At 71.6% G+C, this 56,350-nt stretch carries 52 protein-coding genes and 1 pseudogene (1 of these 53 cut by a window edge); 34 read left to right on the top strand and 19 right to left on the bottom strand.

The genetic code is table 11. The features are described 5' to 3' along the window. Positions 1–680 carry the 5' portion of a betaine/proline/choline family ABC transporter ATP-binding protein gene (locus tag ACFYQ6_RS30775; protein ID WP_361585505.1) on the bottom strand. Its footprint begins 496 nt before the window's first position, so the window shows 680 of its 1,176 coding nt (coding positions 1–680); it begins with the start codon at positions 678–680; the stop codon falls past the left edge of the window. 140 nt (positions 681–820) lie between these two features. On the opposite strand from ACFYQ6_RS30775, the gene ACFYQ6_RS30770 reads away from it, so the two are divergent. The 4 genes from ACFYQ6_RS30770 to ACFYQ6_RS30755 all read left to right on the top strand — a co-directional run bounded on the left by ACFYQ6_RS30770 (position 821) and on the right by ACFYQ6_RS30755 (position 4,384). Further along, entirely contained in the window at positions 821–1,540 is a 720-nt protein-coding gene (locus ACFYQ6_RS30770) for an ABC transporter permease (RefSeq protein WP_361585502.1), read from the top strand. 3 nt (positions 1,541–1,543) lie between these two features. Beyond that, the gene (locus tag ACFYQ6_RS30765; RefSeq protein ID WP_356744459.1) at positions 1,544–2,218 is read left to right on the top strand and encodes an ABC transporter permease; all 675 of its coding nucleotides are present in this window, start codon (positions 1,544–1,546) and stop codon (positions 2,216–2,218) included. Between the two features lie 52 nt (positions 2,219–2,270). Further along, complete coding sequence (locus ACFYQ6_RS30760; RefSeq protein ID WP_388766083.1) at positions 2,271–3,251, top strand: ABC transporter substrate-binding protein; 981 nt, start codon at positions 2,271–2,273, stop codon at positions 3,249–3,251. 104 nt (positions 3,252–3,355) lie between these two features. Next, complete coding sequence (locus ACFYQ6_RS30755) at positions 3,356–4,384, top strand: hypothetical protein (protein WP_388766081.1); 1,029 nt, start codon at positions 3,356–3,358, stop codon at positions 4,382–4,384. A 73-nt stretch (positions 4,385–4,457) separates the two neighbouring features. Here the strand turns inward: ACFYQ6_RS30755 and ACFYQ6_RS30750 are convergent, their stop codons facing one another. Both ACFYQ6_RS30750 and ACFYQ6_RS30745 read right to left on the bottom strand, forming a co-directional pair. Further along, positions 4,458–5,600, bottom strand: coding sequence for an NADH-quinone oxidoreductase subunit D (locus ACFYQ6_RS30750; RefSeq protein WP_361585492.1), 1,143 nt, complete (start codon positions 5,598–5,600; stop codon positions 4,458–4,460). Further along, positions 5,597–6,619: an SAM-dependent methyltransferase gene (locus ACFYQ6_RS30745; RefSeq protein ID WP_361585489.1), complete on the bottom strand. Its 1,023-nt coding sequence runs from the start codon at positions 6,617–6,619 to the stop codon at positions 5,597–5,599. Before ACFYQ6_RS30745 ends, ACFYQ6_RS30750 begins: the two co-directional genes overlap by 4 nt. 95 nt (positions 6,620–6,714) lie before the next feature. Between ACFYQ6_RS30745 and ACFYQ6_RS30740 the strand changes: the two genes are divergently transcribed. Both ACFYQ6_RS30740 and ACFYQ6_RS30735 read left to right on the top strand, forming a co-directional pair. After that, a complete protein-coding gene (locus ACFYQ6_RS30740) occupies positions 6,715–7,923 on the top strand; it encodes a sensor histidine kinase (protein ID WP_361585486.1) in 1,209 nt (402 codons plus the stop codon). Between the two features lie 19 nt (positions 7,924–7,942). After that, positions 7,943–8,617, top strand: coding sequence for a response regulator transcription factor (locus ACFYQ6_RS30735; RefSeq protein WP_361585483.1), 675 nt, complete (start codon positions 7,943–7,945; stop codon positions 8,615–8,617). A 194-nt stretch (positions 8,618–8,811) separates the two neighbouring features. Here the strand turns inward: ACFYQ6_RS30735 and ACFYQ6_RS30730 are convergent, their stop codons facing one another. Then, positions 8,812–9,924 (bottom strand): DUF5937 family protein, encoded by a 1,113-nt coding sequence (locus ACFYQ6_RS30730; protein WP_361585537.1) that lies wholly within the window; start codon positions 9,922–9,924, stop codon positions 8,812–8,814. Positions 9,925–10,027: 103 nt separating this feature from the next. Between ACFYQ6_RS30730 and ACFYQ6_RS30725 the strand changes: the two genes are divergently transcribed. Continuing rightward, the gene (locus ACFYQ6_RS30725; protein WP_361585480.1) at positions 10,028–10,186 is read left to right on the top strand and encodes a hypothetical protein; all 159 of its coding nucleotides are present in this window, start codon (positions 10,028–10,030) and stop codon (positions 10,184–10,186) included. 5 nt (positions 10,187–10,191) lie between these two features. Here ACFYQ6_RS30725 and ACFYQ6_RS30720 read toward each other — a convergent pair whose 3' ends face one another. After that, entirely contained in the window at positions 10,192–11,337 is a 1,146-nt protein-coding gene (locus ACFYQ6_RS30720) for a beta-eliminating lyase-related protein (RefSeq protein WP_361585477.1), read from the bottom strand. Between the two features lie 167 nt (positions 11,338–11,504). On the opposite strand from ACFYQ6_RS30720, the gene ACFYQ6_RS30715 reads away from it, so the two are divergent. From ACFYQ6_RS30715 to ACFYQ6_RS30670, 10 genes are all read left to right on the top strand, one after another. Beyond that, positions 11,505–12,479 carry a DUF2520 domain-containing protein gene (locus tag ACFYQ6_RS30715; RefSeq protein WP_361585474.1) on the top strand — a complete coding sequence of 325 codons (975 nt, stop codon included), beginning with the start codon at positions 11,505–11,507 and terminating at the stop codon, positions 12,477–12,479. Next, on the top strand, positions 12,476–13,489 hold the full coding sequence (gene panC, locus ACFYQ6_RS30710; protein WP_388766077.1) for a pantoate--beta-alanine ligase: 1,014 nt from the start codon (positions 12,476–12,478) through the stop codon (positions 13,487–13,489). Before ACFYQ6_RS30715 ends, panC begins: the two co-directional genes overlap by 4 nt. After that, positions 13,486–15,288 (top strand): L-aspartate oxidase, encoded by a 1,803-nt coding sequence (locus ACFYQ6_RS30705; protein ID WP_361585468.1) that lies wholly within the window; start codon positions 13,486–13,488, stop codon positions 15,286–15,288. Before panC ends, ACFYQ6_RS30705 begins: the two co-directional genes overlap by 4 nt. 2 nt (positions 15,289–15,290) lie before the next feature. Further along, the gene (gene nadC / locus ACFYQ6_RS30700; RefSeq protein WP_361585465.1) at positions 15,291–16,337 is read left to right on the top strand and encodes a carboxylating nicotinate-nucleotide diphosphorylase; all 1,047 of its coding nucleotides are present in this window, start codon (positions 15,291–15,293) and stop codon (positions 16,335–16,337) included. Continuing rightward, the gene (locus ACFYQ6_RS30695) at positions 16,337–17,134 is read left to right on the top strand and encodes a type III pantothenate kinase (protein WP_361585462.1); all 798 of its coding nucleotides are present in this window, start codon (positions 16,337–16,339) and stop codon (positions 17,132–17,134) included. Before nadC ends, ACFYQ6_RS30695 begins: the two co-directional genes overlap by 1 nt. A 140-nt stretch (positions 17,135–17,274) precedes the next feature. Then, positions 17,275–17,871 (top strand): hypothetical protein, encoded by a 597-nt coding sequence (locus tag ACFYQ6_RS30690; RefSeq protein WP_361585535.1) that lies wholly within the window; start codon positions 17,275–17,277, stop codon positions 17,869–17,871. 67 nt (positions 17,872–17,938) lie between these two features. Then, positions 17,939–18,109, top strand: a complete 171-nt coding sequence (locus ACFYQ6_RS30685) for a hypothetical protein (RefSeq protein ID WP_356744487.1) — start codon at positions 17,939–17,941, stop codon at positions 18,107–18,109. A gap of 112 nt (positions 18,110–18,221) precedes the next feature. Continuing rightward, positions 18,222–18,656, top strand: coding sequence for a BlaI/MecI/CopY family transcriptional regulator (locus ACFYQ6_RS30680; protein ID WP_361585459.1), 435 nt, complete (start codon positions 18,222–18,224; stop codon positions 18,654–18,656). 9 nt (positions 18,657–18,665) lie between these two features. After that, positions 18,666–19,283 carry an amino-acid N-acetyltransferase gene (locus ACFYQ6_RS30675; RefSeq protein ID WP_361585456.1) on the top strand — a complete coding sequence of 206 codons (618 nt, stop codon included), beginning with the start codon at positions 18,666–18,668 and terminating at the stop codon, positions 19,281–19,283. Between the two features lie 144 nt (positions 19,284–19,427). Further along, on the top strand, positions 19,428–19,763 hold the full coding sequence (locus tag ACFYQ6_RS30670) for an Lsr2 family protein (RefSeq protein WP_073750230.1): 336 nt from the start codon (positions 19,428–19,430) through the stop codon (positions 19,761–19,763). Here ACFYQ6_RS30670 and ACFYQ6_RS30665 read toward each other — a convergent pair. After that, complete coding sequence (locus ACFYQ6_RS30665; RefSeq protein WP_361585453.1) at positions 19,742–20,329, bottom strand: SCO3374 family protein; 588 nt, start codon at positions 20,327–20,329, stop codon at positions 19,742–19,744. The two genes, ACFYQ6_RS30670 and ACFYQ6_RS30665, sit on opposite strands and share 22 nt — an antisense overlap. 440 nt (positions 20,330–20,769) lie before the next feature. On the opposite strand from ACFYQ6_RS30665, the gene ACFYQ6_RS30660 reads away from it, so the two are divergent. Further along, positions 20,770–23,295, top strand: coding sequence for an ATP-dependent Clp protease ATP-binding subunit (locus ACFYQ6_RS30660; protein WP_361585450.1), 2,526 nt, complete (start codon positions 20,770–20,772; stop codon positions 23,293–23,295). Positions 23,296–23,371: 76 nt separating this feature from the next. On the opposite strand, the gene ACFYQ6_RS30655 is transcribed toward ACFYQ6_RS30660, so the two are convergent. Further along, positions 23,372–26,626, bottom strand: a complete 3,255-nt coding sequence (locus ACFYQ6_RS30655; protein ID WP_388766072.1) for an NACHT domain-containing protein — start codon at positions 26,624–26,626, stop codon at positions 23,372–23,374. Beyond that, entirely contained in the window at positions 26,623–26,982 is a 360-nt protein-coding gene (locus ACFYQ6_RS30650; protein ID WP_361585445.1) for a trypco2 family protein, read from the bottom strand. Before ACFYQ6_RS30650 ends, ACFYQ6_RS30655 begins: the two co-directional genes overlap by 4 nt. Positions 26,983–27,437: 455 nt before the next feature. Between ACFYQ6_RS30650 and ACFYQ6_RS30645 the strand changes: the two genes are divergently transcribed. Further along, positions 27,438–28,139 carry a M23 family metallopeptidase gene (locus ACFYQ6_RS30645; protein ID WP_361585442.1) on the top strand — a complete coding sequence of 234 codons (702 nt, stop codon included), beginning with the start codon at positions 27,438–27,440 and terminating at the stop codon, positions 28,137–28,139. A 17-nt stretch (positions 28,140–28,156) separates the two neighbouring features. Here ACFYQ6_RS30645 and ACFYQ6_RS30640 read toward each other — a convergent pair whose 3' ends face one another. Beyond that, positions 28,157–28,741 carry a TetR family transcriptional regulator gene (locus ACFYQ6_RS30640; protein WP_361585439.1) on the bottom strand — a complete coding sequence of 195 codons (585 nt, stop codon included), beginning with the start codon at positions 28,739–28,741 and terminating at the stop codon, positions 28,157–28,159. A 145-nt stretch (positions 28,742–28,886) separates the two neighbouring features. On the opposite strand from ACFYQ6_RS30640, the pseudogene ACFYQ6_RS30635 reads away from it, so the two are divergent. Further along, positions 28,887–30,449: pseudogene (locus ACFYQ6_RS30635) on the top strand (MDR family MFS transporter); the annotation flags it as partial. 174 nt (positions 30,450–30,623) lie between these two features. On the opposite strand, the gene cseC reads toward ACFYQ6_RS30635, so the two are convergent. The 5 genes from cseC to ACFYQ6_RS30610 form a co-directional block, all read right to left on the bottom strand. Then, the gene (gene cseC / locus ACFYQ6_RS30630) at positions 30,624–31,949 is read right to left on the bottom strand and encodes a two-component system sensor histidine kinase CseC (protein ID WP_388766068.1); all 1,326 of its coding nucleotides are present in this window, start codon (positions 31,947–31,949) and stop codon (positions 30,624–30,626) included. Beyond that, on the bottom strand, positions 31,946–32,659 hold the full coding sequence (gene cseB, locus ACFYQ6_RS30625; protein WP_361585434.1) for a two-component system response regulator CseB: 714 nt from the start codon (positions 32,657–32,659) through the stop codon (positions 31,946–31,948). The genes cseC and cseB overlap by 4 nt, the downstream gene beginning before the upstream one ends. 11 nt (positions 32,660–32,670) lie before the next feature. Further along, complete coding sequence (locus ACFYQ6_RS30620; protein ID WP_388766065.1) at positions 32,671–33,366, bottom strand: hypothetical protein; 696 nt, start codon at positions 33,364–33,366, stop codon at positions 32,671–32,673. Next, positions 33,354–33,944: a SigE family RNA polymerase sigma factor gene (locus ACFYQ6_RS30615; protein ID WP_388766063.1), complete on the bottom strand. Its 591-nt coding sequence runs from the start codon at positions 33,942–33,944 to the stop codon at positions 33,354–33,356. Before ACFYQ6_RS30615 ends, ACFYQ6_RS30620 begins: the two co-directional genes overlap by 13 nt. A 181-nt stretch (positions 33,945–34,125) precedes the next feature. Further along, complete coding sequence (locus ACFYQ6_RS30610; protein ID WP_361585428.1) at positions 34,126–35,028, bottom strand: A/G-specific adenine glycosylase; 903 nt, start codon at positions 35,026–35,028, stop codon at positions 34,126–34,128. Positions 35,029–35,288: 260 nt separating this feature from the next. Between ACFYQ6_RS30610 and ACFYQ6_RS30605 the strand changes: the two genes are divergently transcribed. After that, positions 35,289–36,119 carry a hypothetical protein gene (locus tag ACFYQ6_RS30605; RefSeq protein ID WP_361585533.1) on the top strand — a complete coding sequence of 277 codons (831 nt, stop codon included), beginning with the start codon at positions 35,289–35,291 and terminating at the stop codon, positions 36,117–36,119. A gap of 181 nt (positions 36,120–36,300) precedes the next feature. Here the strand turns inward: ACFYQ6_RS30605 and disA are convergent, their stop codons facing one another. Beyond that, positions 36,301–37,425, bottom strand: coding sequence for a DNA integrity scanning diadenylate cyclase DisA (disA, locus tag ACFYQ6_RS30600; RefSeq protein WP_361585425.1), 1,125 nt, complete (start codon positions 37,423–37,425; stop codon positions 36,301–36,303). An 80-nt stretch (positions 37,426–37,505) separates the two neighbouring features. After that, positions 37,506–38,918: a DNA repair protein RadA gene (gene radA, locus ACFYQ6_RS30595; RefSeq protein WP_361585422.1), complete on the bottom strand. Its 1,413-nt coding sequence runs from the start codon at positions 38,916–38,918 to the stop codon at positions 37,506–37,508. Positions 38,919–39,053: 135 nt separating this feature from the next. Between radA and ACFYQ6_RS30590 the strand changes: the two genes are divergently transcribed. Further along, on the top strand, positions 39,054–40,868 hold the full coding sequence (locus tag ACFYQ6_RS30590; RefSeq protein WP_388766060.1) for a hypothetical protein: 1,815 nt from the start codon (positions 39,054–39,056) through the stop codon (positions 40,866–40,868). Positions 40,869–40,948: 80 nt separating this feature from the next. Here the strand turns inward: ACFYQ6_RS30590 and ACFYQ6_RS30585 are convergent, their stop codons facing one another. Then, the gene (locus ACFYQ6_RS30585) at positions 40,949–41,794 is read right to left on the bottom strand and encodes a hypothetical protein (protein ID WP_388766058.1); all 846 of its coding nucleotides are present in this window, start codon (positions 41,792–41,794) and stop codon (positions 40,949–40,951) included. Between the two features lie 32 nt (positions 41,795–41,826). Between ACFYQ6_RS30585 and ACFYQ6_RS30580 the strand changes: the two genes are divergently transcribed. The 5 genes from ACFYQ6_RS30580 to ilvD all read left to right on the top strand — a co-directional run bounded on the left by ACFYQ6_RS30580 (position 41,827) and on the right by ilvD (position 47,733). Further along, entirely contained in the window at positions 41,827–42,774 is a 948-nt protein-coding gene (locus ACFYQ6_RS30580; protein WP_361585413.1) for a Ppx/GppA phosphatase family protein, read from the top strand. Positions 42,775–42,870: 96 nt separating this feature from the next. Then, positions 42,871–43,680: a sugar phosphate isomerase/epimerase family protein gene (locus ACFYQ6_RS30575; protein ID WP_388766263.1), complete on the top strand. Its 810-nt coding sequence runs from the start codon at positions 42,871–42,873 to the stop codon at positions 43,678–43,680. Continuing rightward, positions 43,677–44,300 (top strand): TetR family transcriptional regulator, encoded by a 624-nt coding sequence (locus ACFYQ6_RS30570; RefSeq protein WP_361585408.1) that lies wholly within the window; start codon positions 43,677–43,679, stop codon positions 44,298–44,300. The genes ACFYQ6_RS30575 and ACFYQ6_RS30570 overlap by 4 nt, the downstream gene beginning before the upstream one ends. Positions 44,301–44,461: 161 nt before the next feature. Continuing rightward, positions 44,462–45,730 carry a PQQ-binding-like beta-propeller repeat protein gene (locus ACFYQ6_RS30565; RefSeq protein ID WP_388766056.1) on the top strand — a complete coding sequence of 423 codons (1,269 nt, stop codon included), beginning with the start codon at positions 44,462–44,464 and terminating at the stop codon, positions 45,728–45,730. Positions 45,731–45,882: 152 nt separating this feature from the next. Then, positions 45,883–47,733, top strand: a complete 1,851-nt coding sequence (ilvD, locus tag ACFYQ6_RS30560; RefSeq protein ID WP_361585405.1) for a dihydroxy-acid dehydratase — start codon at positions 45,883–45,885, stop codon at positions 47,731–47,733. A gap of 34 nt (positions 47,734–47,767) precedes the next feature. On the opposite strand, the gene ACFYQ6_RS30555 is transcribed toward ilvD, so the two are convergent. Next, a complete protein-coding gene (locus ACFYQ6_RS30555) occupies positions 47,768–49,960 on the bottom strand; it encodes a PQQ-binding-like beta-propeller repeat protein (protein ID WP_388766261.1) in 2,193 nt (730 codons plus the stop codon). 123 nt (positions 49,961–50,083) lie between these two features. On the opposite strand from ACFYQ6_RS30555, the gene ACFYQ6_RS30550 reads away from it, so the two are divergent. From ACFYQ6_RS30550 to proC, 6 genes are read left to right on the top strand one after another with little or no spacing between them, the layout of a single operon-like run. Beyond that, complete coding sequence (locus ACFYQ6_RS30550) at positions 50,084–50,428, top strand: SH3 domain-containing protein (RefSeq protein WP_361585399.1); 345 nt, start codon at positions 50,084–50,086, stop codon at positions 50,426–50,428. Positions 50,429–50,462: 34 nt separating this feature from the next. Next, positions 50,463–51,011, top strand: a complete 549-nt coding sequence (locus ACFYQ6_RS30545) for a hypothetical protein (RefSeq protein WP_361585396.1) — start codon at positions 50,463–50,465, stop codon at positions 51,009–51,011. Between the two features lie 51 nt (positions 51,012–51,062). After that, positions 51,063–51,833 carry a class I SAM-dependent methyltransferase gene (locus tag ACFYQ6_RS30540; RefSeq protein ID WP_388766053.1) on the top strand — a complete coding sequence of 257 codons (771 nt, stop codon included), beginning with the start codon at positions 51,063–51,065 and terminating at the stop codon, positions 51,831–51,833. 58 nt (positions 51,834–51,891) lie between these two features. Then, positions 51,892–52,674, top strand: a complete 783-nt coding sequence (locus ACFYQ6_RS30535) for an ABC transporter ATP-binding protein (protein ID WP_388766051.1) — start codon at positions 51,892–51,894, stop codon at positions 52,672–52,674. Then, entirely contained in the window at positions 52,671–53,429 is a 759-nt protein-coding gene (locus tag ACFYQ6_RS30530) for an ABC transporter permease (RefSeq protein WP_361585388.1), read from the top strand. Before ACFYQ6_RS30535 ends, ACFYQ6_RS30530 begins: the two co-directional genes overlap by 4 nt. Before the next feature lie 57 nt (positions 53,430–53,486). Beyond that, on the top strand, positions 53,487–54,305 hold the full coding sequence (gene proC, locus ACFYQ6_RS30525; RefSeq protein WP_361585385.1) for a pyrroline-5-carboxylate reductase: 819 nt from the start codon (positions 53,487–53,489) through the stop codon (positions 54,303–54,305). A gap of 58 nt (positions 54,306–54,363) precedes the next feature. On the opposite strand, the gene ACFYQ6_RS30520 is transcribed toward proC, so the two are convergent. Then, positions 54,364–54,948, bottom strand: a complete 585-nt coding sequence (locus tag ACFYQ6_RS30520) for a cysteine hydrolase family protein (RefSeq protein ID WP_388766048.1) — start codon at positions 54,946–54,948, stop codon at positions 54,364–54,366. Positions 54,949–55,022: 74 nt separating this feature from the next. Between ACFYQ6_RS30520 and ACFYQ6_RS30515 the strand changes: the two genes are divergently transcribed. After that, positions 55,023–56,036 (top strand): GlxA family transcriptional regulator, encoded by a 1,014-nt coding sequence (locus tag ACFYQ6_RS30515; protein ID WP_388766046.1) that lies wholly within the window; start codon positions 55,023–55,025, stop codon positions 56,034–56,036. The last annotated feature ends 314 nt before the right edge of the window (positions 56,037–56,350 follow it).

Here is a 56,350-nt window from a genome sequence, read left to right as displayed (position 1 = left end):
GCGCCGAGCACGGTGGCGGGCGTGTCGAACTGTTCGATGCGGCCCTGCCCGTACACGGCGATGCGGTCACCGAGCCGCACGGCCTCCTCGATGTCGTGCGTGACGAACAGGACGGTCTTGCGGACCGTCGCCTGCAGTTTCAGGAATTCGCTCTGGAGCCTCTCCCGGACCACCGGGTCGACCGCGCCGAAAGGCTCGTCCATCAGCAACACCGGCGGGTCCGCCGCCAGGGCCCGTGCCACGCCGACGCGTTGACGCTGGCCACCGGAAAGCTGCTCCGGATATCGGCCGCCATAAACGGACGGATCCAGTCCGACGAGATCGAGCAGTTCGGCGGCGCGCTCCTTCCCCTTTCCCCGCTTCCAGCCGAGGAGATGGGGGACGGTCGCCGTGTTCTCCAGGACCGTTTTGTGCGGGAAGAGACCGACCTGCTGGATCACATACCCGATACGGCGCCGGAGTTGCACCGGGTCGATGGCGGATATGTCGTCCCCGTCGAGGAATATCCGGCCCTCGGTCGGTTCGATCAGGCGGTTCACCATCTTCATGGTGGTCGTCTTGCCGCAGCCCGAAGGTCCGACGAGCGTGACCAGTTCACCCTCGGCGACCTCGAAGGAAAGGCCGTCGACGGCGGTGGTGCCGTCCGCGTACCGCTTGGTGACGTGCTCGAAACGGATCATGATTCCCCATTGTGACGCGGGCTCTGTGAAGGCCATGTTGCCGGAATACGACAGCCTCGGCGATTGTCGGTGGTCGGGGATAGGGTCACCCGGGAGCGAGCCGGGACGACATCGCGAGGGCAAACAGGAGGTGGGGGCGGATGGCCGAGCAGAACTGCCTGGTGGCGAACGACTGGATCTGCGGGGAGTATCTGCGCTCCCGCAGCCACGAGTTGGCCGAAGCGACCGTCCAGCACATCTGGATCACTGCTGCTTCCGTGCTGATAGGGCTCCTGGTCGCATTTCCGCTCGCACTGCTCGCACGCCGCGGCAGGCATTTCGCGGGTCCGGTGCTGGGACTGACCACCGTGCTCTACACCGTGCCGTCGCTGGCGATGTTCTCGCTGCTGCTGCCGATCTTCGGGCTGTCGGCGGCCCTCGTCGTCACCGGCCTGGTGCTGTATTCGCTGACCATCCTGGTGCGCAACATCCTGGCGGGTCTCGAAGCCGTGCCGGCGGAGGCGAGAGAGGCCGCCAAGGGCATGGGGTACGGTCCCGCCCGGCTCCTCTGGGAGGTCGAACTCCCCCTCGCACTGCCCGCGCTGATGGCAGGCCTTCGCATCGCGACGGTCTCGACGGTCGCGCTGACCACGGTCGGCTCCCTCGTCGGCAAGGGCGGCCTCGGCAATCTCATCGAGGACGCCCTGCCCAGCTTCTTCAGGGCCCAGGTGCTCACCGCGTCCGTGCTCTGCGTCCTGCTCGCGGTGGCGGCGGACCTGCTGCTGCTCGGTGTGCAGCGCCTGCTCACGCCCTGGACCCGGATACGGACGCCCGCCAGGGCATCCGCCGGGGCGGGCATCGCGAAGACGGAGGCGGTCTGATCCATGGGGGTCATCGGGGAGGCGTGGGCCTGGCTCACCACCGGCAGCAACTGGACGGGGGACGGCGGAGCGGCGCACCGCCTGGCGGAGCACCTGTACGTCAGTGGGGTCGCCCTGGCGGTGGCCTGCGTCATCGCCCTGCCGGTCGCGCTGTACCTGGGACACGTGGGCAAGGGCGGCGCGCTGGCCGTCAACCTCTCCAACGTGGGGCGGGCGGTACCGGTCTTCGCGGTGCTCGCCCTCTTCATGATGACCCCCCTGCGCAACTCCGGCTATCTGCCCACCGTCATCGCGCTGGTGCTGTTCGCCGTCCCGCCGCTGCTGACGAACGCCTACGTGGGGATGAGGGAGGTGGACCGGTCGGTGCTGGAGGCCGCACGGGGCATGGGCATGTCCGGTGCGCAGCTCTTCGTGCGGGTCGAGCTCCCGCTGGCCTACCCGATGATCATGACCGGCCTGCGGTCCGCCGCCGTCCAGGTGGTCGCGACCGCCTCGATCGCCGCGATGGTGGGACTCGGCGGGCTGGGCAGGATCATCACCGCCGGTTTCAACACCTACGACACGGCGCAGGTCTTCGCGGGCGCCGTACTGGTCGCGCTGCTGGCACTGGTGGTGGAGGGCGTGCTCGTGGCGCTCGACCGGCTGCTGTCGCCCCTGCGCCGCCGCAGGACCGTATGAACGCCCGGACTTTTCGCACTGTGCACATCATTTTTCGCGGACGGAGAACACCATGAGCAGGACCTCGCGCATAGCGGGTGCGGTCATCGGAGTGGTCGCGCTGGCAGGGTCGCTCGCCGCCTGCGGCGGCGACAGCCTGGAGAAGGAGAAGGGCGGCTCGGACGCTGCGCCGGGCGGCGGCTCCGCGAAGGGCTCGCTCGTCGTGGGCGCCGCGGCCTTCACCGAGTCCAAGGTGATGGCCGAGCTCTACGCGCAGATTCTGGGCGACGCCGGATACGACGCCTCGATCACCACGGTGAAGAACCGCGAACTGTACGAACCCTCGCTGGAGAAGGGCGAGATCGACGTCGTACCGGAATACGCGGCGACCCTCGCGGAATTCCTCAACGCCAAGGTCAACGGCGCGGCGGAGGCCGAGAAGAACCCCGTTGCCTCGGGCGATGTGACGGCGACCGTCGCCGCTCTGGAGAAGCTCGCCGCCCCGCTCGGGCTGAAGGTCCTTCCGGCCGGCGACGCGGTGGACCAGAACGCCTTCGCGGTCTCGAAGGAATTCGCCGAGAAGAACGACCTGGAGACGCTTTCCGATCTCGGCAGCTCCAAGATCAAGGTGAAGATCGCGGCGGGTGACGAGTGCGAGGTGCGCCCGTTCTGCGCGCCCGGGCTGAAGAATACCTACGGCATCGACGTCACGGGCATCGACCCCAAGGGCGTCGGTACCCCGCAGTCCAAGCAGGCGGTGAAGGACGGCAAGGACCAGCTGGTCCTCACGACCACCACGGACGCGGTGCTCGAACCGTACGGGCTGGTGTTCCTGGAGGACGACAAGAAGCTGCAGAACGCGGACAACGTCCTTCCGGTGGTCAATGCGAAGGACGCGGGTGCCCCGCAGATCGCGGATGCCCTCGCGAAGCTCACCGACGTGCTCACCACGGAGGACCTCGCGGAACTGAACCGCAAGGTCGATGCCGAGCGCGCCAAGCCCGCCGATGCGGCCGCCGACTATCTGCGTGCGAAGGGCTTGATCAAGAAGTAGAAGGGCGTTTTTCAGGGCCACTTGAGAGGCCGCAAGGTAACCGGCGGGGAACAGATTGCCGGGCGGCCTCCCAAGTGACTCGCACGCACGGTAAATTTCGCGCCATGCCACGAGGACGCCACCGCCATTCGCCGCCCCTCCACAGAATCCTGCCGCCCGCCGTGCTGGCCGGAGTGCCGGTCGTCTGTGCCGCCGGCGCCTGGCTCCTCGCGGAACCGCTCGCCCTCCGGGGCCTGGTGGCCGTGACGGCCGCCGCCGCCCTCACCAGCGCCTGCCTGATGCGCACCTGGGACCGGGCCGCGGGGCTGCGCGTCGCGGAACTGACCCGGGCGCGGGCCAGCGACGAGTGGAAGACCGAGGAACGCATAGCCGAGATCGAGGCGGACCTCGAGGAATCACGGGAACTGCGCACCCGGCTGGAGACCAAACTGCGCCGCAAGCGCGTGGAGCTCGCCGGACTGCGGAACGAACACGCGGCGCTGCTCCGCCGTTACGCCAACGCCGAGACCGAGCGTGCCAGTGCCCTGGAAGGCCGCCGGCAGCTCGCCATCGAGGTCTCCGGGCCGCGAGAGCTCCTGCCCGCCCGGTCCACGCCGACCGCCGGCGCCTATCTGCGTGCCGCCCAGGCACTCCAGGACCTCTCGCGCAACGCCGCGCTGCAGGAGGCCCGCCGCACCGCGGAGCTGGCCAGGCAGCGCGACCTTGCGGAGCGGGCCGCCGAGCGGGACGCGGAGGGAAACGGTTCGAAGGGGAAGCACGCGGCGGTCGCCGGAGCGGGTGACCTCCAGCACCGCCGGCCCCAGGCCGCCCTGCCCGCCCCGCAGCTGTCGCCCGCCACGGCGCGCCCGCCGCGTGCGGTACCCGCCGCGTCCGCCGTCGTCCCGTACGCCGCTGCGCGACGCCACCTCGTCCCGCAGGGGAGCTTCGACTTCTTCGGGACGCAGAAGGCGAGCGCCGCGATCGAGTCGGTGCAGAACGAGGACCTCGCGGACGTGGTGGGCGAGGAGGCCCTGGCGGCGCACCGGACCGGCACGGCCGAGAACCGCGCGGTCGGCAAGGTCATCGACCTGACCCCGCACGACGAGACCGAGCAGCTGGACGTCGTCCAGCTGCGGAGCGCGATCTCCTCCTGAGGCACTCCCGGGGCCCGAGGGCTCTGGGCACCCGGACGAGGGCCTCAGGGCACCGCCTGCGGCCCTCTTGGGGCTACTTGTCGATGTCCCCGACGACGAAGAACAGCGATCCCAGGATCGCCACCATGTCGGCGACGAGCGTGCCCGGCAGCAGCTCCGCCAGGGCCTGGATGTTGTTGTACGAGGCGGAACGCAGCTTCAGCCGGTACGGGGTCTTCTCGCCCGTGGAGACCAGGTAGTAGCCGTTGATGCCGAGCGGGTTCTCGGTCCACGCGTAGGTGTGGCCCTCCGGCGCCTTCAGCACCTTGGGCAGCCGCTGGTTGACGGGGCCCGGCGCAAGGTCGGCCATCCGGTCCAGGCAGGCGTCGGCGAGGTCCAGCGCGTTGTGGGTCTGCTCCAGCAGGCACTCGAACCGGGCCAGGCAGTCGCCCTCCGAGCGGGTGACGACCTTGAGCGTGTCCCGCAGCTCCCCGTACGCCAGGTACGGCTCGTCGCGCCGCAGGTCGAAGTCGACACCAGAGGCGCGGGCGATCGGCCCCGAGACCCCGTACGCGTGGACGGCGTCGGCGGACAGCACCCCCACGCCCCGGGTGCGGCCCCGGAAGATCTCGTTGCCGAGGACCAGCCGGTCGTAGACGTCCATCCGCGAACGCACCGAGGCCACGGCGTCCCTGGCCCGGCCGAGCCAGCCGGCGGGCAGGTCCTCCTTGAGGCCGCCGACGCGGTTGAACATGTAGTGCATCCGGCCGCCGGAGACCTCCTCCATCGCGGCCTGGAGCTCCTCCCGCTCCCGGAAGGCGTGGAACATCGGGGTGATCCCGCCGAGTTCGAGGGGGTAGGAGCCGAGGAACATCAGGTGGTTCAGGACCCGGTTCAGCTCCGCGAGCAGTGTCCTCGTCCAGACGGCACGCTCCGGGACCTCCATGCCGAGCATGCGCTCCACGGCCATGACGACCCCGAGCTCGTTGGAGAACGCCGAGAGCCAGTCGTGCCGGTTGGCGAGCATGATGATCTGGCGGTAGTCCCGGGCCTCGAAGAGTTTCTCCGCACCCCGGTGCATGTAGCCGATGACCGGCTCGGCCTGTTGGATCCGCTCGCCGTCCAGCACGAGCCGCAGCCGGAGCACACCGTGCGTCGAGGGGTGCTGAGGACCGATGTTCAGCACCATGTCGGTGCTCTCCGCCGCGCCGCCGATGCCGATCGTCGTCTCCGTCATGCGGGACAGTATCCCTCCTGGCCGTCCGGGCCCCTCCATCCCTCCCCGCGGCCCGCGACCCGCTGCCGCAGCCAGCCGAAATCGCCCAGACCGCCCCGAGCGGTGAGCTCCGCGGCCTCACCCGCCGACGCCAGCGCCCGCACGTAACCGGACGGATCCGTCGACGCCTGCGCCAGCGGCGGGCGTTCGCCGCTGACGCCCAGCTCCCGCAGCGCGGTCCGCTGGTCCAGGAGCTCGGCCCCGTCGTGCGCGGCGGCGCACGCGTCCAGGGCCACGTGCGAGGTCAGGTCGCAGCTGCCGTCGGGGACGGGCCGCACCTCGCGGCCGTCCCGGAAGCCGGTCAGGGTCCCGAACGGCGGCCTGGCCGCCCGTACATGCGCGTAGTCCACCGCCACGGCAGTCCCCGCGGCCAGCGACGCGACGGCCCGGGCCCAGGCCTCGTCGCGCGGCCTGCCGATCTCGGCACGGTCGCCGGGCCGCGACAGCGGCCACCAGCGGCTCAGCCACACGGCGTCCGCCCCGGTCACAGGATCACCGAGCCGTTCGGCGCCGTCGGGGCGCACCAGGACGTAGCGGGCCACCCCGTCGGCGTCGGCCTCGGCGACCTCGGTGGGCACGTTGTCCAGCCATTCGTTGGCGAACAGCAGCCCCCGCGCGCCCCGGGGCGGCTCGGCGCACCACTCGACCGCCGGGTCGAGGCCCTCGGGGCGCGGGGCGATCTCCACCGCGTACGCCCTCACGGCCGGCACGGGTGCGACAGCGCCGCTGCGCAGCGCCGCCAGCACCCCGGTCACCAGCTCGCCGCGGCCCGCACCCATGTCGACGAGGTCGACGGAGTCCGTGCCCAGCTCCCTGGCCGTGGCGGCGAGCAGCCGGGCGACGGCGGTCGCGAACAGCGCGGAGGCGTGCACCGAGGTGCGGAAATGGCCCGCCGGGCCTTCCGGGCGCCGGTAGAAACCCTTTTCGCCGTACAAAGCGGACTCTGCGGCTTCCCGCCACCGGCACCAGTCATACGTCACGTAGGCAAGTCTCCACCTTGGGGAGTACGGTCCCAGGAGCCGGATCGGTCCTTCGGCTGACCTGGTATCGATCAGCTGTCCCTACGCTGGGTAACGTGCAGCGCTTCTACGATTTCATCCGCAGACACCCGACGGGCGTCGACATCCTCTGGGCTGTCGGCCTCCTCGGGTTCTCCGGCGTGTCCATCGTGGCCGACCGGACCGGCGACAGCCTGGAACGCATCGCGGCGGTGCCGATCGCCGTCGGGCTGTGCGCCGTCGTCGCGCTGCGCCGCCGTGCGCCGGAGAAGATGCTGCTGCTCGCGATCCTGATGGGCGTCGCGCAACTGCTGTTCGGCGTGCGGCCGGGAGTGGCGGACTTCGCCATGCTGGTGATCACCTACACCGTGGCCACGGTCGGGGAGCGGTGGGCGTCCCGGCTCGCCCTCGGGTGCAGCCTGGCGGCGGCCGGGATCTCGCGGCTCCGCTGGCCCGACGACGCCCCGACGGGCGGCTGGGCGCAGACCGTCGGCTACGTCGTGATCATGACCGTGCCGTTCGTCCTGGCCTGGGTGCTGGGCGACTCGATACGCACCCGCCGGGCCTACTTCAGTCAGCTGGAGGAGCGTGCCGCCCGGCTGGAGCGCGAACGTGAGGCGCAGTCGAAGGTGGCCGTGGCCGCCGAACGCGCCCGTATCGCCCGCGAGCTGCACGACGTCGTCGCGCACAACGTCTCGGTCATGGTGGTCCAGGCCGACGGCGCCGCGTACGTGATGGACTCCTCCCCGGACCAGGCCCGGCAGGCGCTGGAGACCATCTCCAGCACCGGCCGCCAGGCGCTGGCCGAGATGAGGCGGCTGCTCGGGGTGCTCAGGACCGGCGATGCGCCGGAGAGCGGGGAGTACGTCCCCCAGCCGGACGTCGAGCAGATCGAGGAGCTCGTCGGCAAGGTGAGGGAGACCGGCCTGGCGGTGGACTTCAAGATCGAGGGCACCCCGCGCCCGCTCCCGAGCGGGGTCGAGCTGACCGCCTACCGCATCGTGCAGGAGGCTCTCACCAACACCCGTAAGCACGGCGGCCCGGACGCGGGGGCGAGCGTGCGGCTGGTCTACTTCGACGACGGGCTGGGCCTCCTCGTCGAGGACGACGGCCGAGGGGCGCCGCACGAGCTGTACGAGGACGGCGGGATCGACGGCGCAGGACAAGGGATGATCGGCATGCGTGAGCGGGTCGGCATGGTCGGCGGCACGCTGGACGCGGGCCCGCGCCAGGGCGGAGGCTTCCGCATCAGCGCCCTGCTTCCGCTCAAGCCCGCCAACCAGTGACGGAAGGACAGGACACCTCATGGCGATCCGCGTGATGCTCGTCGACGACCAGGTGCTGCTGCGCACGGGGTTCCGGATGGTCCTCGCCGCCCAGCCGGACATGGAGGTCGTGGCGGAGGCGGGTGACGGAGCCGCGGCGATCGAGGTCCTGCGGTCCACGGCCGTCGACGTGGTGCTGATGGACGTCCGCATGCCACGCCTCGACGGCGTCGAGGCGACCCGGCGCATCTGCGCGCAGACCGATCCGCCCAAGGTACTGATCCTGACCACGTTCGATCTGGACGAGTACGCCTTCTCAGGCCTGAAGGCGGGCGCGAGCGGCTTCATGCTCAAGGACGTGCCCCCGGCTGAGCTGCTCTCCGCCATCCGCTCGGTGCACAGCGGCGATGCGGTGGTGGCCCCCTCCACGACCCGCCGGCTGCTGGACCGCTTCTCCCCGATGCTGCCGAGCACCACGCCGGAGCCGCAGAACAAGCAGGTCGGGAAGCTGACCGAGCGCGAGCGCGAAGTGATGCTGCTGGTCGCTCAAGGACTGTCGAACGGCGAGATCGCGGGGCGACTGGTGCTCTCCGAGGCGACCGTGAAGACCCACGTCGGCCGCATCCTCACCAAACTGGCGCTGCGCGACCGCGTGCAGGTCGTCGTCCTCGCGTACGAGACGGGGCTGGTCAGGGCGGGTGGCGGGGCGGGCTGACCGGTGGGCCCGCGGAGCGGGGACCCCTGGCCGGGCGGCTGACCGCACCTCAGATCACCGACAGGACCGGGGATTCGGCAGGGCGTGCCCTCGTCCCGTGCATGGAGGCCGGCACCCGTCCAGCCCGCCGGGGCCGGTGCACATCCGCTGCGGCGGGGCCGCCCCGGCTCACCGGTGCCCTGCGCCGTGGCGCCTCACCGGAGCACGCCCTCGATGAAGTCGCTGCCGAGCCGGGCCACCACCGTCAGGTCCAGGGTGTGCAGGACGTACCTCCCGCGCCGCCGGGTGGTGATCAGGCCGGCCTTCTTGAGCACCGCGAGGTGGCGGGAGACCTCGGGCGGTGTGATGCCGTGCGAGGAGGCGAGCTCGCCGGTCGTGTACGAGGAGCGGGCCAGGTCGCGGCAGATCCGCATGCGCATCGGGTGGGCCAGCCCTTCCATCCGGAGCCGGAGCAGCTCGACGGAGGCGGGGGAGGGCAGTTCGGGGCGGTGCACCGGGTAGTGGATCACCGGTCGCCATCCCGGGGCGTGCAGCACCATCAGGTGCGGCCACCCGAAACCGGTCGGGATGAGCGTGAGCCCGGTGCGGCCCGCCGACCCCGAGAAGTCGGTCCTGCCCTGGGTCAGCTTGTCGACGCTGATCCTGCCGGTCTCCTCGTCCAGGGACAGGGCCGCGGAGACCGCGCTCAGCGCGGCCGGGACGCCCTTGTGCCGCAGGAGTTCCGTCTTGTGCCGGGCGTCGGCGACGAGCTGGACCTGTGCCCGCCGCCAGGTGTCGGCGAAGAAGGCCTGGTCGCAGTCCTCCAGGAGACGCCGGATCCAGCCGCGCACGGCGCCGGGGTCGTCCAGCAGCTGCTGGGTGAACTCCAGCTGCTGAGCCCCCCGGGCCGCGGCCATGTACAGCGCGCGGTCCCGCATCGCGGTGTCGGTGAGGGGTGACGGCGCTCCTGTGCCGTACAGGCTCGTGCAGGTGAACTCGAGGGCTGCGGAGACGAAGCGCTCGTCGTCGAGCCTGTCCAGGATGTCCAGGTCCTCGGCAAGGGTCGTGCCGGTCCTGCCGTCTCCGCCCCGGACACCGGCGAAGGGCATGAAGACGTCGGAGAAGGTGTGCCGCCAGAGGAACTCCGCCTCGTGGAGCCGGTCCGCGAGGTCGGGTTCCAGGGCGGCGGAGGTCGCCGTCGCCCAGCCGTGCAGGCCGGGGTGGTGGCCCGGCTCGGAGAGCGCGTGCAGGGCGAGCCCCAGCTCGGCCAGAGGGGAGGTCTCGAAGATTATGCGTTCGGGAGGCAGGCCCGCGATGTCGATGTGCACGCTCACCCCTCCATGGTGCGGGGTGCGCGGCGGGCCCGGGTGACGATTGACCGCGGTCGTCAATCCACGGGCGGACCTGCGGGAACGGGTTCAGGCTGGAGGCATGGACATCGTTCAGCAGCAGATGCTCGACAGCTATCGGGCGGCTCGGCAGGGCGTGGCGCCGCCCCCGCTGCCCGGCACCCACGACCTGGACGCCCTGCGCTCGGTCCGTGAGCGGATCCGCGCCTGGGCGGCCGCCCACCGTCCGCCCCTGGCGTGAGGCGCCTACACCAGCCGCGCCACGAAATCCGCCACCGCGTCCCCGACGTCCCCAACCGTCCACTCCAGCCCCGGTGCCGCGACCGTGACCTCGGTGTACGAGAGCCCGGGCGGCCCGGCCGGAGCCGCGAACCAGCGCCGGAAGAGGGTCACGCCCGTCTCCTCGGCCTGCCGCACCGACGCCTCCTCCAGCACGTCCGCCCCGTACGGCAGCCAGACCTGGAACTGGTGGGTGTGCGGCGGTTCCGGGTGCACCCGGGACCACGGCACGGGGGAGTCGCCGAAGCCCTCCGCCAGAGCGCCGGCGACCACCTTCGCGTGCGCCACGTACGACGGCAGCCTCGGCAGCTCCCGCTCCAGTCCCAGCAGGGCGGAGAGGGCCGCCGGATACTGCTGGAAGACCTGGCCGCCGTACCGGTGGCGCCAGGCCCTGGCCTCCTCGACCAGTGAGTCGGAGCCGGCGAGCACCGCGCCGGAGAGGCCGTCCAGGGACTTGTAGAACGACACGTACACGCTGTCGGCGAGCGCGGCGATCTCCGCGAGGCTCCGCCCGAGGTGCGGCGTGCACTCCCACAGCCGTGCCCCGTCCAGATGCACCACGGCGTCCCGCTCGCGGGCGGCGGCCACGGCTGCCTCCAGCTCCTCCCAGGAGGGCAGCACGAATCCCGCGTCCCGCAGCGGAAGTTCCACCATCAGCGTGCCGAAGGGCTCGGGGAAGTCCCGGATCTCCTCGGCGGTGGCCTGCCGGGGAGCGCTCGTGGGATGCACCGTGCGCAGCCCGCTCACCGAGGTGAGGGCGCCTCGTTCGTGTACTTCGGGGTGGGCGAGCGGGTGCAGCGCCACGGCCGGGCTGCCCGTGCGCCCGGCCCAGCAGCGCAGTGCGACCTGCTGGGCCATCGTCCCGGTCGGGAAGAAGGCCGCGGCCTCCGTCCCCAGCAGGTCCGCCGTGCGCCGCTCGACCTCGGCGACGACGCCGTCGCCGTACACATCCGTCCACTCACCCAGGTCGTGGACCGTGCCGGCGTCGGCGGCCAGCGCGGTCAGCCGCTCTCCCAGGGTGTGGTCCGCCGAGGCCCGCGCCAGCACCTTCTCCGATCGCCGCCATGCGGTCAGCCTGCGGTTCCGCTGCTTCTGCTCATCGGTGACTCCCATGGGACGATCATCACCCGGACCGCCGGCGCAGCCCACCGCGGGTTCCCTCGCCCGCCAGAAGTTATCCACAGGGTGTGGACGGTCGAGAGGTGTGCGGAAACGCTGGCGTAGCATTCAGAGAAATCGTCCGGTACCCCCCGCGGACTGGAACGGAAGGCCGTCGCCGCGTGAACGCATCAGTTTCGAAGGAACCCCTCGACGCGAGGGACCGCCCTGCCCGCCTCACCGTAGGAGTCGTGGGCGCGGGGCGGGTCGGCCCCGCTCTCGCCGCCTCGCTGCAGCTCGCCGGGCACCGCCCGGTGGCGGTCTCCGGCGTCTCCGACGCATCGGTGCGGCGGGCCGCCGCGCTGCTCCCCGACGTACCCCTGGTGACCCCCGCCGAGGTGCTCGCCCGGGCAGAGCTCGTGCTGCTGACCGTGCCCGACGACGCGCTGCCCGGCCTGGTCGAGGGCCTTGCCGAGACCGGCGCCGTGCGGCCCGGCCAGCTGCTCGTGCACACCTCCGGACGTTACGGCGCGAAGGTGCTCGACCCGGCTCTGCGGGCCGGCGCGCTCCCGCTCGCGCTGCATCCGGCGATGACCTTCACCGGCACGTCCGTCGACGTCCAGCGGCTGGCCGGCTGTTCCTTCGGGGTCACCGCCCCTGAGGAGCTCAGGCTCGCAGCCGAGGCGCTCGTCATCGAGATGGGCGGCGAGCCCGAATGGATCGCGGAGGAGTCCCGGCCGCTCTACCACGCGGCGCTCGCCCTCGGTGCGAACCACCTGGTCACCCTCGTCGCGCAGTCCATGGAACTGCTCGGCAAGGCCGGCGTGGGCGCCCCGGACCGGATGCTCGGGCCCCTGCTCGGAGCCGCGCTCGACAACGCCCTGCGCTCCGGCGACGCGGCCCTGACCGGCCCCGTCGCCCGGGGAGACGCCGGTACGGTCTCCGCGCACATACACGAACTGAGGCGGCACGCCCCGCAGACGGTGGCCGGATACCTCGCCATGGCCCGCGCCACGGCCGACCGGGCGCTGGACCACGGTCTGCTCAAGCCGGAGCTCGCGGAGGACCTCCTCGGCGTCCTCTCGGACAGCGATCCCATGAACGGGACGAACGGAACACACGGCCCGGACCAGTCCGGACCGGGGGAGGGCCGATGACCACCGCACCCGCCACCCTGCTGAGCACCGCAGCGGAGCTGGACGCCCTCGGCCGGGCCCCCGGGGCACGCCACGCCGTCGTCATGACGATGGGCGCGCTCCACGAGGGCCACGCCACCCTGATCCGCGCGGCGCGGGCCGCGGCGGGGCCCGACGGCCAGGTCGTGGTCACGGTCTTCGTCAACCCGCTCCAGTTCGGAGAGGCGGCCGACCTCGACCGCTACCCCCGCACCCTGGACGCCGACCTCGCCGTCGCCTCGGAGGCGGGGGCCGACGCGGTCTTCGCGCCGGCCGTCGAGGAGGTCTACCCCGGCGGTGACCCGCAGGTCAGGATCACCTCGGGCCCCATGGGCGAGCGGCTGGAGGGCGCCCACCGCCCCGGGCACTTCGACGGCATGCTCACCGTCGTCGCCAAGCTGCTCCACCTCACCCGGCCGGACGCGGCGTTCTTCGGCCAGAAGGACGCCCAGCAGCTCGCGCTGGTCCGCCGCATGGTGGGTGACCTCAACTTCGGCATCGACATCGTCGCCGTACCGACCGTCCGCGACCCGGACGGGCTCGCCCTCTCCAGCCGCAACCGCTTCCTCTCCGCCGAGGAGCGCCACACCGCGCTGGCCCTGCCCCGCGCCCTGTTCGCGGCCCGTGACCGGCTGGCCGCCCAGCAGGCGCTGCACGCCCGCGCCAGGACGGTCCCGGAGCGTCAGGGCCGGGCCGCCGCCCTCACCCGGCTCGGGGAGGCCCGGGCCGCCGCCGACACCCAGGCGGTGGCGCTGGCCAGGCCGACCGTCGCGCCCGCCGCGGTGCGGGCCGCCGCGCAGGCCGTGCTGGACGAGGCCGCCGAGGCCGCCGTGCCGCTCGTCCTGGACTACGTGGCGCTCGTGGACCCGGCCGACTTCACCGAGATCCCTGACGACCGCGTCACCGGCGAGGCGCTCCTCGCCGTCGCCGCGCGGGTGGGTGCCACCCGGCTGATCGACAACATCCCGCTGACTCTCGGAGCCCTCACGTGACCGGAATACGGCTGACAGCCCCCGCCCCCGGCTGGGCCATCGAAGCGGACGTGGTCGTGGTCGGCTCCGGTGTGGCCGGTCTGACCACCGCGCTGCGCTGTGCCGCGGCCGGTCTCGCGACCGTCGTCGTCACCAAGGCACGCCTCGACGACGGTTCCACCCGCTGGGCGCAGGGCGGCATCGCCGCGGCGCTCGGCGAGGGCGACACCCCCCAGCAGCACCTCGAGGACACCCTGGTCGCCGGGGCCGGGCTGTGCGACGAGACCGCCGTGCGCGCCCTCGTCACGGAGGGCCCCGACGCCGTACGCAGGCTGATCGAGACCGGTGCCCACTTCGACACCACCGACACCGGCGCGATCGCCCTGACCCGCGAGGGCGGCCACCACCGCCGCCGTATCGCGCACGCGGGAGGCGACGCGACAGGCGCCGAGATCTCCCGCGCCCTGGTCGGCGCGGTGCGCTCGGCCGCCCTGCGCACCATCGAGAACGCCCTGGTCCTGGACCTCCTCACGGACGCCGAAGGCCGTACCGAAGGCGTCACCCTGCACGTCATGGGCGAAGGCCAGCACGACGGCGTCGGTGCCGTCCGCGCCCCTGCCGTGGTCCTGGCCACCGGAGGCATGGGCCAGGTCTTCTCCGCCACCACCAACCCGCCGGTCTCCACAGGCGACGGGGTGGCCCTCGCGCTGCGGGCGGGCGCGGAGGTCAGTGACCTGGAATTCGTCCAGTTCCATCCGACCGTCCTGTTTCTGGGCGCCGACTCGGAAGGCCAGCAGCCGCTGGTGTCCGAGGCCGTACGGGGCGAGGGCGCCCATCTCGTCGACGCGTCCGGCACCCGTTTCATGCTCGGCACGCACGAGCTGGCCGAGCTGGCTCCCCGTGACATCGTCGCCAAGGCCATCACCCGCCAGATGCACCTCCAGGGCACCGAGCACATGTATCTCGACGCCCGCCACTTCGGCGCCGAGATGTGGGAGCAGCGCTTCCCGACGATCCTCGCCGCCTGCCGTGCCCACGGCATCGATCCCGTCACCGAGCCGATCCCTGTGGCCCCCGCCGCCCACTACGCCTCGGGCGGCGTGCGCACGGACCTCAGCGGCCGTACGACCGTGCCCGGCCTGTACGCCTGCGGGGAGGTCGCCTGCACGGGCGTGCACGGCGCGAACCGGCTCGCTTCCAACTCCCTGCTGGAGGGCCTGGTCTTCGCCGAGCGCATCGCGGCGGACATCACCGGCGCTCCCGCCGCGGCCGCGAGCGAGGGCGCGCCCCGTGCCGGTTCCGGGCGCATACCCGAGGTGGACGCGGCGGACTCGCGGACCGTCCCGCTGCTCACCGCCGAGTCCCGCACCACGATCCAGCGCATCATGACCAGGGGCGCGGGAGTGATCCGCTCCGGCGCCAGCCTCGCCACCGCGGCGCAGGAGCTGGAAGCGCTCCGGCTGAGCGCCGCCACGGAGGAAGCCGGCTCCAAGGACGCGGTGCCCGGGGTCGAGGCATGGGAGGCCACCAACCTGCTGCTCGTCTCGCGGGTGCTGGTCGCCGCCGCCCGTGAGCGCGAGGAGACCCGTGGCTGCCACTGGCGCGAGGACTTCCCTGACCGCGACGACTCCGGCTGGCTCCGGCACCTCGTCGTGCGCGTCACCCCCGACCGGCAGCCCGTGGTCCGCACGACGGACGGTGCCGTGTTCCCGCCCGTACGTGCCCTGGACCCTCGTGCCGCCGGCCCCGGGGACCCGGCAGACACAGCACCGCCCACCAGCCTCCGCAACCAGCCCGCCGACGCCCCCGAGGAGCCGTAACCGTGAGCACGCCCGAAGAGAATCCGCGCCCCACGCCCGTCGACGTACCGCTGATCCACATCGGCGCACCCGCCGAGTCCGGGGGCGGCTGCGGCGACGGCTGCGGCTGCGGTGACGGCTACGACCCCGACGGCCTGGAGTGCGGGCTGGACCCCGCGCTCGCCCAGCTGCTGTCCGAGGCCGGGCTGGACCCGGTGCAGGTCGAGGACATCGCCCACGTCGCCATCGAGGAGGACCTCGACGGAGGCGAGGACGTCACCACCGTCGCGACCGTCCCGGTGGACGCCGTCGCCACCGGCGACTTCACCGCGCGCGAGGCGGGCGTCGTGGCCGGTCTGCGCGTCGCCGAGGCCGTCCTGTCCATCGTCTGCACCGAGGAGTTCGAGGTCGAGCGGCACGTCGAGGACGGCGACCGCGTCGTGCCCGGGCAGAAGCTGCTGACGGTCACCACCCGCACGCGTGACCTGCTCACCGGTGAGCGCAGCGCGCTCAACCTGCTCTGCCGGCTCTCCGGGATCGCCACGGCGACCCGTGCCTGGGCCGACGTGCTCGAAGGCTCGAAGGCCCAGGTCCGTGACACCCGCAAGACGACCCCGGGGCTGCGCGCCCTGGAGAAGTACGCGGTGCGCTGCGGCGGCGGCGTCAACCACCGGATGTCGCTCGTGGACGCCGCGCTGGTCAAGGACAACCACGTGATCGCCGCCGGAGGAGTCGCCGAGGCGTTCACACGGGTCAGGAAGGCCTACCCGGAGCTGGCGATCGAGGTCGAGGTCGACACCCTGGAGCAGGTACGCGAGGTGCTCGACGCGGGCGCCGACCTGATCCTGCTGGACAACTTCACCCCGTCCGCGACCGCCGAGGCCGTCGCTCTCGTCGGAGGCCGTGCCCTGCTGGAGTCCTCGGGCCGGCTCTCCCTGGACTCCGCCCGCGCCTATGCCGAGGCAGGGGTGGACTACCTGGCCGTCGGCGCGCTCACGCACTCCTCGCCGATCCTCGACATCGGTCTGGACTTCCGCGACGTCACGCCGACCGACGGGGCCGACGCCTGATGCTGCTCACCATCGACGTCGGCAACTCCCACACCGTCCTGGGCCTGTTCGACGGCGAGGAGATCGTCGAGCACTGGCGGATCTCCACCGACTCCCGCCGCACCGCCGACGAGCTCGCCGTGCTGCTCCAGGGCCTGATGGGCATGCACCCCCTGCTCGGCATGGAGCTCGGCGACGGCATCGAGGGCATCGCGATCTGCTCGACGGTCCCCGCCGTGCTGCACGAGCTCCGCGAGGTCACCCGCCGCTACTACGGCGACGTCCCGGCGGTCCTCGTGGAGCCGGGCGTCAAGACGGGTGTGCCCGTCCTGATGGACAACCCGAAGGAGGTCGGCGCGGACCGCATCGTCAACGCGGTCGCCGCCGTCGAGCTCTACGGAGGCCCGGCGATCGTCGTCGACCTCGGCACGGCCACCACTTTCGACGCGGTGTCCGCGCGTGGCGAGTACGCGGGCGGGGTGATCGCGCCCGGTATCGAGATCTCGGTGGAGGCCCTCGGAGCGAAGGGCGCCCAGCTGCGCAAGATCGAGCTGGCCAGGCCGCGCAGCGTGATCGGCAAGAACACCGTCGAGGCCATGCAGTCCGGCATCGTGTACGGCTTCGCCGGCCAGATCGACGGTGTCGTGGAGCGGATGAAGAAGGAGCTCGCGGCCGACCCCGACGAGGTCACGGTCATCGCGACCGGGGGCCTTGCTCCGATGGTGTTGAAGGACTCCTCCGTCATCGACGAGCACGAACCCTGGCTGACGCTCATCGGGCTCCGCCTCGTGTACGAGCGCAACATCGCCCGGATGTAGCGCACGCCTGCGGCCACCTGCGGGAACGGCCCGGCGGCGCGGTGCCCGACGCCGCGCCGCCGAGCGGCCAGTTAAGCGGATTTTGTCCATTTAGCACGTATTGTCGCGCCATGCCCACGCCCTACGGATCACGCGGCGGCATGGCGTTCAGCGCGGACGAGCTCCGGGTGCTCCGACGCGCTCTCGCCAACGCCCTCCACCCCACGCCCCTGCCGGAAGAGGATGTCCAGGACTGCCTGCGGCTCGCGGGTGCGGTGGACGAGGCGGTGAGCGAGGCGGGCCGGCTGCGCGCCTTCCTCCTCGCCGATCTCGCCCGCTACCGCGAAGCGCTCCCCGGCTCGCTCAGTGGCTACCTGGAGCTCCTCCAGGACGCCCTCGCGGCGGGTTACGACCCCCGTCCCGACGACCTCGCGGCCCTGCGCGCCCTGCGCGGCGGGCCGGTCGCCGCGGCCCTCCTGGAGCGCTGCCAGGTGCTCGCCGAGCGCTCGGTGCGGGCGCGCCTCGCCGGGCGCGCGGTCCCCGTGACCGCGCCCGCGCCGCGCGGCAGGCTGCTGGCCCTCGCCGGCGGCATGGCGGCGGCCAAGGAGCCCGAGCGGCCCCCGGCGCCGGCGCGGCCCTCCACCCCGTCCCGGCCGTCCTCCCCCGGCGAGCGTCCGGCGCCGAAACCGTCCGAGGTCTTCCCGCCGCGGCGCAGGCCCGCGCCGGCGACCCCGCCGGAGGAGCGCGCCGTCTCCTGAGGCGCGCCACGCCCGTGAAGGGGTGCCCGGGACCGGCCGGAATGCCGGGCTCGCTACCCTGGACGGCATGGACTACGTATCCGCGCTCGTTCCCCCCGTGGTGATGGCCGTCTTCTTCGTCGGCGTCGTCGTGACGATCATCAAGAGCCAGGGCGGCCCCAACAAGGCCAAGGAGGACGCCGCCGTGGACGCGGCGATCGCCCGCGCCGAAGCCGCCGAGCAGGCCCCGCGAGCCTAGGGTCTTCCGGCCCGGACCAGAGCACGAAGGGCGCACGGCTCCTGTGGAGTCGTGCGCCCTTTTGTCGTCCCAGAAATATCCCATTCCAGACATCTAGCACTAAGGTGATGCTGTGCCTCGCCAATTGGGAGAGCTGGAAGACGCCGTGATGACACGGGTCTGGCAATGGAACCGGCCGGTCACGGTGCGGGAAGTTCTCGAGGACCTTCAACAGGAACGGTCCATCGCGTACACGACCGTCATGACGGTAATGGACAATCTCCATCAGAAGGGCTGGGTACGCCGCGAAGTCGACGGCCGCGCATATCGATATACGGCGGTCTCCACCCGCGCCGCATACTCGGCCGCACTGATGAACGAAGCGTGGTCCCAGAGTGACAACCCGGCCGCCGCGCTGGTCGCCTTCTTCGGCATGATGTCCGCGGAGCAACGCGAGGCTCTCGGTGACGCGATGCGCGTCGTCGCGCCCACCTTCCCCGAACCGTCCGAGAGCGGGCCGGACGACAGGGCCGCAGCCGATGAAGCGCCGCCGGAGAGCGGGCGATAGCGTCGGGGGATGTCCTCAGAGCAGCCACAAACCGAGCACCGTACCGAGTCGCAAACCGGAGCTCGTCCCGGCCCGGAAACGGTGTCGGGCACGGATCTTCATACCGGCCCGTCGGTAAATAGGCCGGCCATCACCGTCCGCCGCGCCAGGACGAGCGATGTGACCGCCGTCCGGACACTCCTTGACGGCTACGTCTCCGAAGGCATCCTGCTCGACAAAGCGACGGTGACGCTTTACGAGGACATCCAGGAGTTCTGGGTCGCCGAACGCGACGAGGACGCCCGTGTCGTCGGCTGCGGCGCACTGCACGTGATGTGGGAAGACCTCGCCGAAGTCCGTACTCTCGCCGTCGATCCCGGCATCAAGGGCGCCGGAGTCGGACACCAGGTGCTGGACAAGCTCTTGCAGACCGCGCGCTGGCTCGGTGTGCGCCGGGTTTTCTGTCTCACCTTCGAAGTCGACTTCTTCGCCGCACACGGCTTCATCGAGATCGGAGAGACCCCGGTCGACGGAGATGTCTACAGTGAGCTGCTGCGTTCCTATGACGAGGGTGTCGCCGAGTTCCTGGGTCTCGAACGAGTGAAGCCGAACACCTTGGGCAACAGCCGGATGCTTCTGCACCTGTGAACGGCGGAAGACGCCGGAACCCTATGTCCGAATCGCGCATGTTTCCCGTGTTCTTGCACTCCTGAACCTCTGCCAGGGGTTTGTGTTTTCCCGGGAAAAGCGGTTTCCTTTCCGCGTACTGCATTTTCGATGAAAGGAAATCCGGTGGCACAGAAGGTTCAGGTCCTTCTTGTTGACGACCTCGACGGTGGCGAGGCGGACGAGACAGTGACGTTCGCTCTGGATGGCAAGACGTACGAGATCGACCTCACGACGACCAACGCGGACAAGCTCCGTGGTCTTCTCGAGCCGTACACCAAGAGTGGCCGTCGCACCGGTGGTCGCGCCGCGACCGGCCGTGGCAAGGGCCGCGCCGTTACGGGTGGCAACAAGGACACCGCGGAGATCCGTAGGTGGGCGCGCGAGAACGGCCACAATGTGAATGACCGTGGTCGAGTTCCGGCCGAGATCCGCGAGGCTTACGAGAAGGCCAACGGCTGACCTGTCGGCCGATGGGCCCGCAGGCGTGTCCGTGCGTGCGTGAGCCTGACCCGGTGGCATTCCGTTGCCGCCGCGTCGACGAGTCGTACGAGATCGGGAGTATCCCCACCCCTGCTCCCGAGGCCGCCGAGGGCCGGGAGCGACAGCTCCACCTCCTGGCGCGTCCCAGGGGGCCGCAGCCAGAACGCGGCCCCCGGCGAGCCCGCCGCTGCCGTGTCGGGCGGCAGCGGAGCCGCGATGTGCCCGCCGTGACCGATGGCGGTGAGGTCGAGCGAGATCCCGCCCCACTCCAGCCAGTCGAGCAGCCCGGGGAGTTCCTCCGCGCTGCCCGCGGCCACCAGCAGCCGCATGCGACCCCCCGCCAGTGCCACCGGGCCGGTGGGTCCGACGCGGCGCAGCGCCGCGTGACCAGCCGCGGCCGGTACGTCCAGCACGTCGAAGCGCAGCCCCGTGAGCAGCCGCACCGGCGAGGTGCCCGTCGTGGCCCAGTCCAGCTCGCGGGCGTACCACTGCGCGCAGCCGTCCGATTCGGGTGACGAGCGGGGAGGCGGGACGAGGGAAGCCATGTCCGATGAACCCCCGAACCGGCCCCGGGGTTACGCACCGCGCATGATCGATTCCTCTGCGTCCCTACCACGGGGGAGTGCGGGAGCATCCAGCGGCGCGAAGTTGTTCGCCCGTAGCGGAGGAAACGGGGGTGCGCCGCATGGACTGTCAGTGGGTGCGGGTAAGACATCCCTAGTGGGAAGGGGCGACACGCGGGCAAAAACGTCTCACGTTCGCCATCGGCGTACTGGCGAAAGGGCTATCTGCCTGGCCTGCGGGAACATCGTCTCGCACCATCGGGTTGGAGCAGTTGTCGGCGTTCGGGGCGGGAGAACCCCCGGGAAGCAGGGCCGGGTGTCGGCAGTTGAAATGAGCGGTCCCCGCTTGCGGGACTAAGCTGCGGAAGGACAGGGAGGGGACCGACCCCTTACTGCCTGACCGCTCTGAGGAGCGATTAACGATGTTCGAGAGGTTCACCGACCGCGCGCGGCGGGTTGTCGTCCTGGCTCAGGAAGAAGCCCGGATGCTCAACCACAACTACATCGGCACCGAGCACATCCTCCTGGGCCTGATCCACGAGGGTGAGGGTGTCGCCGCTAAGGCCCTGGAGAGCCTCGGGATTTCGCTCGAGGCGGTCCGCCAGCAGGTGGAGGAGATCATCGGTCAGGGCCAGCAGGCCCCGTCCGGGCACATCCCCTTCACCCCCCGGGCCAAGAAGGTCCTGGAGCTGTCGCTCCGCGAGGCCCTTCAGCTCGGCCACAACTACATCGGTACGGAGCACATCCTGCTCGGCCTCATCCGCGAGGGCGAGGGCGTCGCGGCCCAGGTCCTCGTGAAGCTGGGCGCCGACCTGAACCGGGTGCGGCAGCAGGTCATCCAGCTGCTCTCCGGGTACTCGGGAGGCAAGGAGGCGGCCACCGCCGGCGGCCCCGCGGAGGGTACGCCCTCCACGTCCCTGGTCCTGGACCAGTTCGGCCGCAATCTCACCCAGGCCGCTCGCGAATCCAAGCTCGACCCGGTCATCGGGCGCGAGAAGGAGATCGAGCGGGTCATGCAGGTGCTCTCCCGCCGTACGAAGAACAACCCGGTGCTCATCGGCGAGCCCGGCGTCGGCAAGACGGCGGTCGTCGAGGGCCTGGCACAGGCCATCGTCAAGGGCGAGGTGCCCGAGACCCTCAAGGACAAGCACCTCTACACCCTGGACCTCGGCGCCCTGGTGGCGGGTTCCCGCTACCGAGGTGACTTCGAGGAGCGCCTGAAGAAGGTCCTGAAGGAGATCCGCACCCGCGGCGACATCATCCTGTTCATCGACGAGCTCCACACCCTCGTGGGTGCGGGCGCCGCCGAGGGCGCGATCGACGCGGCGAGCATCCTCAAGCCCATGCTGGCGCGAGGCGAACTCCAGACCATCGGTGCCACGACGCTCGACGAGTACCGCAAGCACCTGGAGAAGGACGCCGCGCTCGAGCGCCGCTTCCAGCCCATCCAGGTCGCGGAGCCGTCGCTGCCGCACACCATCGAGATCCTCAAGGGTCTGCGCGACCGTTACGAGGCCCACCACAGGGTCTCGATCACGGACGAGGCGCTGGTCCAGGCCGCGACCCTGGCCGACCGCTACATCTCGGACCGCTTCCTGCCGGACAAGGCGATCGACCTGATCGACGAGGCCGGCTCCCGGATGCGCATCCGCCGGATGACCGCGCCGCCGGACCTCCGCGAGTTCGACGAGAAGATCGCGGGCGTCCGCCGCGACAAGGAGTCGGCCATCGACTCCCAGGACTTCGAGAAGGCAGCTTCGCTCCGCGACAAGGAGAAGCAGCTGCTGGCGGCGAAGGCCAAGCGGGAGAAGGAGTGGAAGGCCGGCGACATGGACGTCGTCGCCGAGGTCGACGGCGAGCTCATCGCCGAGGTCCTGGCCACCGCCACCGGCATCCCGGTCTTCAAGCTGACCGAGGAGGAGTCCTCGCGTCTGCTGCGCATGGAGGACGAGCTCCACAAGCGCGTCATCGGGCAGAAGGACGCCATCAAGGCCCTTTCGCAGGCGATCCGCCGTACGCGAGCCGGCCTGAAGGACCCGAAGCGCCCCGGTGGCTCGTTCATCTTCGCCGGCCCGTCCGGTGTCGGTAAGACGGAGCTCTCCAAGACGCTCGCCGAATTCCTCTTCGGCGACGAGGACGCGCTGATCTCCCTCGACATGTCGGAGTTCAGCGAGAAGCACACGGTTTCCCGCCTCTTCGGTTCGCCCCCCGGTTACGTGGGTTACGAGGAGGGTGGCCAGCTCACCGAGAAGGTGCGCCGCAAGCCGTTCTCCGTCGTCCTCTTCGACGAGGTCGAGAAGGCCCACCCCGATATCTTCAATTCCCTGCTCCAGATTCTGGAAGACGGTCGTCTGACCGACTCCCAGGGCCGGGTGGTGGACTTCAAGAACACGGTCATCATCATGACGACCAACCTCGGGACCCGGGACATCTCGAAGGGCTTCAACCTGGGCTTCGCCGCCCAGGGCGACGTCAAGACGAACTACGAGCGGATGAAGGTCAAGGTCAACGAAGAGCTCAAGCAGCACTTCAGGCCCGAGTTCCTCAACCGTGTCGACGACACGGTCGTCTTCCACCAGCTGACCGAGGAAGACATCATCCAGATCGTCGACCTGATGGTCGCCAAGGTGGATGAGCGCCTCAAGGACCGCGACATGGGCATCGAGCTCAGTGCCGAGGCCAAGTCGCTGCTGGCGAAGAAGGGCTACGACCCCGTGATGGGCGCCCGGCCGCTGCGCCGGACGATCCAGCGCGAGATCGAGGACATCCTCTCGGAGAAGATCCTCTTCGGTGAGCTGCGTCCCGGTCACATCGTGGTCGTGGACACCGAGGGCGAAGGGGACGAGAAGAAGTTCTCGTTCCGGGGCGAGGAGAAGTCGGCACTGCCCGACGTCCCGCCGATCGAGCAGGCAGCGGGCGGCGGCCCGAACCTGTCGAAGGAAGCGTAGGGCGCGCGTAGCGCCTGAGCGTCGAAGGGGCTGCCCCGGACCGGTTTCGGTCCGGGGCAGCCCCTTTCCGGTGCGCTCAGCAGACGTCGATGTGGAGCCGGCTTCCCAGGCCCTCGCCCCCCACCGGCGTGGCACCGTAGCCCGCGTCCACCGTCACCTGGAGTCCGGGCCAGGAGTGCAGCGGCGTGAGATCCAGCGCCGAGGGCCGGGCGGAAGCGACGAAGGTGAGACGGGCGAGCGAGGGGAAGAGGCGCCTCAGGGTCCCCACGCCCTCGCCCGGCGGCGGAGCCTGTACGGTCAGGTCCGCGACAGAGGGCACCGGCGCGGCGGAGCTACTCGTGCCGGGCCAGGGGAAGGCACGCCACCTGAGTGTGCTGATCCGGGGCGCGGAGCGCAGCGCGTCGAGTGCGGACTCGAACGCGGCCACCTCCGAGATCTCCAGTGTGTGGAGTGAGGTCCACGGAGCCAGGCCGTCGAGGAGTAACGGATGCTCGCACGAGACCGCCAGGCTGGTGACCGCGGGAAGGGACGGTAGAACACCCAGCCGGTCCACGGCGAGGTTGTTCAGGCGCAGGACCTGGAGCCCCGGCAGCTGGGCGAGCGGGGCGAGGAGCCCGGGCGCCAGGTGCCGCATGTCCAGCTCCAGGATCCTCAGCGCAGACAGCTCCGTGAGGGGAGTCAGATCCCGCAGGGCGGGGCACCCGGCGATCGTCAGGTACCGCAGGGATCCGGCAGAACCGCTCAGCCAGGACAGACGCTCGATCTCCGCGTTCCTCCGCACGAAGAGGGTCTTGAGATCTCTGCCCTCCATCATGGCGCCCAGTTCCTCCTCAGGGGCGTCGACGACCAGGGCCAGGGTGGTCATGGACGGTACGTGGCGAAGACCGCGTAACTGCTCCCTGCGGGTCACCGTGACCAGTACCCGCGCGAGATCGCAGTGCGCCAGCACGTCCTGTGCGTACTGCTCGGCGGGGAAATGGCCCCAGGCCCTCGCGAAGGACCAGCTCCGCTCGGGGTACCGGAGGACCCATGCCCGGGCGTACGGAATCGCCTCGCGGCCCCCGATGGCACGGATCAGTTCCTCGACCGGAACGGTGGCGGGGCGGTCGGACGCCATGTTCTGCGGCGGGGGAAGGTGCGCCAGGGCCGTTGCGCCGAGGCGTGCGAGTGCGGTCGCGTCCTCCCCGTTGTCCGGGGGGAACAACGCGGCGGTGCTCCGCCTCACCCGTTCCCGCACCGCCTGGTCGAGCCAGCTGGCGTGCTGCTCGCACAGGGCTGCGAGGATGTGGATGTCCCTGCGTGCCCGCGAGCCCTCCTGCAAGGCCAGTCCCGCGTCCAGCAGCCCCTCCACCAGCAGGGGGAGCTCCCTGCGCCCGCAGTGGCCGGCCGAGAGCAGGATGACGTCCTGCCACTGCTCCTCGCCGGCGTGGCCGAGCAGTTCACCGAGGTGGTCGTCCTCGATGAGCTCCTTCGCGGCGAGGAAGTCCTGGAAGGTGCGGTGGGCGAACTGGTACGTCTCGTCCGTGTGCTCCTGGAGCAGGCCGCTGCGGTTCAGGAGGTGGGTCAGGATCTGGTCGGCCGTGCCCTGGGCGCTGACCCGGCCCATCCCCGGCAGGGCGCGGGCCAGCTGCCGCAGCGCCTGTTCGCGGGTGAACTCCGACTGGCCCTCGCGCACCAGCCACACCGCGATGCGCTGGAGGAGCTGGGTGTGCTCCTCGACGTCCATGACGATGCCTTCGGGGCGCTCGATCCGGCGCCGCCGGTCGCGGTGGCCCAGCAGCATCTCCAGCGCCGAGCGGTACAGCTTCCAGCGCGTCTCCGGCAGGAAGCCCTCGCGGCGGCGGTGCAGGGCGCAGATCACCGCGCACAGCAGCGGGGTGCGGCCCAGGTCCCGGAGGATGGAGTTCTGCGCGAACTGCCGGGAGAGATCGCGTTCCAGTTCGTTCAGCCTCTCCAGGTCCTCGTCGTCCTCGGACAGCCGCGCCGCCCTGTGCCAGGACCTCACGAAGGACTGGATGTCCTCGTTCCGCATCGGCAGCAGCCGCAGCTCCTCGAAGCCCTCGGAGTCCAGCCAGCCCGGTTCCACGGCCAGAGGGCGGACCGTGGCGACGCAGCGGGTGTCCGGGTAGCGCAGCAGGAGCTGGGAGAGCCACGCGTGTGCCTGCTCCCGTTCCTCGGGGGGAACCTCGTCCAGGCCGTCGACCAGCAGGAGTGCCCGGCCGGACTCCAGCACCCGGCCCGCCCAGCCGTCCGGGGCCCGGTCGATCACCAGTCCCGCTGCCCCGGACAGCTCCGCCGGTCCGGGGAAGGTGCTGCCCCGGGCCCGGAGTGTCCGCAGCGGGACGACGAAGGGGATCAGGCCGTTGAGCGGCGCCAGGGCGTCACTCAGGGTGCGTGCCGACGTATGGGCGGCCAGCCACCACAGGAGCGTGGTCTTTCCCGCGCCCGCGTCGCCCCGGAGCAGGACCCGGGGGCGGTCGGTGAGAAGCGCGTCGACCCGCTGGGGGCCCGTGGACGGGAGCGTGAGGGACTGGGGCTGGGACTGCGCCTCCAGGCTCAGGTAGGCCGTGTCCAGGTCCCACTGCGAGTCGTGCCGTCCCAGCTCGTCCAGACCGAAGATCTTCGTACGCCGGTAGGCGGCGCCGACGGAGGCCGCGTACCCCTCCTCGTACCGCAGGTCCTCGGGGAAGTGGCCCCGGACGCTCTCGTACTGGAGGCGGGGGCCGGTCTGCTCGTAGACGAGCCGGAACGGGCTCGCGCTCAGCACCGGGCCGAGGGGGACGCATTCGACCCGTCTGCCGCCGCGCTGCCGTGGCACCTGACGGGCGATGCCGAGCAGTACGTCCCCCGCGAACACCGGGCCGCCGGAGAGGCCTGCGAGCACGGAGGGCTCCTCCTCGGGCCGTACGGACGGCGGCTGGTCGAGGTCGCAGACCAGCAGCCTGCGCAGCCGGCCCGCCATGGGCAGGACGGTCGCGGTGTACTGATCGGCTTCCACGCGCTTCTCGGCGCCGTACCGCTGGATGCGCGGGAACCCGGTGATCTCGCAGCCGTGGATGGCTTGACGGGTGTCCACCAGGCCGAGCCGCACGGGCCCCGCCTCGATCACCGGCACCTCGGTCTGGAGCAGGGCCGCGTCGAGGTCGTGGTCGATCCAGGCGACGGACGCCGCGATCCGTGAGCCGAGGGCGGGATGGGCGAGGTAGCAGCGGCTGCCGCTCTTGACCACATGGGCGCAGGTCAGGACCAGCCGGCCGGTGAGCAGGACCCCGCTGCCCTGGAGGGCGCCGGAGACCACCACCGTGCGGTCGGCGGGCTGGAGGAGGCTCACCGGGTGGCCGTCGTGACGTCACCGAAGTGGTCGGTGCTTCCCGCCTCCTCGTCGCCGATCTCCCAGGCCGCCCCGGTCACGGCGTTGCGCGGGGTGAGGGTGAAGCCGACCTTGTGCGTGGTGCCGGTGGAACGGGACGTGTCTGCGCCCGCCTCGACGACCCATGCCTTCACCTTGCCCCCGGCCTTGTTCTCGCGGCGGAGTTCGAGGGTGAACTCCATCTGGATGTCGCCGACGGAGAAGGCGACGGGTGTGCCGGTGGCGCGGGTCGCCGCGTCGACGAGCTGGTTGCGGATCGACTCCACGGCGTCGGCGAGCTCGATGCCGTCCAGGCCATGGGCGGTGTCGTCGGTCATCTGTTCCCCCCGGGGTGCTGTGCAGGTGCCGGACAGCGTAGTCAGGCCGCAGGGCCGAAGGTCCCGAAACGGACAGGCTTCGGGCCCACCGGCGGTGACAAGGCGCACAGGCCTTTCGAGGCCTACTAGGCGCGGTAGGAGAAACGGCGCAGACCGGCGGAGGGACTTTCGGCCCGCCTCGGCCGAGGCTTTTGGCGTTTGGGTCGGTATGCCCGTATTGCTGCCCTGTGTCCGGGAAGGATGCCTTTGGAGCTGGGCTTAAACCCGCTCGCCGGAAAATATCGGGGAAGATCGTCCGCCGCCTCGGGGTGGGTGGCCGGAGTGAATTCCCGCCCCCTCCACTACGGCTTTTGTTCGTAGATGGGGGGTTTGAGTGTTGCTGGGGGTGCGGGTTACCAAGGTGGAGCAAGCCCGGTCCGAGCATCGGGTCCAGTCACCCCGGAGGTTCTCACCGCATGTCGAAGCGCGTTACGTTCCAGCACTCCCGCCGCCCGTCCATGCCCCGCGTCAGTGGCGTCGTCGTGGCCGCCGGCCTGGGTGCGTCGATGGTGTTCGGTGCGGGCGCGGCGTTCGCGTCCGGCACTACGGACACCGCCGCCCTCGCCGGTACGACCACCGCGGGCTCCGTCGCCCAGCAGGCGACCGCCCAGGGCAAGGCCGCCGAGAAGGCGAAGGCGGACAAGGCCGAGGCCAAGAAGAAGGCCGCTGCCAAGAAGAAGGCCGCGGCGAAGAAGAAGGCCGCCTGGGAGGCCCCGGTCAGCAAGTACGTGCTGAGTGCCACCTACGGGACCGGCGGCGACCGCTGGGCCAGCAAGCACTCCGGCCAGGACTTCGCGGTGCCGATCGGCACCAAGGTCGAGGCCGCGCACACGGGCCGGGTCGTCAAGGCCGGCCCGAACGGCGGCGGCGACGGTCCCGCGTACGGCAACGCCATCGTGATCAAGCACGCCAACGGCAAGTACTCGCAGTACGCGCACCTGTCGAAGATCGACGTGAAGATCGGCGACCGTGTGAACACGGGCGAGAAGATCGGCCTGTCCGGCAACACCGGCAACTCCAGCGGCCCGCACCTGCACTTCGAGATCCGGACCACCCCGAACTACGGCTCGGCGATCAACCCGGTCTCCTACCTGAACTCCGTGCACGTCCACATCTGACGGACACCGTCAGGCCGCTAAGCGGCGGGCCCATGACCGTGGGCCTTGGTGACCAGCTCGATGGCGACCTCGAGAGCGGCCTTGCGCTTCTCCTCGGGGTCGCCTTCGGCGTCCCTGAGGGCCATCATCCCGGCGTGCATCGTGAAGAGCGCGCTGAAGCACCGCACCTGGTCGGTGAGTGCGGCGTCGGGGTCCTTGATCAGGTCGACCAGCGAGATGACCCGGTGCTTGATGGTGTGGCCGATGCTCAGCTCGCGCACCGTCGCCTGGTTCTCCTGCATGAAGACGAAGAGCGGCGTGGCGGCCTTGAGCGCCTCGCTGTAGCGGATCAGGATCTGCTTCTTCGTCTCCAAGGTGCGGGGCTGCCCCTTGCCCCACTCCAGGAGTTCCTCGATCGGCCGGTTCAGGTCCTCGAAGATGCTGGTGAGGATGTCTTCCTTGGTCTTGAAGTGGTAGTACAGCGCCGCCTTGGTCACCCCGAGCCGCTCCGCGATCTCGCGGAGCGAGGTCTTCTCGTACCCCTGCTCGGCGAAGAGGTCCAGGGCGACGTCCTGAATGCGCTGGCGCGTGTTGCCCCGGCGCTGCTGCGGCGTGCTGCCCATGCGACTCTCCCAAGAACTTACTTGACGCCCGGCTAGTTACGGGTCTACCTTCCCTCAGTGTAGTCAACTAGCCGGGCGGCAAGTAAGGGCTCCGGCACAGTGGCAGACCAGGTGTTTCAGGGGATCAGGGGTCAGGGGAGACGACATGGCGGAACTCGAGAAGGCGGCGGAGACACCGGCCGAACCAGCGGCACGCAGCGTCAGGGTGGTCGTTCTCGCCCTGATGATCACGATGCTGCTGGCCATGCTCGACAATCTGATCGTCGGCACCGCGATGCCGACCATCGTCGGCGACCTGGGCGGACTGGAGCATCTTTCCTGGGTGGTGACGGCCTACACCCTGGCCACCGCGGCCTCCACCCCGATCTGGGGCAAGCTCGGCGACCTCTACGGGCGCAAGGGCGTGTTCCTCACGTCCATCGTGATCTTCCTGATCGGCTCGGTGCTGAGCGGTATGGCCCAGGACATGGGCCAGCTGATCGGTTTCCGCGCGGTCCAGGGACTCGGCGCGGGCGGCCTGATGGTCGGAGTCATGGCGATCCTCGGTGACCTGGTTCCGCCCCGGGAGCGCGGCAAGTACCAGGGCATGATGGCCGGCGTGATGGCGATCGCCATGATCGGCGGACCGCTGGTCGGCGGGACCATCACCGACCACCTGGGCTGGCGCTGGAGCTTCTACATCAACATCCCGCTGGGCGCCGTCGCGCTGGCCATGGTCACCGCTGTCCTGCACCTTCCCCGCAAGGAGCGGTCGACGGCCCGGATCGACTACCTGGGCGCCGCACTCCTCACGGTGGGCATCACCGCGATCGTGCTGGTCACCACCTGGGGCGGTACGGAGTACGCCTGGAGCTCGGCCGTGATCATGGAGCTGATCGCGCTCGGCGTGGCCTCCCTCGTCGGGTTCGTCTTCGTCGAGACGAAGGCCGCCGAACCGATCATGCCGCTGCACATCTTCCGGAGCCGCAACTTCACCCTCATGTCGGTGGTCGGCTTCATGGTGGGCTTCGTGATGTTCGGAGCGGTGCTCTTCCTCCCGCTCTACCAGCAGTCGGTCCAGGGAGCCTCCGCGACCAACTCCGGGCTGCTCCTCCTGCCGCTGCTGCTCTCGATGATGGTCGTCTCGCTGATCGCGGGCCGGATCACCACAAGCACCGGCAAGTACAAGATCTTCCCGATCCTCGGCAGCGTCCTGATGGTCGCCGGTCTCTTCCTGCTCGCCACCATGGACACCGGCACCTCGCGCTTCACCTCCGGTGTCCACATGGCGGTGCTCGGCGCGGGCATGGGCTTCCTGATGCAGATCACGATGCTCGTCGCGCAGAACAGTGTCGAGCTCAAGGACATGGGCGTCGCCTCCTCCGCCACCACCCTCTTCCGCACGCTCGGCAGCTCCTTCGGAGTCGCGATCATGGGCGCCCTCTTCACCGGGCGGGTGCAGGACGAGATGGCGGCCCGCGGCGGTGGCGCGGTGACGGAGCGGTCCGCGCAGCTGGACGCCGCGAGCCTGGCGAAGCTCCCGGACGCGGCCCGCGAGGCGTACGAGCACGCCGTCGCCTCCGGTACGCACATCGCCTTCCTGGTCGGTGGCTCCGTCGCGGTGATCGCCCTGCTGGCGGCGCTGTTCGTCAAGGAGGTACCGCTGCGGGGCGCCGCGAAGCCGGAGGCGCCGGCCGCGGACTCCGGCGACGCCACGCCCTCCGCCGACGTCACCGACTCCGCGCACTCCGCCGGCGTGACCGACTCCGCGCAGGTCACCGACTCCACCGCCTCACCCGCGGCCAAGGCGTCGCAGAACGCCTGAGCAGCCGCGCGTCACACACCGGGCCCCGGAGGCGACTCGCCTCCGGGGCCCGGTGCGTCCACGCGTCCACGCGTCCGCTCAGTCCAGGTCGGCCTGTCGCAGGATCGGGAAACTGCCGGTGTTCGTCGGGGCGTGCTCGGGCAGCCAGAGCACGGCCACGGCCCCGCCCGCGTCCCCTGTGTCTCCGGGTGGCCCCGCGTTGCGGAAGGTCAGCCTCGCGCCCAGGACACGTGCCTGCCCGGTGGCGATGGTCAGCCCCAGCCCGTGCCCCCGCACCGACCGGTCGCTGCTGCCCGTACGGAACCGGCTCGGCCCCTCCCGCAGCAGCGCCTCCGGGAAGCCCGGCCCGTGATCGCGCACCCGTACGACCCGGCCCTCGACGGTGACCTCGACCGGCCCCGCGCCGTGCTTGGCTGCGTTCCCCAGCAGATTGCCCAGGATGCGCTCCAGCCGGCGCGGGTCCGTGGACACCCAGGACTCGTGCACCACCCGTACCGTGATCTCCGGATCCAGCAGCCTGACCCGGCGGCTCACGAACTCGCCGAGCGGCAGTTCCTGGAGCTCGGCCCGTTCCGACGCGCTGTCCAGCCTGGCGACCTCCAGGACGTCCTCGACCAGGGTCCGCATCGCCTGCGCCCTGTCCCGTACGAGCTCCGTCGGCCGCCCCGGGGGCAGCAGCTCGGCCGCGGTCAGCAGCCCGGTCACCGGGGTGCGAAGCTCGTGGGCGATGTCCGCGGTGACCCTGCGCTCGGCCTCGATCCGCTCGTTCAGCGCGTCGGTCAGGGCGTCCACGGCCCGGGCGAGCTCGTCGGTCTCGTCGCGCACGACACCTCCGACGGCCTCCCGTACGCGGACCTCCGTGTTGCCCTGGGCGACCTTGCCGGCCGCCGCCGCGGCCTTGCGCAGTCTGCGGGACAGCTGGCCGCCGATCAGGACGCCCAGTGCGCAGCCGCCGAAGACGACCGACACCGAGCCGATGATCAGCGCCCGGTCGAGGTCACCCATGATCGTGGCGCTGCGGTCGGCGAACCGGGTGTGCAGCGACAGCACGTCGCCGTTGGCCAGGGGGACGGCCGCCCAGACGTCCGGCACCCCGTCGGCGTTCTCGTCGACATGGGTGGCGCGCCGGTTGTCCCGGATGCGGTCACGCAGACCCGGCGGCAGCGCCGGATCGTTGATCTTGGCGCCGAACTTCGGGGACGGCTTCTGGGGGCTCGCCGCCTCGTACAGCCGCTGGGCGAACAGCAGGCGCTCCAGCTGCACCTCGCGGGCGTTCTCCAGCATCGACACCCGGGCGGCGTTGTGGACGACGAGGCTCAGCGCCAGCGCGATGAGCGCGCCGACCGCGGCGATCGCGATGCTGATCTTCCAGCGGACACCCGTCCGCAGCGCCAGCCGCCTCATGCGCGCAGCTTGTAGCCGAAGCCGCGGACCGTCTCGATCCGGTCCTGCCCGATCTTGGTGCGCAGGCGCTGCACATGGACGTCGACGACGCGGGTGTCCCCGCCCCAGCCGTAGTCCCAGACCCGCTCCAGGAGCCTGTCCCGGGAGAGGACCGTCCCGGGAGCCGCGGAGAACTCCAGCAGCAACCGCATCTCCGTGGGCGTGAGACCCACGTGCGCGCCTCCCCGGCGCACCTCCATGCCCTCGGTGTCGATCTCCACGTCACCGAAGACCAGCACGCCGCCGTCCGCCTCGTCCCGGGCCCCGGCGCCCCCGTCGGTACGGCCGCCCGCCCCCGAGGCGTGGCCGAAGCGGCGCAGGACGGCGCGGATGCGCGCGACGAGCACCGCCCCGTCGAAGGGCTTGGTGACGTAGTCGTCGGCCCCGGCCTCCAGGCCGAGCACCACATCGATCGCGTCGGCCCGCGCCGACAGCATGATCACGGGCACGGTCGACTCGTCCCGGATGCGCCGGCACAGGCTGACACCGTCCAGCCCCGGCACCATCACGTCCAGCAGCGCGATGTCCGGACGGTCCGCCCGGAAGGCCTCCAGGCCCAGCAGGCCGTCGGGCACCGCGGTGACGGCGAAGCCCACCCGCTCCAGGGCGAGCTGGGTGGCCTCGCGGATGACGTCGTCGTCCTCGACGAACAGGACATGGGTCTCGGCCATGCGAGCGGCTCTCAGTTCTGCGTCGGCTGCGGTGCGGGGAGAGCGCCTTCCCCGCCGCCGACGGCCCGGTTGAATTCGTTGTGCACCCGGTCGGTCTCCGTGAACCGGCCGGAGGCCCAGTGATAGGTGACGACGTCCTCGCCGGACGGGTAGGCGACCGAGTCCTTCGAGCCGTACACCTGGGTGGTCACCACCAGGTCGCCCCGGTCGATCGTCCCGTAGACCGCGGGGACCTCGGCGGCGAAGACGTTCCCGTACGAGCCGTCGGCGAGGCGGCGGTAGACGTACGTACCCACCCCCACCGAATCGCCGCAGGTCATCACGTTGACCACGACATCGGCAGAGGAGCCGTCGGTGAGCGTGCCGTAGGAGGTGTCGACCGGGTACTCGTCGCCGGTGCAGGGCTTCAGGTCCTCCTTGAGCCGCCGGCTCACCTCGGGGTCGGCCTTCACGAGCCGCACGGCGTCGACCCGGGGCATGGGCGTGGCAGCCCCCGCGGGGACGGCGCTCGACGGGGTGGCCACCGCGACCTGCTGGGTGCCCGCCGGGCCCTCGTCACGGGTGCCCGTACCGCTCGCGGAACAGCCGGAGCAGAACAGCCCGAAGGCGGCGAGCCCGGCCACCGCCGTACTCCCCGCCGCCACGGTGGCCCCGACTCCCCGGCTCCCCGCGGGCCTGCCGCCACCGCTGCCTGTCAGGCCGCGCACCGCTCCCGCCCCCGCTCGTCATGACGCCTGTCCCGCTGTGCGGGTATCCGTGCCGGTGCGGGTGTCCCCTCGGCCTCGCCGCTCCGGGCCGCGCGGTCCTCGAGCTCCTGGCGGAGCCGTGCGAGGGCGCGGTGCAGCGTGCTCTTCACCGTACCGGCCGACATGCCGAGGGCCGCGGCCGTCTCCTCCGTGCTCATCTGCTCCCAGTGTCGCAGCACGACGACGCTGCGCTGCTTCGGAGCCAGCACACCGAGTACGTCCATGAGCAGGGCGCGGTCCGCCCGCTGCTCGGTACCGTCGTCGACGCTCGCGTCGGGAAGCTGCTCGGTGGGGACCTCGTCGAGCTTGCGGGCCCGCCACCACTCCGTACGCGTGTTGATCATGACGCGGCGCAGATAGGCGTCGGCGAGGGACTTGTCGGCGATCCCGTCCCAGCGGCCGAGGGTGCGGACCAGCGCGGTCTGCAGCAGGTCCTGCGCGTCCACGGGGTCGGGCACGAGCCGGCGGGCACTGCGCAGCAGCGCGTCCTGCCGGGTCCGTACGTACTCCTCGAAGCCGAGCACCTCGCCCTGCGCCATTACGACCGCCTCCGTCCCCGTGGATCCCCGTGGTACCGCCGTCGGCCGGGTGGTCCCGTGGCCGACGTCCGATGACGTTACGGAGGCGTTGTCACGAGGGTGTGCGGAGCAGCCGTACACGGACGCACGGCTGTCCATCGGTTGTGTAACAGCCGCTGGACAGCCGGGCCGCCGTGACGGGTCAGGACAGGGGCAGCCGGTACCGGCCGTTCGCCAGAGGCTCGACCAGACCGTCGGCCACGAGCCCGTCCAGGGCGCGCGCCCGCTGGACGGGCTCCTCCCACACCGCGTCCAGTGCGGCCTGCGGCACCGGGGTGACCGCGTCACGCAGCACCGCGAGCAGCCTGCCCCGCACCTGGCGGTCCGTACCGGCGTACGTCTGACCGCGGCGCGGCGGTCCCTGGTGGGCGGGCTTCCCGGCGAGCCGCCAGGCGCACTGTCCGGCGATCGGGCAGCGCGTGCAGTCCTCGTTCTTCGCGGTGCACACCAGCGCACCGAGTTCCATCGTGGCCGCCGCCCAGCTGGCGGCGCGATCGTCCTCCTCGGGGAGCAGGGCGCGCGCGAGCTTGCGCTCGGCGGCGGTGGTCGCGTTCGGCGGGTACTGGATGCCGGTGGCGGCCCGGGCGAACACCCTGCGTACGTTCGTGTCGAGTACGGCATGACGCTGCCCGTAGGCGAACGAGGCCACGGCCGCGGCCGTGTACTCCCCGATCCCGGGCAGTGCGAGCAGTTGGCCGTGCTCGCTCGGCACATCGCCGCCGTGGCGTTCCGTTATCGCCTGCGCGGCTCCGTGCAGGCGTAGCGCGCGGCGCGGGTAACCGAGCCGGCCCCAGGCGCGGACGGCTTCGCCCGGTGCGTCGGCGGCCAGGTCCGCGGGGCGGGGCCAGCGGGCCATCCACTGCTCGTAGACCGGGAGGACCCGGTTCACCGGGGTCTGCTGCAGCATGAATTCGCTCACCATCACACCCCAGGCACCCGCTTCGGGGCGGCGCCAGGGCAGATCGCGGGCGTGCTGCTCGAACCACCCGATGACGGGGGCGTGGAGGGAGGCGGGGGGCGTCTGTGTCGAAGTCGTGGCAGTCATCGCACCTACGATCCTGGCACGGAAGACGCGGGAGGGGGCACGGCTACGGTGGTGTCGGCCCGGCCGAGGGCTCACGGGGTGATAACGCCACCCGTTCTGTCCCTTCGTACGGGGCGGACGATGCCCGAGCCGGGCAAAGTGGCTGTAACTGCCCGACAGTGGCGGAGCCGTGATGATGATCCGGAAAACTTGTCGATCAGAGCGGCGGTTGTGGGCCGGAGTTGGCCTGGATCTCTCGTACAGTTCGGTCCGTGGGATCTATGCGCAATCCGGTCGGGCCGCTTCCCTCCAGCATCTACTGGCGTCGGAGAGCAGTAGCGGTGCTGGTGATCGCGCTGCTCGCGGCCCTGGTTGCGTGGGCCGTCACCTCGCGTGGCGGCAGCGGGGGCGGACAGGACGACGGGAAGCCCGGAGGCTCGGATCCCGCCCCGTCCATCACACCCGGCCCCTCCAGCTCGGGCCCGGTCGTCGGTCAACCCCCGGGCGGACGTGACGAGTCGGGCGGCTCCGGAACCGGCGGATCCACGGGCTCCGGAGCGAGCGGCGGGGCCACCGGTCCGGGCGGTGACACCGGCTCGGGCGCCGGGGCGGCGGACACCGGGGGAGCCGGCGGCTCCACGTCGACGGGTACGAGCGCGGGCACGAGCGGCGGTGCGAGCGCCGGGCAGCAGGTTCCGGCCGGCTCGCCCCTCCCCGACTGCGCGCCCGCCACGCTGCGGTTGACCTTGAAGACCGAGCTCAGCTACGGCCCCGACGACAAGCCGCGCTTCCGGCTGACGGCGAGCAACACCTCGGCCGCCGACTGCAAGGCCGACCTCGGCCCGAAGAGCGCGGTGCTCACGATCACCGAAGCGGGCGAGGACGACGAGCAACTGTGGTCCTCCGCCGACTGCCCGAAGGCCGGAGCCCTCTTCCTGAGGATCCCGGCGGGCGGGACGGTCGTCCACACCGTGGACTGGAACCGCGGGAAGAGCGCGCCCAAGTGCGCGACGCCGCCCGCCGGCACCGCTGCCCCGGGCACGTATCTGCTGGAAGCGAAGGTCCCGGGCGAGACCGTTCTGCGCGCCTCGTTCGTGCTGGCCAAGGACTGACAACTCGGCGGTGTCCCACCGGGAGTGATCTCCGGGCGGGGTCCAACCGCCGTACGGCGCCGCAGAATCGATTCTGCGCAGGCCTCGCGCGGGCCCTGGATGAGCCTCGCGCGTCCGTGCGTGACCGGCGGACGCGGGGCCGGGGTGTACGGCCCGAACCCGTGAGCCGGGCGGGCGAACCCTAGACGTAGCGCTCGAGGATCGAGGACTCCGCCAGTCGCGAGAGGCCCTCCCGCACGCTCCGGGCGCGCGCCTCGCCGACGCCGTCCACCGCCTGGAGGTCGTCGACACTCGCGGCGAGCAGCTTCTGCAGGCCGCCGAAGTGCTCCACCAGACGCTCGATGATCGCCCCGGGCAGCCTCGGCACCTTGGCCAGCAGCCGGAAACCCCGGGGGGAGACCGCCGAGTCCAGCGTCTCCGGCGAGCCGCTGTAACCCAGCGCCCGCGCCACCACCGGAAGTTCGAGCAGCTCGGTGTGACTGAGCGTGTCCAGCTCGGACAGCGCCTCCACGACCGTACGGGACCGCTTCGCGGTCGGTTCGGGGACGTAGTCGCGCACGACCAGCTCCCGCTCCGGCTCCACGCCCGCGATCAACTCGTCCAGCTGGAGTGCGAGCAGGCGGCCGTCGGTGCCCAGCTCCACGACGTACTCGGCGATCTCGGTCGCGATCCTGCGGACCATCTCCAGCCGCTGCGAGACCGCCGTCACGTCCCGGACGGTCACCAGGTCCTCGATCTCCAGCGCGGAGAGCGTGCCGGCGACCTCGTCCAGCCTGAGCTTGTACCGCTCCAGGGTGGCGAGGGCCTGGTTGGCGCGGGAGAGGATGGCGGACGACTCCTCCAGGACCCGCCGCTCCCCGTCCACGTACAGCGCGATCAGCCGCATCGACTGGGAGACCGAGACCACGGGGAAGCCGCAGGCCTTGGAGACCCGGTCCGCCGTGCGGTGCCGGGTGCCCGTCTCCTCGGTGGGGATCGAGGCGTCCGGGACGAGCTGGACGCCGGCCCGGAGGATCTTCGTCATGTCCTTGTCGAGGATCATCGCGCCGTCCAGCTTGCACAGTTCGCGCAGGCGGGTCGCGGTGAACTCCACGTCCAGCACGAAACCGCCGGTACACATGGATTCGACGGTTTTGTCCATACCGAGAACGATCAGTCCGCCGGTGTTGCCACGGAGAATGCGCTCCAGGCCGTCGCGGAGGGCCGTTCCCGGCGCGACCGCGCTCAACGAGGCGCGCATCAGCGCCTCGTTACCCGTGCCTTGGCCGGACTTTCCGGGCGATGCTGCCCGGTCGTTGGCTGCCACTGCACTCCTCCGGTCACAGGTTTGCGGTGCCCTTGCGTCCCTCATACCGTTCGTACGGGCGGGCGAGACCAGGGCAAAGTCTACCGGCGTGCGCCGTCCTCCCGTGGTCCGTCCTGACGAGACCTGCGCGGGAGGGCTCTGAGCGCGTCGCCCATGTCGGCGACTTCCGTGACCTTCATACCGGCCGGGACCTTCCCCGGGTCCCGTGGAACCAGGGCGTGCTTGAACCCAAGACGGTACGCCTCGGCCAGCCGGCGCTGGACCCCGGTCACCCTTCGGACCTCCCCGGCGAGACCCACCTCACCGATCGCGACCAGGTTCTTCGGGAGCGGTGTGTCGCTGGCCGCGCTGGCCAGCGCCAGGGCGATCGCCAGGTCCGCCGCGGGCTCGGTGAGCTTCACGCCCCCCACGGTGGCGCTGTAGATGTCCCGCTTGCCGAGCGCGCTGATCCGGCCCCGCTGCTCCAGGACCGCCAGCATCATCGAGACCCGGGAGGTCTCCAGGCCCGAGGTCGTGCGCCGGGGCGAGGGGATCTGCGAATCGACCGTCAGTGCCTGCACCTCGGCGACGAGGGGGCGCTTGCCCTCCAGGGTGACCGTCAGGCAGGTGCCGGGGACGGGCTCGTCGCGGCGGGTGAGGAAGAGGCCGGAGGGGTCGGCCAGGCCGGTGATCCCCTCGTCGTGCAGTTCGAAGCAGCCGACCTCGTCCGTCGCGCCGTATCTGTTCTTCACGCCGCGCACGAGCCGGAGCCTTGCGTGCCGGTCGCCCTCGAAGGAGAGCACCACGTCGACGAGGTGCTCCAGGAGCCGCGGCCCCGCGATCGCCCCGTCCTTGGTGACGTGGCCGACCAGGAGCGTGGACATCCCGCGCTCCTTCGAGGCCCTGATGAGAGCCCCCGCGACCTCCCTCACCTGCGCCATGCCGCCGGGGGCGCCGTCGATCTCCGGCGAGGCGACGGTCTGCACGGAGTCGAGGACGAGCAGGGACGGCTTGACCGCGTCCAGATGCCCCAGCACCGCGGAGAGGTCGGTCTCGGCCGCCAGGTACAGATGGTCGTTGATCGCCCGGATCCGGTCGGCCCGCAGGCGCACCTGGCTCGCGGACTCCTCTGCCGTGACGTACAGGGTGCGGTGGTCGTCGCTCGCCGCCTTGGCGGCCACGTCCAGCAGCAGCGTCGACTTCCCGACGCCCGGCTCGCCGGCGAGCAGCACCACGGCGCCGGGCACGAGCCCTCCGCCGAGCACGCGGTCGAGCTCCCCGACCCCGGTCGAGCGGGCGGTGGCCTGCTTGCTGTCGACCTGGCCGATCGGCACGGCGGCCGAGGAGACCCGGCCCGCCGCCGTCGTACGCACCGCGGGTGCGCCGCCGAACTCCTCGACCGTCCCCCATGCCTGGCACTCCGGGCAGCGGCCGAGCCATTTGGCGGTCGTCCAGCCGCATTCGGTGCAGCGGTAGGACGGACGGTCCTTCGCGGATTTCGTACGGGCAGCCATGGCGTCACCGTATAGGTGGGGTCCGACAGTGCCGGTCGCGGGCGAGGGGAACGAACGTGTGACCGATGCGGTAGTTCCGGAGAGAAACGGGATTCCTGTCCCCTTTCGAGGGAGACCGTCACCCGTAAGGATGAAATGTCGGAAAGTGCTGTCATGCTTCCGCCCTCATCTGCCTACGGTCGCCCCGTGACGAGCAGCAGGCTGGAGACCCCCGCACACCGCACCGGCGCACACCGGGCGCACCGCCGCACCGCCCGCCCGTCGGGGCAGCGCTCGCCCGCACGTTACGAGCCGTACCTCGACGGCCTGTTCACCTACTGCCTCTCCGTGCTCTGCGACCACGAGGCCGCCACGGAGGCGCTCGGCTCGGTCCTCGCGATCGCCGAACGGCAGGACGGCCGGTGCCCCACGGCCGAGGAGGAACGTAAATCCTGGCTGTACGCCCTGGCCCGGTGGATGTGCCTGCGCGCGATGACGGAACAGCGCAAGGGCCGCCAGGCGCACCGCCGCCCCCCGGCACCGACCGCGCCCGCCCGTCCGCCCGGGGGCGGCGGCACCCCGGAGGAAGCCGCCGCTCCCGGGGGCGCCCAGGAGTCCCCGGCGGCCGAAGCGCGCCGGCGCGAGCTCGCGAAGCTCGCCTGGCCGGAGGCCGCGGGCACCACCCCCGAGCAGCGCGAGGCGCTGGAGCTCGCCGTACGCCACGGCCTCACGCCGCGTGCCGTCGCGGCCGTCCTCGGCCTCGACGACGCCGGCGCGCGGGAGCTCCTGGCGGGGGCCGCCTGCGAGGTGGAGCGCACCCGCGCCGCCCTCGCCGTCGTGGAGAAGGGCGACTGCCCGGCCGTCGCCCGGCTCACCGGGACCCATCAGGTGCTGCTCTCGGCGGCCCTGCGCCGGGAGCTCGTCCGGCACGTCGACGACTGTCCCCGCTGCCGCCGCGCCGCCGAGCGCGCCGGAGCCGCCGGCCCCTGGCCCGGAGCGGCCGTCACCCCGGCGGCCGCCCTCCAGGTCGTCGAGGCGCCCCGCCCCTCCGTGCGCGTCGCCCTGGCCCACGCCCGGCGCTCCCGGTCCGGCGCACCGCGCTTCGGCCGGACGGGCTTCCCCCTGGATCCCAAGGACCACGCCGCGCGCCGGGACAGAGTGCGCGCCCGGGTCGTGACGACGACGGTCGTGGCGACCGTCGTCGCCGCCCCCGTGATCGCCCTGTGGGCCGCCTACCGGGGCGCGCCGCTGACCGGCGAGGGCCGCGACACCTCGGTCAGCGCGGCGGACACCGACGAAGCATCCGGGCTCGGCGACGACGCGTACGACCACTACGAGAACGCGGGCAACGCCCGCCCCGAAGGCGACGGCGCCTTCACCCACGGCCCCCGGACACCGGACGTCTCGGCCGAGGTCATCAGCGTGGGGCCGGGACCGCGGGGCGCCGGCACGCTCGCGGTCTCGGCCCGCTCGTCCGGCAGCCGTACGGCGATCACCCTGACCGCCACCGGCGCCGAGGCCGTCGCCTGGTCGGCACGCGCCGACGCCGCGTGGCTGCGCCTCAGCCGTACGTCCGGCACGGTCGCCCCCGGCCGGAGCGTCACCTTCTACGTCTTCGTGAACGGCGCGGCCGAGCCGCGGGGCGCCTGGAGCGCCCGCGTGGTGCTCAGCCCGACGGGATCCGCGGTCGCGATCACCGGACACGGCGCCGCGTCACCGCGCCCGGAGAGCCCGCAGCCCTCACCTTCCCCGTCCACGCAGTCCCCCGGCCCCACGCCGTCCACCCCTCCGCCGACGGATCCGGCCCCGACGCCCACTCCGACGCCCACGCCCACGCCGACGCCGACACCGACCCCGACTCCGACGGGAGAGCCGACGGAGACCCCCGGCTCTCCCGCACCCTCACCGACCGGCGGTTCCACCGACCCCGCTCCGCCGTCCTCGGACTCCTCGTCCGGACCGGCGGGGTGACGCGGCCGGCCAGGGTGCGAGGCGGAACGCCCGGCTGCGGCGGGCCGGGCCCCCGTGCGCGCGGCGCCAGCCCCTCCGGCTCAGGCGGCGGGGTCCGCCGGATGCGGCGCCATCGGCAGCAGCGACGCCAGCCGCTGCTCGCACAGCTCGGCCAGCCGGTCGTAGGCCTCCTTGCCCATCATCTCGGTGAGCTCGGGCCGGTAGGAGATGTAGACCGGCTCCCCGGCCCCGTGCGCCGAGGTCGCGGAGGTGCACCACCAGTGCAGGTCGTGCCCGCCGGGGCCCCAGCCCCGCCGGTCGTACTCCCCGATGGAGATCTGGAGCACGCGGGTGTCGTCCGGCCGGTCGATCCAGTCGTAGGTCCGGCGGACCGGCAGCTGCCAGCAGACGTCGGGCTTGGTCTCCAGCGGCTCCTTGCCCTCCCGCAGAGCCAGGATGTGCAGCGAGCATCCCGCGCCGCCCGCGAAGCCGGGCCGGTTCTGGAAGATGCAGGAACCCTCCCAGCGCCGCGTCTGGCGTTCGCCGTCCTCGTCGACGCCCACCCAGCCCGTCTTCGTGCCGACGTCGTGGAACTGCCAGAGCTCCGGAGTGAGCCGTGCCACGTGGCCGGCCACCCGCTTCTCGTCGTCCTCGTCCGAGAAGTGGGCGCCCAGCGTGCAGCAGCCGTCGTCCGCGCGACCCGCCTGGATGCCCTGGCAGCCGCTGCCGAAGATGCAGGACCACCTGGAGGTGAGCCAGGTCAGATCGCAGCGGTAGACCTGCTCGTCATCGGTGGGGTCGGGGAACTCGACCCAGGCCCGCGCGAAGTCGAGCCCCTTCTCGTCGGGCCCGCCCGGCCCCGTTGCTTCCGGCTGCTGCATCTCCTGCTTCGCTTTCCGCTGCTTCTTCGTGGCTTTGTCCGGCTTCGCCTTTTTCGTCTTTGGCACGCGCCCAGAGTAAGCCGCAGTAGCGTGCGCGTATGAGACTCGGAGTCCTCGACGTGGGGTCGAACACGGTGCACCTTCTGGTGGTCGACGCGCACCCCGGCGCCCGCCCGCTGCCCGCACACTCGCACAAGGCGGAGCTGCGGCTGGCCGAACTGCTCGACCGGGACGGTGCCATCGGCCCCGAAGGCGTGGAGCGCCTGGTGACGACGGTCGCCGACGCGCTCCAGGCTGCCGAGGACAAGGGCTGCGAGGACGTGCTGGCGTTCGCCACGTCAGCCGTGCGTGAGGCGAGCAACGCGGACGAGGTGCTGACCCGGGTGCGGGACGAGACCGGCGTCGCCCTCGCCGTCCTCAGCGGCGAGGACGAGGCCCGGCTGACCTTCCTGGCCGCCCGCCGGTGGTTCGGCTGGTCCGCGGGAAAGCTGCTGGTCCTCGACATCGGCGGCGGCTCGCTGGAGGTCGGGTACGGCATGGACGAGGAGCCGGACGCCGCCGTCTCGCTGCCGTTCGGGGCGGGCCGCCTCACCGCCGCCTGGCTGCCGGGCGACCCGCCGGACCCGGCCGACGTACGGGCGCTGCGCCGCCACGTCCGCGCCGGCATCGCCCGTACGGTCGGCGACTTCACCAGGCTGGGCCCGCCCGATCGCGTCGTCGGGACCTCCAAGACCTTCCGGCAACTGGCCAGGATCTCGGGCGCCGCCCGCTCGGCCGAGGGCCTGTACGTACAGCGCGTTCTCACCCGCAAGGCCCTGGAGGAGTGGGTGCCGAAGCTGTCGGTGATGACCGTGGAGCGGCGGGGCGGGCTTCCCGGGGTCACCCCCGGACGGGCCGCGCAACTGCTCGCGGGGGCGCTGGTGGCCGAGGGGGCGATGGACCTGTTCGGCGTGGAGGAGCTGGAGATCTGCCCCTGGGCGCTGCGCGAAGGGGTCATCCTGCGCCGTCTGGACCACCTGCCGGCGGCTCACTCGGCGCTCGCCTGACCGTCCGGAGCGGGTCATGGTCCTGCTCACTTTCAGCCGGGGTCCCTCGGCGAGGCGTACCGCTGCCCGTACCCTGTCCACGTGGCAGAACCAGTGGTGCGCATCCCGGATGCGAAGGTCGCCCTGTCGACGGCCTCGGTCTATCCGGAGTCGACGGCGACGGCCTTCGAGATCGCCGCGCGCCTGGGCTACGACGGTGTCGAGGTCATGGTGTGGACCGACCCCGTGAGTCAGGACATCGAGGCGCTGCAGCGGCTGTCCGACTACCACCAGGTCCCGATCCTCGCCGTGCACGCGCCCTGTCTGCTGATCACCCAGCGGGTCTGGTCCACCGACCCGTGGGTGAAACTCCAGCGGGCCAGGGCCGCAGCCGAGAAGCTCGGCGCGTCGACGGTGGTCGTCCATCCGCCGTTCCGTTGGCAGCGCAACTACGCCCGCGACTTCGTGAGCGGCATCTGGCGCATGGCGGACGAGACGGATGTGCGCTTCGCGGTGGAGAACATGTACCCGTGGCGCTACCGGGACCGCGAGATGCTCGCCTACGCCCCCGCCTGGGACGTCAGCAACGACGACTACCGGCACTTCACCGTCGACCTCTCGCACACCTCGACCGCGCGCACCGACAGTCTGGCCATGGTGGACCGGATGGGCGACCGGCTCGCCCACGTCCACCTCGCCGACGGCAAGGGCTCGGGCAAGGACGAGCACCTGGTGCCCGGCAGGGGCGACCAGCCGTGCGCGGAGCTGCTGGAGAGGCTGGCCCGTAGTTCCTTCGACGGACATGTGGTCATCGAGGTCAACACCCGGCGCGCCATGTCGTCGGCCGAACGTGAGGCCGACCTCGCGGAGGCGCTCGCCTTCACCCGGCTCCACCTCGCCTCGTCGGCGCGGACGCCCGGCCAGTGACCCCCGGCACCGACGGCCCCGCCCCCCGGCGCAGGGGGCGTCCCCCGCGGACGGCGCACGCCACCGGCCCCGACGCCAGGACCCGGATCCTGGAGGCGGCCCGCACCGAGTTCGCCGAACGCGGCTACGACAAGACGTCGATCCGGGGCATCGCCAAGGCGGCCGGCGTCGACGCCGCCCTGGTCCACCACTACTTCGGTACGAAGGACGACGTGTTCGCCGCCGCCGTGGAGGTCTCCTTCGAGCCGGCGCTCGTCCTCCCCACGATCCTCGAAGGTCCCGAGAAGGATCTGGGGGAGCGGCTGGCCCGTTACTTCATCGGCGTGTGGGAGAACCCGGTGTCGCGGGCCCCGATGCTGGCGACACTCCGCTCCGCGCTCACCCACGAGGCGGCGGCGAGGGTACTGCGCGGCTTCGTGCTCCGGCGGTTGCTGGAGCGGATCGCGGCGGAGCTCGACGTGCCCGACCCCACCTTCCGCGCCGAGCTCGCGGCCTCGCACATGGTCGGCATCGCGGTCCTCCGGTACGTGATCAAGGCGGAGCCGCTGGCGTCCGCGGAACCGGAGAAGATCGTGGCCATGGTGGCCCCCACGCTCCAGCGGTACCTCGCGGACCGCTGACCTTCCCCGGTTTTGCTCCTGTGACGGCTGTGCCGGGGGCTTCACAGCGTTGTCGCGGATCGGTATCAGGTGCTGACCTGTCCGGATCCTGATGGTTGGCTGTGCGAAGTCCGTGCACCGCGGCCGTACGTCGCGAATGACAACAATGGGGGAGCGGGATCATGACGACTCGGAACGCGAACAGCCAGGATCGGCAGGCGCAGGGCACCAGGTCCTCCGCCCTGCCCCGTCGCAACCTGCTGCGGATGGCCGGGGCCGGGCTCGGCCTCGTGCTGACCGGGGCGCTGACGACGGCCTGCGGCCCGGAGGAGACGGACCCCGCCGGGGGAGCCGGGGCCTCGAAGCCCGGTGGCGGAGCCGCGGGCGGGGACGCGTTCACGACACCGCCCGCCGGGACCGCGCCGCGTGCCCTGTGGCAGCACCCCGCCAAGGCGACGACCCTCGGCAACCAGGAGGTGCTCGCCGTCGCCGGGAACGTGGTGCTGGTGGCCGGTGATCCCCTGGTGGGCCGGGACATCGCCACCGGTGAGGAGCTCTGGTCGCTGAAGGAGGCCGCCCAGCCCGGCGCGCGGCTGATCATCAGCGGTGGCACGCTCTACCTCGCCAGCGGCACGTACGACGGTGACCTCGTGGGCCTGGACCCGGCCACGGGCAAGGAGACCTGGCGCAGCCGCCTGGACGGGCGGTACGCCCAGCCCCGGCCCGTCGGCGCCGACGAGGACCACGTGTACGTGATCGCGGGGATCCTGGAGAAGGACCTCAGTTCCCAGCACAACGTGATAGCCGCCATCGACCTGCGCACCGGCAAGGCCGTCTGGACCGAGCGCAGGGACGCGGGGACCGAGGAGTCCGGCATCACCTCCGTGGTGCAGGACGGCCGGCTCGTCTACACGGACCACCGCAAGAACCTCACGGTCCGGGACGCGGCGACGGGCCGCCAGCTGTGGACGAAGAAGATCAGCAGCTCCAACTTCGAGCGCATCGCCGTGCAGGAGGGGGTGGTGTACGTCGCCGACGGCCGGCACCTCCGTGCCTTCTCCGTGGAGGACGGCAGCGAGCGCTGGGCGCTGAAGACCGAGGAGTTCTCCTCCTTCAACGGCCCGAGCATCCTCGACGGGGTGCTCTACGCCTCGGACAGCGCCCACGCCCTGTGGGCCGTCGACCCGTCCACCGGCAAGCAGCGGTGGCACAATACCGACCTGCTCGACGTCTCGGTCCCGCTCCAGTTCGCCAAGGTCGGGGACACGCTCTACGGAGCGACGGAGTTCGACGAGGACGGCGGCGTCCAGGCCTACGACGCGCGCGACGGGAAGCTGCGCTGGACCTACAACGACGGCAAGGGCTCGCTGGAGCAGTGGTACGTGGTCGCTGGCGGCAAGCGGCTGGCCGCGCTGCACGGCGGACGGCTCCAGGCGCTGCCCGCGGTGTGACACGCGGCGGCCCGCAGGCGCGGCGGCCGGGAAGGCGGCGTCCCTGTCCGCCCGTTGAGTTCCGTATCCCGCATTACGGACAGTGTGTCCAGATCTTGGCACCGGAGGCGTAACCTCGGGAGCAGTCTTTTCTGTCGAAGGAGCGAGAGACGATGCCCCAGCTGAGGTCCCGCACTGTCACACACGGCCGCAACATGGCGGGCGCGCGCGCCCTTATGCGTGCGTCCGGGGTAGCGAGCGAGGACATCGGCAAGCCGATCATCGCGGTGGCCAACTCCTTCACGGAGTTCGTGCCCGGTCACACCCACCTCGCCCCCGTCGGCCGGATCGTCTCCGAGGCGATCAAGGCGGCGGGCGCGGTGCCCCGCGAGTTCAACACCATCGCGGTGGACGACGGCATCGCCATGGGCCACGGCGGCATGCTCTACAGCCTGCCCTCCCGCGACCTCATCGCGGACAGCGTGGAGTACATGGTCGAGGCCCACTGCGCCGACGCCCTGATCTGCATCTCCAACTGCGACAAGATCACCCCCGGCATGCTGATGGCCGCGCTGCGCCTCAACATCCCCGTGGTGTTCGTCTCCGGCGGCCCGATGGAAGCCGGCAAGACCACACTCGTCGACGGCACGGTCCGCACCCTCGACCTCGTCGACGCGATCTCGGACGCGGTCAACGACAAGATCTCCGACGCGGACATCCTCCGCATCGAGGAGAACGCCTGCCCGACGTGCGGCAGCTGTTCGGGCATGTTCACCGCCAACTCGATGAACTGTCTCGCCGAGGCGATCGGCCTGGCCCTTCCCGGCAACGGCTCGGTCCTCGCCACCCACACCGCCCGCAAGGCGCTGTACGAGAACGCCGGCCGCACGATCGTCGAGATCACCAAGCGCCACTACGAGGAGGACGACCACTCCGTCCTGCCCCGCAGCATCGCCGGCCGCGAGGCGTTCGAGAACGCCATGGCCCTCGACATCGCGATGGGCGGTTCCACCAACACGATCCTCCACCTGCTGGCCGCCGCCCAGGAGGCCGGGCTCGACTTCGGCCTCCCGGAGATGGACGAGATCTCCCGGCGGGTCCCCTGCCTCGCGAAGGTCGCCCCCAACGTGGCGCCCGGCGGGACGTACTACATGGAGGACGTGCACCGGGCCGGCGGCATCCCCGCGCTGCTCGGCGAGCTGCGCCGCGGCGGGCTGCTCAACGAAGGCGTGCACGCGGTCCACTCCGGCAGCCTCGACGAGTGGCTGAAGAACTGGGACGTCCGTGGCGGCTCCCCGTCCCCCGAGGCCGTCGAGCTCTGGTACGCCGCTCCGGGCTGCGTCCGCAGCGCGACCGCCTTCTCGCAGTCCGAGCGCTGGGACAGCCTCGACACGGACGCGGCCGGAGGCTGCATCCGCGACATGGAGCACGCCTACTCGAAGGACGGCGGCCTGGCGGTCCTCAAGGGCAACCTCGCCGTGGACGGCTGCGTGGTGAAGACGGCCGGCGTCGACGAGTCGATCTGGACCTTCGAGGGCCCGGCCGTGGTCTGCGAGTCCCAGGAGGACGCGGTCGACAAGATCCTCCGCAAGGAGATCAAGGACGGCGATGTCATCGTCATCCGCTACGAGGGCCCCAAGGGCGGCCCCGGCATGCAGGAGATGCTCTACCCGACGTCGTTCCTCAAGGGCCGGGGCCTCGGCAAGACCTGCGCGCTCGTCACGGACGGCCGGTTCTCCGGCGGCACGTCGGGCCTCTCCATCGGGCACGCCTCGCCCGAGGCGGCGTCCGGCGGCACGATCGCGCTGGTCGAGGACGGTGACCGGATCCGGATCGACATCCCGAACCGCTCCATCGAGCTCCTCGTCCCCGACGCGGAGCTGGCCACCCGGCGCGAGGCGCTGAACGGCGTGTACGCGCCGAAGAACCGCGACCGCAAGGTCTCCCAGGCGCTGCGCGCGTACGCGGCGATGGCGACCAGCGCGGACAAGGGCGCCGTCCGCGACGTCTCCAAGCTCGGCTGACCCGCAGAGGTTCCGTCCGGCCCCGCCCCTGGTCTCACCAGGCGGCGGGGTCGTTCGCGTCCACCGCGAAGACGGACCCGTCCGGGGCGGTCCCGACGACGCTTCCGCCGAGGACGACGGGGGCGGGCAGCGACGAGGCATGGCTGAGCTTCCCCGCCCTGAGCCTCGGCCGGGTCTGGCCCAGCAGCGTCCCGTGCTCCGTGTCGACGGCGAGCAGCCGCCCGTCGGCCGCCGAGAAGTACAGCCGGCCGCCCGCGCCGAGCACGGGTGCCGAGGTCGTCCCGACGGCCGTCTCCAGCCGCCACCGCTCGGGGCGCGCGGCGCCCGGGCGGACGTCGACGGCCAGCAGGGTTCCGCCGCGCTCCAGCAGCAGGGCGGTGTCCCCGTCCACCACGGTCTCCGGGGCGTTCATCCGGAAGGGCAGCCGCACCCGGGTCGCCTCGCGGCGGGCGGGGTCGTAGCGGACGAGACCGGTCGTCTGGGCCTTCTCGTTCATGGCCGTCAGCAGGAGCGCCCCGCCCGAGGTGCCGACCGGGGTGAGGAGCCCGTCCAGCTCGCGCTGCCAGACCGTGTCCCCGGTCCTCGCCTCGATCGCCGTGACCAGGGTGGTGGTGCCCTGCGCCGAGTTCTCGAAGACGTACGCGACCCCGGTCCCGTCCTCGTACAGCGCGTAGGCCGGGGCCCGGTGCCCCGGGACGCCGTGCCGCCAGCGGGTCACGCCGGTACCCGCGTCGAGCGCCTGGAGAGTACCGTCCTGCCGGGCCGTCAGCAGCAGGCCTCCCGCAGGGAACGGGGTGTCGAGGTACGCGGAGAGGTCCTTGTGCCAGAGCTCCGTGCCCGTGGCCGTGGCGTACGCGCGCAGTACCTCGCCCGGCACGACGGTGTAGGCCACGTTCCCTGCCACCGTGCCGCCGGGCCTCACACCCCCCGACGCCGGACCGGACTGCCCAGAAGGGGGTTCGGTGTGCGACCAGAGCACCCGCCCGTGCGCCGGATCCAGAGCAGCGGCGCCGGACCCTGCCGAGACGCAGTACAGCGAGGAACCGGCGGGGGCGCACGCCGGGGTGGAGCCCTCCTGGGACCGCAGCGGCGTCTGCCACGGCACGAAGGCGGCCGGACGTTCCGTCCCGCTGCCCGGCCCCTCCGCCTCCGGCGTCCCGGAGCTCGAAGCCGCCGCCCAGACGCCCGCGGCCACCAGGACCGACAGCGCGGCGGCGACCGCGAGCCGGCGCCGTGCGCGCCGGCCGGTCCTCGCGTCCGAGCGGGACGCAGGCCCGTTCGCCGCCCGGACGTGCGTGGTCGTCTCCGCGGCCTCCGGGGAGACGCCCTCCCGGGACGCCGCCTCCCCGCGCTCGACGGCGAGCGGCTTGCGCTGCACCGGGATGAAGGCCGCCGCCTCGTACGAAGGAGGGTGCAGCGCGGCCATGATCTCGTCCGGGGTGGGACGTTCTGCGGGATCCTTCGCCAGGCAGCGCCCGACCAGCGGCGAGAGATCCTCCGGCACTCCGGCCAGGTCCGCCTCGTCGTGCACCACCTGGTAGGCCACGAGGTAGGGACTGTCCGAGTCGAAGGGCCCCCGGCCCGTCGCCGCGTGGACCAGCACCGCCCCGAGCGCGAACACGTCGGCGGCCGGACCCACCTCGCGAGGCCGCTGGAACTGCTCGGGTGCCATGTACGGCGGAGAGCCGATCAGCTTGCCGGTCTCCGTACGCACATCGCTGTCGTAGGGCCGGGATATCCCGAAGTCGATGACCTTGGGCCCGGAGTCGGGGAGCAGCACGTTGCTCGGCTTGAGATCCCGGTGGATGACCCCGGCCCGGTGGATGTCGCGCAGGGCCTCGGCGAGTCCCGCCGTCAGCCTGCGCAGTTCGGCCGGGCTCATCGGCCCGTTCCGCTTCACCTGCGCCGAGAGGGTCGGGCCCGGCACGTAGAGGGTGGCCATCCAGGGCAGCGCGGCCGTCGGGTCCGCGTCCACGACCGGCGCGGTGAACGCCCCGCTGACCCGCCGGGCAGCCGCGACCTCCTGCCGGAAACGCGCCCTGAACTCAGGGTCCGCCGCGTGCTGGCGGTGCACCACCTTGACCGCGAGCTGCAGCCCGGACGGGGAGCGTGCCAGGTGTACGACACCCATGCCGCCCGCCCCGAGGCATGCCTCGAGCCGGTACCGCCCGGCGTACTCAGGATGCTCCGCTTCCGGATGTGATCCGGTCCCTCGCAGCGGCGGCATCGCCCACCCCCGTGTGTTCGACCGCAAGCGCGACGCACGGAGCCTAGTCGATGGTGCGTGCGAGGAGCGCGGGGCTTGTTAGCCTGCGCGTCACACGCATCGCTTTCAACGGGGGAGGCCCGCATGGGTGTTGAGGAGAACGTCACCACGGATGTCGCGACCGCGGCCACGGAGGTCGCGGAGACGGCCGCGGAGGGGGTGGCGACGCTCGCCGCGGCGACCGTCGTATATCCCATCGCGCCCGGCTACCGCGTCAACGTGCGCAGGGGGCCGGGCACGCAGTACGGGATCGTCCGGACACTGCCGTACGGGATGAGCGTCCCGGTCTACTGCCAGATGCCGGGGGAGTGGATCTCCGGTCCTTACGGCACGTCGAACCTCTGGGACAACATCGCCAACGGCCAGTTCGTGTCCGACGCCTACGTCCGCACGGGCAGTGACGGCTACGTCGCTCCGCGCTGCGACTGACGGAGCCGGTGCCCGCCCAGGGATAATCGATCCCGTGAGCGAGAACAGCGAAGCATCCGGCACGCCCTCCGGCAGCACGGCGCCCGGCGCCACCACACCGGGGCCGCAGCCCGAACCTCTCCGTTTCTTCGGTACGACCTGGGTCGACCACGACGGCGGGTACGGGCTGCGGCGCGTGGCGGTCACCGCCGGCTCCCTCCTGGCGGCCGTCGCCTCGTGCTTCGTCCTGCGCTTCGCCTACCAAGGGCTGGAGATCGCCGAGGTCGGCAGCTTCGTCGGTCTGCTCGTGGTGCTGATGTTCGCGGTGTGCAGCGCCATCGCCTTCCGCAGGACCTGGGAGGGCTTCACCCGCCGCCCGGCCGATCCCTCCCACGAGGACAGGCTGCGCGGCCTGAAGTCGATCGGCTTCATCGGCTCGCTGCTCGCCTACTTCTTCCGCTCCTTCACCGAGGCGCCGGGCGAGAAGCTGCGGCGTACGGAGTACGAGACGGCCCTCGCCCAGTACGCGAAGCGCCGCTCCTCCCGCACCGGGAACCCGGCGGCCCGCAAGAGCGCCAAGGGCAAGCGCCCCGGACGCCGCTAGAACCGGGCGCGATCGCGCCCCGCGCACGCCGGGGCCCGGGCACGATGAACCATGCCCGCTTCAGCGCCCCGCGCCCTCTCGTTCGATCGTGCCGCCGCCCTGTACGCCGCCGCACGCCCCGCATACCCGCCCGCTCTGCTCGACACCGTCGAGGAGCTGACCGGCCGCCCCCTGCGCGGCTCCCGTGTCGTCGACGTCGGCGCGGGGACGGGCATCGCCACCCGCCTCCTGTGCGCCCGCGGCGCTCACGTCACCGCCGTCGAGCCGGGGCCCGGCATGGCCGGAGAGCTGCGGCGGTCGCTGCCCGACGTCCCCGTGGTCCGGGGTGACGGCAACCGCCTCCCGCTGGCCGGCGCGTCGGCCGACCTGATCACCTACGCCCAGTCCTGGCACTGGACCGACCCCGACCGCTCGCTCCCCGAGGCCCTGCGCGTCCTGCGACCCGGTGGCGCCCTGGCGCTCTGGTGGAACGTCGCCGACCACTCCGCCCCCTGGACAGCCGAGCAGGACACCCGGCTGCGCCTCCACTTCGGCACCGGTGACAGCGCCCACGGCTCACCCGGCGGCGCCGGCTCGCGAAACCTACGGCAGCTGCCCGGCGGGGAGTTCGCGCAACGAGTGCTGCGGTGGTCGCGCACGGTGCCGGTCGACACGCATCTCGCCAACCTCTCCAGCCACTCCGCGTTCCTGGTCCAGGGCGCCGAAGGCGAGGCGACCACCCGCCGGTTCCTGGACGAGGAGCGCCGTCACCTGGCCACGGTGTTCCCCGACGGCCAGGTCGAGGAGCGTTACGTGGTGGAGGTCGCGGTACTGATCCGCTGACCGCCCCGGCCCGCCGCGTCCCTTGACGACGCACTGCGGCGGGATCAATATTCATCACATGATGAATTCCTCGCGCGCGACAGGCCCGAGCGCCGTCGAGGCCCGCGCGCTCACCGTCGTACGAGGGGACCGCACGGTCCTGCGCGGCCTCGACTTCACGGTCGAGCCGGGCAGGATCACCGGTCTTCTCGGCCCGTCCGGCTGCGGCAAATCGACCCTCATGCGGGCGGTCGTCGGCAGCCAGGCCAAGGTCACGGGCACCCTCCACGTCCTCGGCCGCCCGGCCGGCCACGCGGCCGTACGCAACCGCGTCGGCTATGTCACCCAGGCGCCCTCGGTCTACACCGACCTGACCGTCCGGCAGAACCTGGACTACTTCGCGGCCGTGCTCCTGCCGGGCCGCGCGCACCGCGCCGCACGCGAGGAAGCCGTCACCCGTGCCATCGGTGACGTCGACCTCGCGAGCCACGCCGAGGCCCTCGCCGGCAACCTCTCCGGCGGTCAGCTCAGCCGCGTCTCCCTCGCCGTCGCCCTGCTCGGCACCCCCGAACTCCTGGTGCTCGACGAGCCGACCGTCGGCCTCGACCCCGTACTGCGCCGCGACCTGTGGAACCTCTTCCACAGCCTCGCCACCGAGCGGGGCACCACCGTCCTCGTCTCCTCGCACGTCATGGACGAGGCCGAACGCTGCCACCGGCTGCTGCTCATGCGCGACGGCGAGATCCTCGCCGACGACACCCCCGACGCCCTCCGCACCCGTACCGGATCCGCCACCGTGGAAGACGCGTTCCTCCACCTGGTCGACGAGGCCGCGGCCACCCGCCAGGAGACGACCCGATGAGCACCGCCGCCCCCGCACTCAGCACGGCACGCACCCTGGCCACCGCCGCGCGCGTCCTGCGCCAGCTCCGCCACGACCCCCGCACCATCGCCCTGCTGCTGGTCCTCCCGGTCCTCCTGATCACCCTGCTGCGCTACGTCTTCGACTCCGGCCCGGGCACCTTCGACTCCATCGGCGCCTCGCTGCTCGGCATCTTCCCGCTGATCACGATGTTCCTGGTGACCTCGATCGCCACCCTGCGCGAACGCACCTCGGGCACCCTCGAACGCCTCCTCGCCATGCCCCTCGGCAAGGGCGACCTGATCGCCGGGTACGCACTGGCCTTCGGCGCCGTCGCGGTCCTCCAGTCGGTCCTGGCGACCGCCGTCTCCGTATGGGCCCTCGGCCTCGACGTCGTCGGCTCCCCCTGGCTGCTGCTCGTCGTGGCCCTGCTCGACGCCCTCCTCGGCACGGCGCTCGGCCTGTTCGTCTCGGCCTTCGCCACCTCCGAGTTCCAGGCGGTCCAGTTCATGCCGGCGGTGATCTTCCCGCAGCTGCTGCTGTGCGGGCTCTTCACCCCGCGCGACCAGATGCATCCCGCCCTGGAGGCCGTCTCCGACGTCCTGCCGATGTCGTACGCCGTCGACGGGATGAACCAGGTCCTCACCCACACCGACATCACCGCCGACTTCTACCGCGACATCCTGATCGTCGCGGGCTGCGCCCTGCTCGTCCTCTGCCTGGGCGCGGCCACCCTCCGGCGCCGCACCGGCTGAGGGCGCGGTGCGAGGATGGCGGTGCCACCACCAGCACCGAGCACCGCCACCCGGAGGATGAACCGCATGACCCAGACAGTCGCAGTCCTCGGCACAGGAAAGATCGGCGAGGCCCTGCTCAGCGGCATGATCCGGGCGGGCTGGCGGGCCGCCGACCTGCTGGTCACCACTCGCCGCCACGAGCGCGCCGAGGAACTCCGGGCCCGCTACGGCGTCCGGACGGTCACCAACGCGGAAGCCGCCAAGAACGCCGACATCCTCATCCTGGCGGTCAAGCCCCAGGACATGGGCAGGCTCCTCGACGAGCTCGCCCCTCACATCTCCGCCGACCGCCTCGTCATCACCGCCGCCGCGGGCATCACGACCGGTTTCATCGAGGACAGGCTCACCGAGGGAACCCCGGTCGTACGCGTCATGCCGAACACCCCTGTCCTGGTGGACGAGGGGATGTCCGTCATCTCGGCGGGCAGCCACGCCACCGCCGCGCACCTCGACCACGCCGAGGAGATCTTCGGCGGCGTCGGCAAGACCGCCCGCGTCCCGGAGTCCCAGCAGGACGCGGCCACGGCACTCTCCGGCTCGGGACCCGCGTACTTCTACTTCCTCGTCGAGGCCATGACCGACGCGGGCATCCTGCTCGGTCTGCCCCGCGCCCAGGCGCACGACCTGATCGTCCAGGCCGCCATCGGCGCGGCGGTCATGCTCCGGGACAGCGGCGAACACCCGGTGAAGCTCCGCGAGGCCGTCACCAGCCCGGCCGGCACCACCATCAGCGCGATCCGGGAGCTGGAGAACCACGGCGTACGGGCGGCCCTCATCGCCGCGCTCGAAGCGGCCCGCGACCGCAGCCGTGAGCTGGCCACGGGCAACGGCTGACCCGCGCTACCGCACGGTGGCCAGCCGTGAGCCGGCCACGGGCAACGGCTGACCCGCGCTACCGCACGGCGGCCACCAGCTCCTCGCTGCGCACCACGTTCGCGAACCCGCCGCCGTGCAAGGTCACGGCGGTGGCCCGCGCCAGCTCGTCGGCGCTCAGCTTCCAGCCCCAGGGACCGGCCGCGTCGAACGTGTAGGTGGCATCGAGGGCGAAGAACACCTCGTAGCCCAGATTGCCGCCCATCCGCGCCGTCGTCTCCGCGCACATGTTGGTCTGGATCCCCGCCACCACGAACTGCCGCACCCCGGCCTCACGCAGCCAGGCGTCCAGATCGGGTGTGCCGTAGAAGGCGGAGTTCACCGACTTCGTCAGGAACAGCTCGGGGCCCGTGCCCTTCCCGCGCCGCTCCTCGACGTATCCCTTGAAGGCGTTTCCAGGGCCCCCCACCCGCAGCGGCGAGTCAGGCTTCTGCGAGTCGTGCCGCACGAACACGACGGGCCGGCCGCTCGCCTGCCAGGCATCGAGCAGTTCCGCGATGTTCCGGTCGGCCTCCGGATTGTTGCGAGGACCCCAGTACTCCTCGTCCTCGAATCCCAGCTGTACATCGACGACGACCAGCGCCGCGTTCTCCGTGATCTCCATACCCATCACTCTGCGCGCGGCGCCGGTCCGTTCCCAGAGGTATGAAAGTCATCGACCGATGCTTTACTGCCACCATGACCGCACCCCCGGGCCGCCCCGCCCGCGTCGCTCTGGTCGCCTTTCCCGGTATCCGCGCCTTCGACGTCTCCGTCATCACGGAGGTGTGGGGGGTCGACCGCACCGACCGGGGCGTGCCGGCCTTCGACCTGCGCCGCGCCGCCGACGGTCCGGAGCCGGTCCCCCTGCGCGGCGGGCTGTCCCTCGCTCCCGACCGCGCACTGGCGTGGCTCGACCGCGCGGACCTGGTCGTCGTCCCCGGACTCGACGACCACGTCACGCCGGCCCCGGCCCCGGTGCTCGAAGCCCTGCGCCGTTCCCACGGCAGGGGTACGCCGATCGCCGCGCTCTGCGGTGGCGCCTTCACGCTCGCCCAGGCCGGACTGCTGGACGGCCGCAGGGCGGTCACCCACTGGAACCTCACCGAGCTGCTCACGGAGCGGCACCCACGGGTGAGCGTGGTGCGGGACGCGCTCTTCGTCCACGAGGACAACATCTGGACCTCGGCCGGCACCGCGGCGGGCATCGACCTCTGCCTGCACCTCGTACGGACGAACCACGGGGCGGAAGCGGCGGCGACGATCGCGCGTTCGATGGTGACGGCACCGTTCCGTACGGGCACCCAGGCACAGTTCATCGAACACCCCACGCCCCGGGCCGACCGGGACGCGGACGCGCTCGCCGAGGTCCGGGCCCACGCACTGACCCGTCTGGCGGAGCCTCACACCGTGGCCGGGCTCGCAGCCCTGGCCGGCATGTCACCTCGTACCTTCGCCCGGCACTTCCAGGCCACCACAGGGACGACACCGATGCGCTGGCTGATCACACAGCGCGTCGCCGCCGCGCAGAAGCTGCTGGAGCGAACCGACTTGGCCCTCCCCGAGGTCGCCCGCCGCGCGGGCTTCGGCAGCGAGATCACGATGCGCCAGCACTTCGCGGCACAGCTGGCCACCAGCCCGCGCGACTACAGGCTGGCCTTCCGCGACGCAGGTGGCAGGAGGGGAGTTGACACGCCCGTCCCTGGTCCGTAGTGTGCTCCGAGTTGTCCGACGTGAGCGCCGACTCCGGTCGGTCCCCGGACAGCCATTCCGCAGGAACCACTCGAAACGAACGACATCTGTCGTTTCGTTTTTATGTGCGCACGTGCGAAATGAGGAATGGGCGTTCGAAGGTGACCCGATTAGCGTCGGGGCCGGGGATTCCGCTAAAGTCTCACTCGTCGGAACGGCCCAACGGCCGGGATGGCGAAACCCGCTGACTGGGAATCAGGCCCGAAAGGATCTGATAGAGTCGGACTCGCCGGAAAGGGAAACGCGAAAGCGAAGAACTGGAAAGCGAAACAAGC

It is taken from the genome of Streptomyces sp. NPDC005494 (genome assembly GCF_042872025.1).
Lineage (GTDB): Bacteria > Actinomycetota > Actinomycetes > Streptomycetales > Streptomycetaceae > Streptomyces.
Note: the sequence above shows the minus strand (reverse complement) of the source record. Positions and strands in the feature narration are given on the sequence as shown.

Coding starts and splice junctions, on each gene's coding strand:
- ACFYQ6_RS30770 (WP_361585502.1), top strand. CDS start 821: ATGGCCGAGCAGAACTGCCTGGTGGCGAACGACTGGATCTGCGGGGAG.
- ACFYQ6_RS30765 (WP_356744459.1), top strand. CDS start 1,544: ATGGGGGTCATCGGGGAGGCGTGGGCCTGGCTCACCACCGGCAGCAAC.
- ACFYQ6_RS30760 (WP_388766083.1), top strand. CDS start 2,271: ATGAGCAGGACCTCGCGCATAGCGGGTGCGGTCATCGGAGTGGTCGCG.
- ACFYQ6_RS30755 (WP_388766081.1), top strand. CDS start 3,356: ATGCCACGAGGACGCCACCGCCATTCGCCGCCCCTCCACAGAATCCTG.
- ACFYQ6_RS30750 (WP_361585492.1), bottom strand. CDS start 5,600: ATGACGGAGACGACGATCGGCATCGGCGGCGCGGCGGAGAGCACCGAC.
- ACFYQ6_RS30735 (WP_361585483.1), top strand. CDS start 7,943: ATGGCGATCCGCGTGATGCTCGTCGACGACCAGGTGCTGCTGCGCACG.
- ACFYQ6_RS30725 (WP_361585480.1), top strand. CDS start 10,028: ATGGACATCGTTCAGCAGCAGATGCTCGACAGCTATCGGGCGGCTCGG.
- ACFYQ6_RS30720 (WP_361585477.1), bottom strand. CDS start 11,337: ATGGGAGTCACCGATGAGCAGAAGCAGCGGAACCGCAGGCTGACCGCA.
- panC (WP_388766077.1), top strand. CDS start 12,476: ATGACCACCGCACCCGCCACCCTGCTGAGCACCGCAGCGGAGCTGGAC.
- ACFYQ6_RS30695 (WP_361585462.1), top strand. CDS start 16,337: ATGCTGCTCACCATCGACGTCGGCAACTCCCACACCGTCCTGGGCCTG.
- ACFYQ6_RS30690 (WP_361585535.1), top strand. CDS start 17,275: ATGGCGTTCAGCGCGGACGAGCTCCGGGTGCTCCGACGCGCTCTCGCC.
- ACFYQ6_RS30685 (WP_356744487.1), top strand. CDS start 17,939: ATGGACTACGTATCCGCGCTCGTTCCCCCCGTGGTGATGGCCGTCTTC.
- ACFYQ6_RS30675 (WP_361585456.1), top strand. CDS start 18,666: ATGTCCTCAGAGCAGCCACAAACCGAGCACCGTACCGAGTCGCAAACC.
- ACFYQ6_RS30665 (WP_361585453.1), bottom strand. CDS start 20,329: ATGGCTTCCCTCGTCCCGCCTCCCCGCTCGTCACCCGAATCGGACGGC.
- ACFYQ6_RS30660 (WP_361585450.1), top strand. CDS start 20,770: ATGTTCGAGAGGTTCACCGACCGCGCGCGGCGGGTTGTCGTCCTGGCT.
- ACFYQ6_RS30650 (WP_361585445.1), bottom strand. CDS start 26,982: ATGACCGACGACACCGCCCATGGCCTGGACGGCATCGAGCTCGCCGAC.
- ACFYQ6_RS30645 (WP_361585442.1), top strand. CDS start 27,438: ATGTCGAAGCGCGTTACGTTCCAGCACTCCCGCCGCCCGTCCATGCCC.
- ACFYQ6_RS30640 (WP_361585439.1), bottom strand. CDS start 28,741: ATGGGCAGCACGCCGCAGCAGCGCCGGGGCAACACGCGCCAGCGCATT.
- cseC (WP_388766068.1), bottom strand. CDS start 31,949: ATGAGGCGGCTGGCGCTGCGGACGGGTGTCCGCTGGAAGATCAGCATC.
- cseB (WP_361585434.1), bottom strand. CDS start 32,659: ATGGCCGAGACCCATGTCCTGTTCGTCGAGGACGACGACGTCATCCGC.
- ACFYQ6_RS30615 (WP_388766063.1), bottom strand. CDS start 33,944: ATGGCGCAGGGCGAGGTGCTCGGCTTCGAGGAGTACGTACGGACCCGG.
- ACFYQ6_RS30610 (WP_361585428.1), bottom strand. CDS start 35,028: ATGACTGCCACGACTTCGACACAGACGCCCCCCGCCTCCCTCCACGCC.
- ACFYQ6_RS30605 (WP_361585533.1), top strand. CDS start 35,289: ATGCGCAATCCGGTCGGGCCGCTTCCCTCCAGCATCTACTGGCGTCGG.
- radA (WP_361585422.1), bottom strand. CDS start 38,918: ATGGCTGCCCGTACGAAATCCGCGAAGGACCGTCCGTCCTACCGCTGC.
- ACFYQ6_RS30590 (WP_388766060.1), top strand. CDS start 39,054: ATGTCGGAAAGTGCTGTCATGCTTCCGCCCTCATCTGCCTACGGTCGC.
- ACFYQ6_RS30580 (WP_361585413.1), top strand. CDS start 41,827: ATGAGACTCGGAGTCCTCGACGTGGGGTCGAACACGGTGCACCTTCTG.
- ACFYQ6_RS30565 (WP_388766056.1), top strand. CDS start 44,462: ATGACGACTCGGAACGCGAACAGCCAGGATCGGCAGGCGCAGGGCACC.
- ilvD (WP_361585405.1), top strand. CDS start 45,883: ATGCCCCAGCTGAGGTCCCGCACTGTCACACACGGCCGCAACATGGCG.
- ACFYQ6_RS30555 (WP_388766261.1), bottom strand. CDS start 49,960: ATGCCGCCGCTGCGAGGGACCGGATCACATCCGGAAGCGGAGCATCCT.
- ACFYQ6_RS30550 (WP_361585399.1), top strand. CDS start 50,084: ATGGGTGTTGAGGAGAACGTCACCACGGATGTCGCGACCGCGGCCACG.
- ACFYQ6_RS30540 (WP_388766053.1), top strand. CDS start 51,063: ATGCCCGCTTCAGCGCCCCGCGCCCTCTCGTTCGATCGTGCCGCCGCC.
- ACFYQ6_RS30535 (WP_388766051.1), top strand. CDS start 51,892: ATGATGAATTCCTCGCGCGCGACAGGCCCGAGCGCCGTCGAGGCCCGC.
- ACFYQ6_RS30530 (WP_361585388.1), top strand. CDS start 52,671: ATGAGCACCGCCGCCCCCGCACTCAGCACGGCACGCACCCTGGCCACC.
- proC (WP_361585385.1), top strand. CDS start 53,487: ATGAACCGCATGACCCAGACAGTCGCAGTCCTCGGCACAGGAAAGATC.
- ACFYQ6_RS30520 (WP_388766048.1), bottom strand. CDS start 54,948: ATGGAGATCACGGAGAACGCGGCGCTGGTCGTCGTCGATGTACAGCTG.
- ACFYQ6_RS30515 (WP_388766046.1), top strand. CDS start 55,023: ATGACCGCACCCCCGGGCCGCCCCGCCCGCGTCGCTCTGGTCGCCTTT.